This window comes from Tenacibaculum finnmarkense (genome assembly GCF_900239185.1).
In the GTDB taxonomy this organism is placed as follows: Bacteria; Bacteroidota; Bacteroidia; order Flavobacteriales; family Flavobacteriaceae; genus Polaribacter; species Polaribacter finnmarkensis.
The window spans coordinates 51,950-109,620 of record NZ_OENA01000085.1 but is presented as its reverse complement, the minus strand read 5'-3'; the positions used below and the strand labels follow the sequence as shown (position 1 = coordinate 109,620).

Below are 57,671 nucleotides of genomic sequence, written 5' to 3'. Positions count from 1 at the left end.
ATAATCGAAATTTTATTGCTTTTTGATGCTTTAAAAGCATGTTTAATACAGTTTTCAACAAAGGGTTGAACTAGCATTGGAGGAATTAAAATTTCTTCTGCATCAAGGTTTACGTCAGTATTAATTTCGTATTCAAAAGAAGTAGCATTTATCTGTTGTTCTAGCGAAATATAATTTTTAAGGATGCTTATTTCATCTGCTAAACTAATTTCTTCTTGCCTCGAATTATTTAAAACAGCTCTTAAAAGAATAGCGAATTTACTTATTGTATTGTTTAATTCAGTTGTTTTACCAGCATTTCCAAGGGCCTTAATTCCGTTTAAAACATTAAAAATAAAATGCGGATTCATTTGTAATTGCAAGGCTTTTTGTTCAAGCGATAATAAATGATTTTCCGCTTGTAGTTTTTCAATTTTAGTTTTGTTTTTCACTTTTATTTTTTTGATATAAAATAAGATTCTTCCTAGTAATAATAAGCTTAGTAAAGTAGTAATAAGCCACTGAAACCATTTTTTTTGATGTATCGGAGTGTCAATAAAAAACTGAAAATGAATGGGTTTGCTTTTGATTTTTCCGATTTTAGATTGCGCTGTAAAAGTGTAATTTCCTGGGGTTAAATAAGGGAAATCAACCGTATTTTTACCACTCCATTTACTAAAGCCTCTGTTTAATTTATAGCGGTATAAAATATTCCCAGGCGTATTTATATTAACCGATTTATAAGTAAATGAAACATGGTTTTTAGACGGTTTTAGTGATAGAATTTTTGGGTATTCATTAATATTTATGCTGTCTAATGTTTGATAAACAATTTCGATGTTTTGAAAGGTAATTACAGGTTTTTTTCGAACGATATTCTTACTCTTTAGCCTGTAAATACCATGATTATTTGTGGCAATCCAAATATTTTTTTCTTGGTCTTGAAAAACGGTTTGTATTTGATTTGTTTTTAATGTATTGTATTTATTAATGCTTTTTATGAAGTTAAAATTGGAATCAAGTATTTCAATTCCTTGATCTTCGCTAACAATCCAAAACTGTTTGTTGATGTATTTTATACCCGTAATATTTTTTAAAGCTGTGCTTATCGTTTTAACTTTAGTATTAATAATTAACTTAATTCCATCGTTATAAGTTGTAGCAATAATTCTTTTTTTATTAATAAGTATAGCGGTATAATTACCAAGCTCAATTCTTTTTAAAACCGTTGGATTAATTATTTTATCGAGTTTCCATAAAGCTTTGTTGGTTGCTATCCAATAAAATTTCCCATCAAACTTTAAATCGTTAATTTTATTTAAATCAATTTGAAAATTGGTTCTAATATTCGGTAAAAAATCTTTACGAAGCCTAAGAATCCCTTTGTTTGTTCCTAGAAAAGTTTGTGAAGGGCTTGTTACTATACAGTTTATTCTGTCACTCTCAAACTGTTTGAATTTACCATTAATTACGGAACAAAACCCCTTGTTTGTACCAATAAAAATAGCCTTTTTTTGAGCAGAAATAACCGTTGTGTTATTTGAAATTAAACCATTTTTATGAGTATAGGTTTTAAATTTATTGCCATCAAAACGAATAATTCCCTTACTAGAGCTAAACCATAAATAACCATTATTATCTTGAGTAATATCAGTTATTTTTAAACTAGGTAAACCACTTTTTAAAGTGTAGTTCTTTAAGTTATTTTGTTGAGATATAACACTTGTGGTAATAAATAAAAAAACAAATAAAAGTAGTGATTGTAGCAATTTCATAGTAACAAACTTAATTAAATTAAATGTTATTTCTGAATTTTATATGCTTCTATACGGCTTTTTCCCTGCTTGAAAATTTCAAGAATTATTACTGCTCTAATATAATGGTCATATTTTTTTCTAAATGAAAACTATTTGATATTTTATTTAAAATTTTAGGTAAATTTCGGTCGTTAATCCACTGTCCATTTTCTTGCTTTTCAATAGAAGCGATAAACCCGTTGTTGTTAATTTGTAATTTTAAACGATTGTATTTGTTTAAATGCATTTTTAAGATAGAAGAATAATTGCTGTTTGACCACATAGTACTTGTTTTTATACCATCAAAATTAGCAAGAAAATTTGGTGTAACTTACTGTTAATTAGAATCCGTAAGAAACCAATTAGAATTCGTTAAAAAACATATTTTTATAAGATTTTTAATAGCAATCTGTTTTAATTTGCCGTTTATAAGTAGCATTAAATTTATCAATTGGAGTATTTAATTTTTGTAAAGCAATTTGAGCTAAAACTTTTAAAACGCCATTCATCATGGCAACAGAACCACAAATTAGAATACTTCCATTATTTTTTAAGGTATCGGCAATTAAATCGGGTTCATTAAAAATGCTGTCTTGTACATATTGTTTTGCGATCTTATTTTTTTCTTGCGAATAAGAAATGTGAATATTTTTAGGGTTTAAATCCGATAAAAAAGGCAGGTATATTTTTAAGGATTCTTGCGTTCTTCCGCCCCAAAACAAGTGCATTTCACCACTGTTATTTAACATTCCTAAAAAGGGAGCAATTCCTGTTCCGTTGGCAATTAAAATAACTTTTTTTGATTTCTTCGGATATTGAAACGCTTTATTTTTTTCTATTTTGGCTTTTAAAATTGTGTTTTTTTCAAGATTGAAAAGTAAATTAGAACACACGCCAAATTCATGTTTTTTGACGCTTAATAAAACATCATTTTCAATTTTTCCAACAGAATATAAGCGTTTAACACCATCTTTTTTAGGAATGATAGCCATTAAATCGCCCGAGGTAAATTTTATCTTTTTAATAGGTTTTAATCGAATTAAAAAACAAGCATCATTGTTTAATAAGGTTTTACTAACTACCGAAAATTGTTGTTGTTTTTTATGTTTTTGGATGTTTAATTTTAGCTGTAAATCAATACCTGTTTTTTGACACCATTCTAGTTCCCATTTTTTAAAGGCTAAAAAATCTTGATTATTAATTTTATAAAGAGCTGTTATTTTTTCAAATTTCGGATGCTTTTCAAGGGCGTTATCAATATCAATGGCAAATTTACAATAGTCTTTATATGCCAAAGAACCAAAACCAATTACGGCATATTTTATATTGTTTTCAGGTGTTATTTTTTGTAATAAATTTAAAAAATTTGTAGCATTAACAGGTGCTTTTCCTTCGGCATAGGTAGAGGTTAATAATAGTAAATGTTGTGCTTTTTTATAGGAAGTGTAATCGTTTAAATGCGCTATGAAAACTGATTTTTTGCTGATAATAAGCGCATTATATAAAGAAGTTGCATTTCTAAAAGATTCGCCAGTTTCCGATCCTACAAGGATGATAATTTCGGCAATATCTTTTTTAAGAGTATTTTTAGGAAGCAGGCTTTTTTGCTTTCTTTTTAAGGCGATAGCAAAACCTGAATAGCTAAAAAATAAAATAGAAATAGCTGTTAAAAGTAAAATAATCGCCCAAAAAATAGTGCCACGCCCTGTGTGTAAAAATAAACTCCAATCAACTAAGATAGCTGTTAAAGAGATATTTTTAGCACTAATAATTTCACCAGAATATTGATGTATAATTAGTTCTTTTGAGTGTAATTTTAATAAAAAATAATCTTCATTATCATCAGAAAAAGGAAATTCAATGCTTTTTAATTCACTTAATTTGATTTTTTTAAAAGTAGCGAAATCCTCAATAGGAATTTTTTTAACAGATTTTTTATCCGAAGGAAAACCCGTAAAACTACTCGAATTAAAGGTGTGTTTAATTTTAGTATTAGGTAAAATATTAAATTTTTCAAAAGATAAATAAACACCTGTAACAGTAATGATAATAATAGGAATTAAGGCAAAACGCCCAATAACTACGTGGTAATATTGCGCAAAATTCTCCTTAACAACTTTGCTAAAAAAGCGTTTAATTCCGCCTTGTCTTTTAATAATTAAAATACTTCCTGTTATGGTAATTAAAAGTAGCAAGAAAGAGAATAGCCCAACTAAAAACCGCCCTGTAGATTTTAAAAACAACGATCTGTGTAGGTTTGTAGCCCATTTATAAATCTTTGATTTTGGAATAATATTGCTTATTTTTTTACCAGAAATAGGGTTGATGTAAAAGCGTTTGTTTTTCCCTTTTTTGGTAATTACCGAAGCGCTAACAAAGTTATTTTGAGTAACCTTTAGTGTGATAATTTCTTGATATTCTTTTTTTAAAGATGATATTGTTTGAGAAAGGCTAATTTGATCGGTAGGTATTGCGTAGGGTTTTAACTGATTTGAAATAGGTTCAAAAGCTAAAATAATACCTGTAATCGAGGCGGTAAGGATAAAAATAAAAGAAGATATAGCCAAAGTTAAGTGGCTATACCTCCAAATTGAAATGGTCATTTTTTATTGAAATTTATTGTGCAATCATGCGAATATATCGGATAAACCCTTTGCCTTCCTTTTTATTTTTTAAGTTTTCTGAAGTCAGTTCAAATTCAATATCATCTTTATAATATTCCTGGTCTTCCACAGCCGATTCAAACCTGATTTTATAGCCTTTATCTAGTTTTTTGCTATCAATTTGAAGCATGGTAATCGCTCTGTTTCCTGGGCTAATAGTTGCGCCTGTAATGGCATCAATATCTGTACGAACTTTTCCTTGAAAACCCCACCATTCGGTAATGTCTGAATACCATTCCTGGTCATCGCCTTGAACAGCTAAAGTTTTTTCATATTCGCCGTTTGGGTTGAGTAATGAAACAATAATATAGGCACCTTCGCCCGTATAATTTTTCATTTGGATCATACATTTATAGCTTAGCGCATCCGAAGTATTAAACGCCATAATTCCGAAGGCTACACTTAAAATTATAAGTACTTTTTTCATTTTTAATAATTTACTAAATCAAAAAAAATAAGTTTTTTGATTATTTTAAAAAATTGATATCAGTATTTTTTAAAGCTTCATTTTCTTTTGCTAAATCGTATAGTGTTTCTTGAAAAGCTGTTTTTACATTTTTGCGAGCACCTTGAGCAATTAAATACTTAATAATAATGTTGTTTTTAGCAATTAATACGGCTTCTTGCAATGCTGTTAAACCTTTTTCATTTTTAGTATTGATATCAATTTTATACTTTTTGATAAATTTTAACATCGCTAAATGTTGTTTTTGAACTGCCAAATGATACAAGGTATTTCCATTTTTTTGAGTTTGATTAACCTGTAAACCTTTTGCTTCTAATAAGGTTAATTTTTGTTCAAATTCAACTTCTTTTTTATCATTAAACGTTTTGAATAAATGATAGTTTAAACCATTTCCTTTGGTATCTATCACAGAAATATCTGCATCTTTTTTTAATAAAAATGCCACAATATCAGGGCTGTTTTTTAATGATTTTGTAAGCGCCGATTCCCCTTTTTTATTGGTTTGATTAGTGTTTTTAGTTTTTGATGCTAACAATTTAATCACCGCTAACGAATTTCTACTAGCAGCATTTATTAGGGCAGTATTTCCTTGGGAATCTGTTTTGTTTACAGCAATTCCTTTACTTAAAAAGTACTTAAAAACAGCAATATCTTTATTACCGTAAGCCAAATTATGAAGTGGAGTTTCTCCTTTATTATTACTGATATTTGGATTGATTCCTATATTTTCTAAGTACTTAAAAAAGGCAAGTGAATTATAGCCATTTCTTGAACCTTTTGAGGCTAGTAAAAACGCATTTCCACCATTTTTATTTAATCCTTTAGAAGAAATTCCTTTTTTTATCAGCAATTCAAGCATTGTTTTATTTCCTTTTTTAGCAGCATAATTAAATACGCCGTTTCCGTGATTATCTTCACTTTTTAATGACAATCCTTTAGAGATAAAAAAATCGATTAGTTTAAAATCTTTAAAATGAGGCATGGCTAATAAAAGTGCATTTGCACCATTTTCATCAAAATCCTTTTTAATATCAATCCCATTTTTGATAAACAAATTATAAATTTCGATATTCGTTTGCCCTGTTGCAGCGGCAAAAGTTAAGGGCGAAAAATGATGCGAATCTTTAATGTTTACTTTGGCGTTATTCTCTATAAAATGCTTTACTAACCCAACATTACCTTTATAAGCCGCCCAAAAAACATAGGTTCTTTTGTCGTGTGTAAGTTTTTCAATGCCATTGCCTTTTAAGCTTAGTAAATAGTTGATTGTAGCATTCGAAACGTTCTCTAAAATAGCGTAAGTAACTGCATCAAATCCGTGAGAATTTAATGCAGTAGCGTTATTTTTTTCTTGTATTTTTTGATTTATCAGTTCAATACTAGGGTTTGTTTTCCAAAAATCTCTTTGTAAAAAAATGTTTGTGTTTTGAGAAAAAACCAATGTACTAATGCAGCAAAGACTAGCTAATAAAAGTTGTTTAAATAATTTCATTTGAATTATTTTTTAACAAAAGAATCAATTACATTATTTATTTCTTTTTCATCTTTTATTTCATCAGAAAATAAGTACTTATACAATGCCTTGTTTTTAACCTTTTTATGTAAGCCAAGATCGGTGTTTTTAGCATATATGTCACTCCATTTATTTCTAACTAACTGCCATTTTTCTTGGTTTTCTTTCCACCATTTTTGTGCAGGTTTACATTTAGAATCGGCAACTTTAACATAGGTATTATACCCTTTTTCGTATGCTACAATAACATCTTTTTCACCTGTTTTTCTGATAATTTTTTTATTGTCTTGATCGTGCAACCATCCGTAGTTTGTAATTTCATGACGGTTTCCTCTTTCGGTTACATTATAATCACTTCTTTTGGTGTATTCTCTACGAGGTAAAGGTGCGTCAGTGGTGCTTTCCCAGTAAGTTTTCCCATCAACATGTACCCATGACCCTGAACCTTCATAACGAGGGCTGTCATCTACTTGATACACTTTTTGTGTCCATTGTTTTTTTACACTTGCTTTAGTTTTATTTTCATACAACCAATTGTTGTCACCATTAAACATATAAAAATCTTTATTTTCATATATCCAATCTTGTCGCCAGTGTTTTACGATGTGCGGTTTTGCAGGATTACCAACTTGCAATAAATGCTGTATGGCAATTTTGTTATTTTCATCTTCAATTAATTCCGCCCATTCTAAAGCAGTATCAATTTTTATTTTCGAAGGTTTGTATAGGGAGTCTTTACTATTATTAAAGGTTTCTGCAAAATTAAAAGTTACTTCAAAACAACCACACATTTTTTTGATAGCCTCTTTATCTTTTGTTTTTTTACTTTGAGAATTTGCCGAAACAGCGAAAAGAAGTACTAAACTTCCCAGTAATAAATTTTTCATTTTAAGGATTATTTTTGATGTAATAAATTTTTTGTAAAAATATACATTTTATTTAGATTGATTAATAATAAGAGTATATATTTGCCGAAAATTATTAAGAATGTTTCTATATAGGAAGTTTGTAAGTGTATTTGCCTTTATCAGTTTAACTGTTTTTTCTCAAGAAAAAATGGCGACTGACAATGGTTGTACCGCTTCTTATGGTTTAGAAGAAGTGGTGGTAACAGCAACAAGAACAAAGCGTCAGTTATCATCAATACCAATGCCTGTTACTTTAATTTCGAAAGAACAATTACAAAAATCAGGTGCGGTACGGCTAAAAGATATTTTATTAGAACAAACAGGTATTACTTTAGTGTCTGACTTTGGAGGCTCTCAAGGCGTACAAATTCAGGGAGTTGCTGCTGATTACACCTTAATTTTAATCGATGGAGTTCCTGTTGTAGGAAGAGCATCCGGAAATATTGATTTAAGTAGGCTGAGTGTAAACAACATCAAACAAATAGAAATTGTTAAAGGACCGTCGTCATCTTTGTACGGTTCTGAGGCGATTGGTGGTGTTATTAATATTATAACCGAACAGCCAAAAAATGGTAAAATAGAAGGTTTTGTAAGCTATTTAGCAAAAGGTGGCGCAGCAAATGAATTAGATATTAACAGTAATATTAAGTTAAAAAAGAAGCGATTTGGGTTGGTTTCTGGTATTAATTTAAATTCGAGCAATGGCTTTGATTTATCTCCAGAAACCGCTTCAAAAACAACAGAAGCACATCAGAATTTTACAGGAAATTTAAAACTAAGTTATGATTTTTCGGATCAGTTAAAAACCGTAGTTTCTTCTCGATTTTATACACAATCGCAACAAGCTATTAAATCATCTAAAAACAAGCGAACAGATTGGAATATTAACACCAATATACATCATAAAATAAAGGATAATTGGAGTTTAAACTACCTGTTTTATACTACAAAATATACTACAGAAAGTGTTTTTAATGAACAAGATAAGCTATACAATGAAAAATTAATGCGTCCTGAAATTAAATCGACTACTGTTTTTGGTAAAAACACCTTAGTTGTAGGTTTAGGATCAAATTTTAATTCATTAGAAAGAACGGAATTTAATAGCGTTAAAAAATACGATACGCCTTATGTTTTTGGGCAGTTTGATTTTAATCCGAATGCCAAGTTAAATGTAATTATTGGTGCTAGATTTGAAAAAAGCAATCAATATAAATCGGCATTTACGCCTAAATTATCTTCTAGTTATAAAATTAATAATTGGCTTACTGCAAAAGGGTCGGTTGGTTTTGGTTTTAAAGCGCCTGATTTTAGACAGCTTCATTTCAATTTTAAAAATTCAGCAAACGGATATGTTGTTTTTGGAACGCAAACAATACATCAGTTATTTCCGGATATTTCTGAAATAAAAACCATTGAAAAAGAGTTAAAACCCGAAAGTTCGATTGGTTATAACTTCGGATTTCAACTAAAACCTACTCGAAAATTAAAATTAGATGTCAATATTTTTAGAAACGATTTAAAAGATATGATTGATTCTTTTGACACCCGATTAAAACCACTTTCTTTAGGATTGCCAATAGGAACGAGAGTTTTTTCTTATCGAAATAGAAACCAGGTTTATATGCAAGGAGTAGAATTAAATATCAACTATAAAATCAATTCAAATTTTAGCATTTTAACAGGGTATCAATTTTTAGATACAGGAGATAAAATACAAGAAGATCAGCTGAAATCGGGGGAGATATTTTTTAGAAAAACAAGTACTTCGCCTTCTCAAAAAATGAAACTGTCAAATTATTATGGCTTGCCAAATAAATCGAAGCATATGCTAAACTTTAAAGTTTTTTATGAAAATTATGCCCATGATTTTTCGGCAAATATTAGAGCTGTTTATCGAAGTAAATACGCCTTGTTTGACACGAATAATAGTCAAGGAGTTATTGATGAATTTGATGATTTTGTAGCAGGAAACACACAAATAAATATTGCCGCTACCAAAACATTTTTTAACAGAATGAATCTTCGAGTAGGGGTTAATAATTTGTTTAATGAAAAGGGAGAAGAAAATAAAAAAACATTTAAAAATAACGACACCGTTTTACAGTTAGGAACAACTTTTTACGGAAGTCTTCAGTTTAATTTTTAGATAAAAAAATAATCAAGTAAATATATAAAAAATGAAAATTTTAAAATCAATTTTGCTAATCTTTTTAGTTGCTTTTATAGCTGTTTCTTGTAGTGGAGAAGATACGCCAGAGATGAATAACGACATGGATATCGAAGGTGTTTTTAGTCGAGATTTTGATGTGCAAGGAAATATTCATAGAGCAACCTATAGTATTTCTTCGGATAAAATCACTTATAATTTAGCGGGTTTACATACTGCAAGTTATACCATAGGAAAAGAGTTTTATTCAAGTAAAGATAATCGTTGGATTGGAATTTCTGAAAATGATAATTCATTTTATGTGTTGTTTTTTAAGGAGGTAAAAGACAGTGAATTTACCATGTATAAAAAAGAGGTGAAATCATTAGAAGAAGGAAAAACTACAGCTGTGCCAAGTGCAGATGACGCTAAAAATCATGGTTGGAATACATATCAAAAAAACTTACCAATTTCAGGAACAGTCAAAAACTTACACGCAAAACAACTTACCGATTATGCGGTAAATCCTGCAACGGCTTCAGGTGAATTTGTAAAGTTTAGCTTTAAAAAAGGAGGAATTGTAACCGATAATAATTGGGATATCGCCTTTAGAGCCACCACAATTATCGTTAATGGAGGAGTGGCAACAGGAGTTAAAGAAGAGCCAAAAAGAACAGGAGAAGCAAGTATCGCTTTAGCCTTAGGAACTTTTTCAGAGATTACAAAAGCCCCCGAATCTGCTCGTTTTAAGCAAGATGAAAAAGGAATGTTAGCCTTGCCAAAAAGTTTGTGGTACACTTATAATTTTTCTGACCACAGTATAAATCCTGTAGCAGGAAAAGTACTTGTTGTAAAAACGATTGATGGGAATTATGCTAAAATAGAAATTTTAAGTTATTATAAAGATATGGACAGTTCAAATTCTGCCGATCCTAAAAATTCAGGTGCACAATATTATACTTTTAACTATGTGTACAATCCGACTGTTGGTGATAAAAACCTTCAGTAAGTAAGAACTATTGAGTTTTGTTAATTTTTGTTATGTTAAAGCTGCTTATCCCGAAAAGGTTAGGCAGCTTTTCTATTTTTTATATCAATTTATCGGCTAAATAATGCGCTGTAAAAGAGTCTTTATTTTTGATTAAATCTTCTGGAGTTCCTGTGAAAATTAAATTTCCACCATTTTTTCCGCCTTGCAAACCAAGGTCAATAATATAGTCGGCACATTTAATTAATTCAATATTATGTTCAATTACGATAATCGAATGTCCTTTGTTAATTAAAGCATTAAAAGAGCGTAGTAATTTTTTAATATCATGAAAATGAAGCCCTGTGGTAGGTTCATCAAAAATAAATAAAGTTTTATCCTTGGTGTTTCCTTTCATTAAAAAAGAAGCTAACTTTATACGTTGCGCTTCTCCACCCGATAAAGTTGATGACGATTGCCCTAATTGTACATATCCTAAGCCAACATCTTGCAAGGGTTTTAGTTTACGAGAAATTTTAAATTGTTCTCGTTCTTCGAAAAAAGTAACAGCATCGTCAATGGTTAAATTTAAAATATCATCAATAGATTTTTTACCAAAATGAACTTCTAAAACCTCTTTTTTAAAGCGTTTTCCGTGGCAAGTATCGCATTGCAAATGCACATCTGCCATAAACTGCATTTCAATAGTAACTATTCCCTCGCCCTTACAAACCTCGCAACGTCCTGCATCAACATTAAAAGAAAAATGTTTTGGTTGATAATTTCTGATACTCGCTAATTTTTGAATTGAAAATAATTTTCGAATATCATCGTAGGCTTTTATGTAAGTTACCGGGTTTGACCTTGAAGAACGTCCGATAGGATTTTGATCGATAAATTCGACGTGTTTTATGCTTTCAAAGCTTCCTGTAATCTCGGTAAATTGTCCCATTTTTTCGCCATATCCAAGCAGTTTTTTCTGCATCGCAGGATATAAAATATTTTTAACAAGCGTACTTTTTCCACTTCCAGAAACTCCTGTAATAACAGTTAGGGTATTTAGCGGAAAAGAAACATCAATATTTTTTAAATTATGCTCACGAGCACCAATAATATTGATGGTGTTTTTTGATGTTTTACGTGTTTTTGGAATATCAATTTTAAGTTCTTCGGATAAATACTTAGCCGTTAAAGAGTCCGATTTCATAATAGCATCAAAAGTTCCTTGGGCAACCACATTACCGCCATAAGTTCCTGCTTCTGGGCCGATATCAATAATATAATCGGCGTGTTTCATAATATCTTCATCGTGTTCTACCACAATAACGGTATTTCCTAAATTGCGTAAATTTTTTAAAACTTCAATGAGTTTTTCGGTATCTTTCGGATGTAACCCAATGCTCGGTTCATCTAAAATATACATAGAACCAACTAGTGAACTACCTAAGGATGTTGCTAAATTTATTCGCTGACTTTCGCCTCCAGAAAGGGTGTTGGAGGTTCTGTTTAAAGTTAGGTAATTTAAGCCAACATCTGTTAAAAATCGCAAACGATTTTTAATTTCAGTAAGCAATCGTTTTCCTATTGTTAATTCGTGTTTATTGAGTTTTAAAGTATTAAAAAACACTGATAATTCATCTAAAGGAAGTGTTACTAACTCGGAAATTATTTTTCCATGAACCTGTATATAATTGGCTTCTTTTCGAAGTCGTTTTCCATTGCAATCGGTACAGCTTGTTTTCCCTCGATAGCGAGAAAGCAATACTCTATTTTGAATTTTATAGCTTTTTTCTTCCAATTTATTGAATAAATCGTGTATTCCTTCAAATTTATTGGTTCCGTTCCAAACCAATTCTTTTTGAATTTCAGAAAGTTCAAACCAAGGTTTATGAATTGGAATATCAAAATCCATGGCATTTAAAACCAGCTCATTTTTATAGTGTTTATAGCTGTCAGTTTTAAAAGGAAAAATAGCATCTTCAAAAATAGATAAACCTGTATTTGGAATCACCAATTCTTTGTCAATACCTACAACACTTCCGTAACCCTCGCAGGTTGGGCAAGCCCCGTAGGGATTATTAAAACTAAATAAATGGGTATTTGGTTCTAAAAAAGTAATGCCGTCTAATTCGAATTTATTGCTAAATTCTGTAATTGTTTTATCGCCTAAATTTTCAATAAAACAGGTTCCTTTTCCTTCAAAAAAAGCGGTTTGAATAGCATCGGCTAAACGATTGTAAAAATCATCTTCATTTTTAGTAACAATTCTATCAACAACTAAAAAAAGTCCTTTTTCTTCGGATGTAGCATAGTGATCAATAGGGAAATCTTCAATTCGAACAACGTTATTATTGTATTTTATACGGGCATATCCTTGTTGAGTTAACACCTGTAAAACGGTTTTTAAATCCCTTTTTTCGTTGATTGTTATAGGAGCTAAAAGCAATAATTTACTACGTTCTTCGAATGTTTTTATAAAATTGACAACATCAGAAACCGTGTGTTTTTTTACTTGGCTACCCGATATTGGCGAAATGGTTTTACCAATTCGAGCGTATAAAAGTTTTATATAATCGTAAATTTCGGTTGAGGTTCCTACCGTAGAACGAGGATTGGTAGAATTTACTTTTTGCTCAATAGCAATAGCGGGTGAAATACCTTTAATATAATCGACCTTTGGTTTGTGTAATTTTCCTAAAAACTGACGCGCATACGACGACAAACTCTCTACATAACGTCGTTGTCCTTCGGCATATAAAGTATCAAAAGCTAGGGTTGATTTTCCAGAACCTGAAAGCCCTGTTATTACTACTAATTTATTACGAGGAATAACAACATCAATGTTTTTTAAATTGTGCAAGCTAGCACCTTTTATAATGATATTTTCTTTGGGATTGATGGCAGAAAGGTCTCTTTTCATGTACTTAAAAAATAAGCGATAAAAGTACGATTTCTCAATTAAATAAGCGGAAAAGGCTTTATAGTTTTTTTAATAAAAATGGAATAATTCTTGTTTTTATGAAAAAAAAATCACATATTTGAAGTCTAATAATCAATTAATTACAGCCTATACCTAAAAAATTACTTTTAAGAATCCTCCCCCTTAACAAAAGAGTGCTTAAGGTGCTCTGTAAAAAAGTAATTATGGTATATAAAGATATTGTAAGCGATAGCGTTTTAGTAAAAGACTACATTAACGGAAAAGAACTGGCGATAGAATTATTAATTAAGCGTCATCAGCAACGTTTGTACAGTTTTATTTATAGTAAAGTACAAAATAGAGACACTACAGAAGATTTATTTCAAGACACTTTTATAAAAGTAATCAAAACATTAAAAAAAGGAAATTATAACGAAGAAGGGAAGTTTTTACCTTGGGTTATGCGTATTTCTCATAATTTAATTATTGATTTTTTTAGAAAAAATAATAGGATGCCTAAATTTAAAAACACGGAAGATTTTGATATTTTTTCGGTGTTAGCAGATAGTAGTCTAAATGTAGAAAACAAGATAATAAAAGAGCAAATACTAGCAGATGTAAAAGAGCTGTTAGAAGAATTACCTGAAGAGCAAAAAGAAGTATTAAAAATGCGTATTTATAACGATATGAGTTTTAATGAAATTGCTGAAAATACGGGGGTAAGTATCAATACTGCTTTAGGAAGAATGCGTTATGCTTTAATTAATATGCGAAAAATAATTGAAAAAAATAATATACTTCTAGTTAATTAGGCAATAATGGTGAATTTTTATCGTTAAATACTTGAAAACAATAGGTATATATGATGAAAGTTTACTTAGATAAATCTTCCGATTTCAAAATGAACCCCAAAAAAGAAACGATTCAGTTTTTAATTAACTTTTCTAAATCATTAAGTGTAATTAAAACTAAATCTAATTATCTGATTGAATTGAATTTGAATTAGTTTGAAAAAGCTTCAACAAAATAAATTGTTGAAGCTTTTTTATGCCTATAATTTACTTTTTTTTAGATTATTTTTCTTGTAATAATCATCTAAAACCGATTTTCTTCCGATGGTTTTGGTAATAATATCTTTTTCTAAATTCCAACCACGAGCAGGAGAATATTCCCGTCCGTACCAAATTATTTGCAAATGAAGATCGTTCCATATTTCTTCAGGAAATAAGCGTTTTGCATCTTTTTCAGATTGCACAACATTTTTTCCATTGGTTAAATTCCAACGATATAATAAGCGATGAATATGTGTATCAATAGGAAATGCAGGAACTCCAAATGCTTGGCTGATGACCACGCCCGCAGTTTTATGCCCAACGGCAGGTAATTCTTCTAAATACTCAAAACTTTGAGGAACTTTACCGTTATGTTTTTCAATCAATATTTTTGATAAACCGTGAATTCCTTTTGATTTCATTGGCGATAAACCACAAGGACGGATAATTTCCTTAATTTCTTCGACACTCATTTTTACCATATCGTAAGGATTATCTGCCTTGGCAAACAATAAAGGCGTAATTTTATTTACTCGAACATCGGTACATTGTGCCGATAATAACACCGCAATTAACAACGTATAAGGATCTTTATGATCTAAAGGAACAGGTATTTCTGGATATAATTCAGCTAGTGTATCAATAACAAATTGCACTTTTTCAGCCTTGGTCATTCTTTGTGTTTTTTAAGATTATTTGACAAGAAATAAGTCTCAAAGATACAAACTAACAAAGAACAAGTGTCAATTTATTGATAATTCAAAGCAACGTTGTAACTTTGATAGTAGAACTAACTATTCAAACTCAAAAATTATGACAACATTACAAGTAGGAGATGCCGCGCCAAATTTTGAATCGGTAGATGAAAAAGGAAATGTGGTAAAACTTTCAGATTATAAGGGTAAAAAATTAGTCTTATTTTTTTATCCGAAGGCAAGTACGCCAGGTTGTACTAATGAAGCCTGCGATTTAAGAGATAATTATCAATCTTTCTTGGCAAAAGGCTACGCTATTTTAGGAGCAAGTGCCGATTCGGCAAAGCGTCAACAAAAATGGATTGACAAACATGATTTACCTTTTCCTTTATTAGCAGATGAACAAAAAGAAGTAATTAATGCTTTTGGTATTTGGGGACCTAAAAAATTTATGGGACGTGAATATGATGGTATTCACAGAACCACTTTTGTTATTGATGAAAATGGAATCATCGAAGATATTATCAGTAAAGTAAAAACCAAGGAACACGCAAGTCAAATATTAGGCTAATTTTTTGCTTATTTATGATAAAAAAACATCAAATAAAAAACCGAGTTTTAAGCTCGGTTTTTATAAATTTACTATAATGATATTTTTACAAACGTTTTTCTATCCAAGTTTTAAAACTGTAAAAATTTTGAGGCGCAACACCATGCCCAACATTATATTCTGAATAGTCATTTTTTAAGTTGTTTTCCTCTAAAAATACAGGTGCTTTTCTAGCCCAATCCACAGGAATTACTTGGTCAACCGTTCCGTGAGAAATATAATAATCAGTTGTGATTTTAGTGTTTTCTTGCTGATTTTTGATTAAATTTTCATCAATATAACCACTCAACGCAATAACATGTTGCACTTTATTGGGGTAATTTAAACTCAAGGCATAACTTAAAATAGCACCTTGACTAAAGCCTAAAACAAAAGTTTTCTCAGGATTCGTGTTGTATTTTTCTTTAATTTTATCAATAAAACCAGCAATTTTAGTTACAGATGTTGCTGCTTGTTCTAAATCTGAAAACTTACCTTTAACGGCATCAAAATTAATGGCATACCAAGCAAAAGCACCGCCACCCATTTGGTAAGGAGCTTGTGCGCTAACAATTAGTAAATCTTCAGGTAATTCTTGTGCAAACGAAAATAAATCGTCTTCATTACTACCATATCCGTGCAATAAAATTAATAACGGTGGATTAGTAGTTGCCTGTTTAGGCTCTCTTACAATATAATTTAGCATTTTAATACATGTGTTTTAATAAAAAAATATGCAAATAAATAATAAAATCTATTCGCATATTTATGATGTAATTTATTTTAAATTCCTTTAAACCAATCTTGAAATTGATCTCCTAAAAATGGAATTAATTTTCGTTCCCCTTTAATGGCAGCCATAAAGCTGATAATCCAACTAACAAATAATAATATACTTACAGCATAGCCAGCAAAACCTCCTAAATATTTAAAAATAATTAATCCATTTAAAAAAGAAAGCAGGTGTATACCAAGCATTTGTTTAGTGTAAAAACTAGCAAAACTATTTTTTGTATTTAGGTTTAATATAAAGGCAATAATAGTTCCGATAATCCAAAAATGACTAATTATTGCGGTCATTTTTCCATCGCTTATAGTAACACTATTCATAATTAGTTGTTCAAAATTAGTTGCTTATTATTATAAATTCCATAAACTTTTCCTTTTAGCTCTTTCTCTAAAAAAACACTGTTTTTTGAAGTAGATAAAATATCTTCTTCAGTAAAAATAGACGTTCCTTCAGGAGTAAAAAATGATAAATTAGCAATTTCATTTTCTTTGATACTTGTTTTTTGAAGCCCAAAACGTTCTTTCGGATTATCAGATAAACAAGTTACAATCGTTTCTAAATCTAAGACTGAATTTAAAACCCCAAAAGCAGTTTCTAAACCAATACTTCCATCTTTTGCGTTCGAAAATTCTACTTTTTTATGCTCAATATCAATCGGGTTATGATCGGAAGTAATCATGTCAATCGTTCCATCTTTAAGCCCTTTTAATAAAGCATTAATATCATCCGAAGTTCTTAAAGGCGGATTTACTTTTTTATTTCCATCAAATTGATGCAATTCATCATCGGTTAAAAACAAGTTATGAACCGCTACACTACAAGTAACATCCAAGCCTTTCTTTTTAGCTTCTTTAATTAATTGCACTGATTTTTTAGTGGAAATAGTAGGAATGTGTAATTTTCCACCTGTATATTCTAATAAAAATAAATCACGAGAAACTTGTAATTCTTCGGCTAAAGCAGGGATTCCTTTTAATCCTAAAAGTGTACTGTTTTTACCTTCGTGAACGACACCTTCGCCAGCAATCGAATTATTTTTAGGAAAACTAAGTGCTAATCCGTTGAAGTTTTGCGTATAAAGTAAGGCTACTTTTAGTAAGTTATCGTTAACAATTGGCTTTTTATAATCGCCAAAAGCAATTGCGCCAGATTGTTGCATATCGTACAATTCCGCCATTTCAATACCTTTCGATCCTTGAGTTAAGCTACCGATTGGATGCAAATTTGTGGCAAATCCGTTGGCTCTATAAATTAGAAATTCAACCGCTGCTTTGTTGTCAATAACAGGGTTTGTGTTTGGGTTTACAGCAATATTTGTAAAACCACTTTTAGCCGCTACTTGTAAACCATTTTTAATGGTTTCACGCTCTTCGTAACCTGGTTCTCCCAAGGAAACACTAGTGTCAAACCAACCCGTAGAAACGTGTAAGTTATCAAGTTTTATAATTTGATATTCTTGTTTGTCGGCAATATTACTATCAATTTTAGTAATAATTCCGTCGGTAATTAAAATATCTTTAGTTTGTTGGTGGTAAGGGCTATGAGCATCAATAATAGTTGCCGATTTTAATAGCGTTGTCATGGTTTAAAGAATTTTAAGATCAAAATTTCAACAAGCAAAGATACAATGGCAATTAGTAAAAACCATTTCCAAAGCCATTGAATTTTATGTTCGTTGTTACTATTTATTAAGGTTTGTTTTACCGAATTAGAAATTGTTTTATTTTCAAGGGTTTTTATATTTAAAAAATGTAACAAACTCTCTTGCTTCGGATAATTAAACGCCATGTTTTTTAAAACGTTTTCTTGTTGTTTTATCTGATAAAAACCAGCGCTTAAAGGCTGGCTATTTGTAGTGATTTTCACACTATTTTGAAGCGCTTGTTGTAGCGGAATAAACGAGTTTTTAGTATTTGAAATGCTAAGAATATTATTTTTTGAAGTTACGCCATTAATAGCAATACTATTTTGTGTATCAATGGTATAATAACTTTTAGAAAGTTGTAAACTATGTTTGGCAATACTATAAAAAACAGGCACAATTAAAGGCGAATTTATAAAATTACTAGCCTCTTTATTTAGCGGAGAAGCCAGAAAATAGACTGTTGAGTTTTCCGTATTTACTTGCTGTATAAACGGACGTTTGTTTTCAAAAGACAACATGGTATTACTGCTTTTAAAAGCCGTATTATAAGCTGTTTTAACAAAAGGATATTGAAAATTTTTAATTTCTTTTTCAAATACATTTTTAAACAACGGATGCTTGTAATTAATTGTTGTAATTTTTAAACTGTCGTTTTTTTGATGGTTGTTTGTGGTATTTATACTTCCTATTTTAAGCTGTTTTAATAAATTATTGTAAGAAGAAATATATGTGTTTTTAGCAGGGATAATAACTAAATTTCCACCTTTTTTAGAATAATCAATTAAACTTTTTATGAGTGTTTCAGGTAGTTTATCAATTTCATTTAAAACAATAAGATGTTGTTTTTCAATTAAATTATAATTTAAGTTTTGTGTATTTAAAGCTTTAAAATCAAATTCATCATCACTATAAATTCGTTTTAAAAAGTTAGTGTTTTTACCAATAGATAAAATTTTAATTTTAGAATTGGCATTAATTGCGAAATAAAACGAATTATCAAAAGAGTAGGTATCTTTAAAGTTTAATTCAATTTTACCTAAAAAATCAGCCGTGTTAACAATCGAAAACACTACTTTTTTACTGTCATTTTCTGCAATAGAAAAAACCTGTTTATTAATTAGTTTTTCGTTGTTATAAAGTGAAATCGGCAGTTCTTTTTTTGCACTTCCTTGATTTTTAATGCTAATTTCAATATCAAAATTATTGGTTGTACTGGTGTTTATAAAAATACTATCAATAGATATATTATTTTTTTCTTGCGGATTTAATTGCACCAAATTAGTGTTTTCAGGCAACTGATTAAGCGCTGTATTTTCAATATTTTGAAAATCAGAAATTATAATATTTTTGGTGTTTTTATTTTTTAATAGCTCGCTCGACATTTTTAAGAAAACCGTTTTTAACGCCATTTTTTTAGCCGTATTTTTAACGTTTAATAAAATATCGTTCAATTCATCAGCTGTTTTATGCTGAAAATAATTGGTATTTGTCAGCAAAGAATAGCGTGCTTTTTCTGATGTGTTTTCAATGATTTCTTGTATCGAAACTTGTAATAAATCGCCTTTTTCACCTGCTGTATTTGTACTTAAAGAAGTATCTAAATAGATAAATAAATGTTGCTGTTCATCACTTTTATGATTGCCAAAATAAGGCTGAGCAAAGGCTAAAATTAAAGCGGTAAGCAACAATAAACGCATAGCTAAGATCAACCATTTTTTTATGCGAGAACTTTTACGTGTTTGTGTTATTAATTTTTTTAAAACCGCTACATTGGTAAAGGTAACTTTTTCAAAACGTTGTAATTGAAATAAGTGAACCAATATCGGGATCAGTAAAAAGACTAAAAAATATAAAATTTCAGGATGTTTAAATTGCATAGTTTTTTGCTGTTATAAGCGTACTTTTTTAATGATTAATTAGCGTTTTTAAAGGTAGTAATTTTTAGTCAAACAGGTGTTTTACGATCTAACTTGATATTTTATTTAAAACCCTAAGATTAATTTGAAGCAATTTCCCGCTTTGCGCACTCGCTTTTTTTATTTTTTTTAAAACGAAAAAATAAAACAGCCCTCAAACAAAGCTTCAATCGGGGCTAGGCATTTTTACAAACAAGTAAATTACAGCACAAAAACCCACTTTTTATTCCTTAGAATATTACAAGCCATCGGTTCGATAATTTTTTTAGCATCAAATAAAACAATTCAAATTCTCAATACAATTTTAATTATTTTTAGTCATTAAAATCATTATAATTGACAACTATTAATCAAAATTATCAATAAAAAAGCTAAAAACAACAGTAAATCAGCAAGCGAAACTCAACTAAATTTAGTTTGAAACTAGTGTCGCTATTAAAACCGTTTGAATTTATAAATTCATAAAAAAATGTTAGATTATTGTATTGTTTTCGGCATCCTATCAAATTTTAGTATTTTTGAACTATGACGACAAACAAAAGTGATTGTAAAATTTCACAAAATAAAGCACATTGGAATGCTGCTTATACTAACAAATCAACGCAAGAATTAGGTTGGTTTGAAGAAAAATCAACAAAAACCATTGATTTAATTACAAAAACAGGTTTAAAATCAACAGCAAGTATTTTAAATATAGGTGTTGGTTCGTCCTTATTAATTGATGAATTATTAGCCGAAGGTTACACTAATTTAATGGCAAATGATGTGTCAGAAAAAGCCTTGAATATTTTAAAGGAACGACTTGGCGAAAAAGCATCAAAAGTAACTTTTATTACCGATAATTTACTAGCGCCTGAAAAGTTGCAAAACCTCGCTCCTGTTGATTTATGGAATGATAGAGCAGTGTTGCATTTCTTTTTAGAGGAAGCAGAACAAACAGCTTATTTCAATTTATTAAAACAAATAGTGGCGGATAATGGTTTTGTAATTATTGCTGTTTTTGCTTTAGATGGCGCTGAAAAATGTTCAGGTTTGCCCTTAAAACGCTACAACACCGAAATGTTACAAGAAAAGTTAGGTGCAGGATTTTCATTAATAACGGCATTTAACTACACTTTTATAAATCCGAATGGCGGAGAAAGACCGTATATTTACACCTTGTTTCAAAGAAAAAAATAAGTCTATGAAAGTAACAAATATCCCTTTTAAAAAAACTGGTTTTTTCTCTAAAACAATGCTCGATTATTTAGAGGAATCAGCAGAAATAACACCTTTTTATGATAATTTTTCATCTTTAGAAGGTTTTGAAAAGCAAATAGCAACGAAAAAAGCTCATTTTTCAAAAGACACAAGAAAAACACTTGTTACTGCCTTAGAAAAACAATATTTAAAAGTAACAACAACAGCTAGTACAGCGCAAAATATTGCGAGTTTATCTTCAGAAAACACCTTTACAGTAACCACAGGGCATCAGTTAAATCTGTTTACAGGACCGTTGTATTTTTTATATAAAATTATTACAGCCATTAATTTAGCGGAAGAATTAACGGCAAAATATCCGAAGCAAAACTTTGTGCCTATTTATTGGATGGCTACCGAAGATCATGATTTTGAAGAAATCAATTACTTTAATTTTAAAGGAAAAAAAGTACAGTGGAATTCTGATCAAACAGGTGCTGTCGGGCGTTTTTCAACCCAAGGATTGGCAGAAGTTTTAGCGGTGTTTTCAGAACATTTAGGCGCTTCAAAAAATGCGGTATTTTTAAAGGAATTATTCGAAAAAGCCTATGTAAAACACGCAAATTTAGCCGATGCAACCCGTTATATTGCCAATGAATTATTTGGTGAATATGGTTTGGTAATTATTGATGCCGATGAAAAATCGTTGAAAAAAGTATTTATTCCGTTTATCGAGAATGAATTAAAAAGTCAAACATCGTATAAAAAAGTAAGCGAAACTATTAAAGATTTCGGTAAAAATTATAAAATTCAAGTAAATCCACGGGAAATTAATTTGTTTTATTTAACCGATAAAATTCGAGAACGTATTGTTTTTGAAAATGATATTTATAAGGTAAATAACACTGATATTTCTTGGGATTTAAACGATTTACTAGAAGAAGTTGCTCAATTTCCCGACCGATTTTCACCAAATGTAATTATGCGTCCGTTGTATCAGGAGGTAATTTTACCAAATCTTTGCTATCTTGGTGGGGGTGGTGAATTGGCGTATTGGCTAGAATTAAAAAGTTATTTTGAAGCGGTAAAAGTGCCGTTTCCTATTTTATTATTACGAAATTCGGCACAGATAATTTCTGAAAAACAAGCAACTAAATTAACCAAATTAACCATTAGTTTAGAAGATATTTTCTTGAAACAGCGTGAGTTGCTTAAAAAGAAAGTATTAGAGATATCGGAAGAAAAAATAGATTTCACCGAGCAGAAAGAGTTTTTAAAGCAGCAATTTGTTACTTTACGAGCATTGGCTGAAAAAACAGATGTTTCCTTTGTAGGCGCTGTAAATGCACAAGAAAAGAAACAGTTAAATGGTTTAGAATCTTTAGAAAAACGCTGGTTGCGAGCAGAAAAACGCCGACATAAAAACTTTGTAGATAGAATTGTATTTTTGCAAAACGAAATATTGCCAAATGGAAGTTTAGAAGAGCGTCAACGAAACTTTTCTGAATATTATTTAGCGCACGGAAATATTTTGATAAAAGAATTAAAAAAAGGGTTAAAACCTTTAAAATTAGAATTTACAGTACTGATATTTTAGCATGGAAGATAAAAAAGGATTACACGAGAATAACAAGCACAAAGATGGATACGATTTTAACTTTTTAAAAGAAAAATATCCTGCAATTTCGGAGTTTATTATTGAAAAATTTGATAAAGAAACCATTGATTTTTCAAATCCAGTAGCGGTTAAAGAATTTAACAAAGCCTTATTGGCGGCATATTATAATATTAAAGATTGGAATTTCCCTGATGCAAATTTATGCCCTCCAATTCCTGGAAGAGCTGATTATATTCATCATATCGCCGATTTAATTAGCGATAAAGAAGAAAAAGTTACCGTTTTAGATATTGGTACAGGAGCAAGTTGTGTATATCCATTATTGGGTGCATCGGCTTATGATTGGAATTTCGTAGCGGTTGATATTGATTTAGATTCGTTAGATTTTGCACAAGATATTATCGATGATAATAATTTAAGCGATAAAATTACATTACGTCATCAAATTGATGAAATGAATATTTTAAAAGGAATTATAAATGAAAACGAGTCGTTTACTATAACGATGTGTAATCCGCCATTTTATAAATCGGCAAACGAGGCAAGAGGAGCGAATTTAAGAAAATCGAGAAATTTAGGAAATAGCGCCGTACGTAATTTTGCAGGAAATCATAATGAATTATGGTATTTAGGAGGTGAAAAAGCTTTTTTACATACTTATTTATACGAAAGTTCTTTACAGCCAGAATCGAGTAAATGGTTTACAAGTTTAGTTTCAAGAAAAGAAAACGTAAAAAACTTACAGGTTTCTGCTAAGAAATTAAAAGTAAAAGAATTTAAAGTAATTCCGATGAGCCAAGGAAATAAAGTAACACGTATTGTGTGCTGGAGGTTTTAGATTTTGTAAATAAAATCAACTTTTAATAAAATAGTTAGTTAAAATTAGACCTCACAGGTTTTTAAAACCTGTGAGGTCTGTTTTATTTATAGAGGTTGAATAAACCTATTTAAATTTTAATATTTTCTAAAAAAGTACTTGCATTTGGGCCTTCCATAAAAAGTAAATCTAAAATAGATAAATTAGGCATAAATCCATGTTTGTCATCAAAAATTTGAATGTAGCGTTCCATTTCAATTTCAATACCTTTTTTAGCAATTGCCAAATTTCTGTAATCAGGAATATTTGGTGTTACTTGATAATCTACGGTTTTTGTAAACGAATCATCAATTTGCAAAGCATCTGCAATAAATAAATGCGTGTCAATATTAATATCTTGCAAATACCTGTATTTTTTATGAAATATTGCAGCAATATCATCTTCAAAAAACTCAAAAAATGGCGATGATTTATACGCCGATTGTAAGGATTTAAAATGCTGTTGTTGCCATGGAATATCACTTTCAACCAAGGTATCTTTACTCTTTTTTCTACTCTCTGTAAGTAAATGTTTTACAGGAATATTTAAGGACAATTTTCCGTTAGCAGCATAAATAGCACATCGGTTTCGGTAGGTTTGTTTTTGATAATTATCTTCAAGCTCAAACACTACAGAATCGGCATTATAAATAGCGGCGTATTGCGAAATAGGCGCAAAATAGGTAGGTATAAAAAGTGCCATTTATTTCTTTTTATCTTTTTTAAAACTATAAAGTGTGTAGCCCGCAATTAGTAAAAGCGCTAACCATAAATATGAGGTAGGTTTTCCGCTTCCGCCAACTGTGGTAAACATTCTTTGCCAACGAATAGAGTTTATTTTCGACATAAAATCAGGCGCGTTAGGATTCCAACTTAGCCAAATTAACACGGGTTTACCAACCACATGGTCAAAAGGAACATATCCCCAATTTCTTGCATCTAATGAGTTTTGACGGTTATCTCCCATCATCCAATAATAATCTTGTTTAAAGGTGTAGCTTGTTGCTTTTTTTCCGTTGATATAAATTTCATCACCAAAAATGGTTAAATTATTATTTTCATATCTACGAATAATTTGCTCGTAAAAAGGAATAGTATCTTCATTTAAAGGAACTGTACTTCCTGCTTTTGGAATATAAAGAGGACCGAAATTATCAGAAGACCAAGCGTATTTTGGGCTGTGAGGAAAAACAGAAGCGTCATAAGTTCCTTTTGGTCTTATACGTTTTGTAACACTTTTTACCAAGCTGTTTTTTGCTAAAGAAGCAGCTTCGTCATCTGTTAAATTAAAATAATAAATGCCATCGTTAGACATTTTGCCTTCACCATTTATATTAAATTCGTTGATGGTTTCCATTGGTAATTTTACACCTTGGGTATCAACTTTAAAATACCATTGTGGCTTTGCTCTGTCCGGTAAAATTGTTTTTTTTCCGTTGATAAAGACATAGCCATCACGCACTTCTAAAGTATCGCCAGCAATACCTGTGGCTCTTTTTACGTAATTTGTTTTCTTATCAATAGGCTTATAAGTTGCTACGCCCGATTTATCGCCCCACATGGTTTTTAAACTATCCGCAGGCCAACTAAATACAACAATATCGTTGCGTTTAATTTTTTGAAAACCAGGAATTCTCATATAAGGTAACGAGGTTTTATTTAAAAATCCATCTTTATTTTTATCATCAGAAATAAAAGATTTTGTTCCTAAAACAGGAAGGGTATCATGTGCCATTGGTGCGGCAATTGTAGTACTAGGAATACGCGCTCCGTAGTGAAATTTACTAACAAATAAATAATCACCAACCAATAATGTTTTTTCTAAAGATGATGTTGGAATGGTATAAGGTTGCATAAAATAAGTATGCACCAGTGTTGCTGCAATAATAGCAAAAGCGATAGAACTTACCCATTCTCCTAATGCCGAATTTGGTTGTAAACTTCTATCTTCAATATAAGGTGTATCGGTTAAATAGTTGATATAATAAATATAAAAACCAAGTGTAAAAACCGCTAAAAGGGTGTCGGTTTTTTTATTAAAACCGAAACTTCTACAAGTTTCTATCCAAAGGATAGGAAACATTAAAAGGTTTACAACAGGGATAAATAATAAAATTACCCACCATTTCGGGCGGTTAATTATTTGCATTAAAATAATTGCGTTGTAAATAGGTAGGGCAGCTTCCCAAGCTTTTCTACCAGCTTTAACGTAGAGTTTCCAAGTTCCTAAAAAGTGGATTACTTGAAGTATTAAAAAGAATAAAAACCATTCTGAAAATGTCATAATGTAGCTATTTTTTTGTTCCTATAAAGTAGGAATTATATTCAATATTATTAGTGTTTTTATGTAGGCGATTGTTACGTTCTTATACGATTATTAACCTAAATTTAACACATCTCTCATGGTAAAAACACCTGTTTTGTCAGCCAGCCATTCGGCAGCAATAACAGCACCTAAAGCAAAGCCTTGCCTGTTGTGAGCGGTGTGTTTTATAGCGATAGAATCAACAATAGAATCATACATTGTGGTGTGTGTGCCTGGCACATCGGGTGTTCTAATAGCGGTAATAGGAATGTTTTCTTCGGATGTTTTAGCGTCTAATTCCCATGCTTTTTTAGCGCTGTTTTCAATAATTCCTTCGGCTAAAGTAATTGCTGTTCCACTTGGTGCGTCTAATTTTTTTGTGTGATGAATTTCTTCAATAGAAATAGTGTATTGATCTAAAGTTTGCATCATTTTAGCGAGTTGCTTATTTAGTTCAAAAAATACATTTACGCCCAAACTAAAATTAGAAGCGTAGATAAATGCCCCTTGTTTTTGGTTGCATAATTCAACAATAGAATCGTATTTTTCTAACCATCCTGTAGTTCCTGAAATAACAGGAATTTGGTTGTTAATGCAATGACTGATATTATTAAAAGCGGCATCTGGAATGCTAAAATCAATAGCAACATCGGCTTTTGTAATATCGTATGTTGCTGTTCCTGATGCTTTAATTATTATTTCATGACCTCTTTGTAAAGCAATTTTTTCAATTTCTTTACCCATTCTGCCATAGCCAAGTAATGCTATTTTCATATTAAAAGGAATATTTTAAAGTTAAACCAACTTTTGGGGCTTCTATAAATAATGGGTCAGGGTAGACCATTGGTTGTAACGACAAACTATCGTCGGTATCAAATTGTAATAAATGGGCGTTTACACTTGCTTCTACAATTTGTAAAACATAGAATAAAACACCTGTTAACAAAGATAAATCTCTATTTTTTCGAAGTACTTTTTGTGCATTTTCTAAACCTGGAGTAGAAATTAATTCTTTACCTTCTGCATTGGTAAATTCATCTCTAACTCCTTGTGATCTTAGTTTAAAAGCAGTTCTGTAGCGATTATATTCATTACTATTATCAATATAAAAATAAGTTGGTATGGCTAAAGAAGCCCAAACAAAGGGTACTTTCCAGTATTTTTTATTATAAATTTGCCCAGCTCCAGGTAAAATAGCAGCATAAAAAGCGGCTTTACTTGGCGATAATGGGTTGTATTTATTGCTACTTATTTGTAGTTGATTAGCTTTTACAGCTGTAGAATCTTTTTGAGCAACTAATATTTGACTCAAAAAAAGACTCCAAAAAACGAATATGAGAGTACGAGTATGCAATTACTTTAATAAGTTTTTATAGGGTTAAAGTGTTCTTATAAATAGCTTTGAAAAGCGTAAATTTACAATTATTTATCATTTTTTGAAGCGAAAAAGGATAAGAAAAAAAAGCTACACTATTTTTTTGATGAAAAAAAAGCCACATAGTTGAATATGTGGCTTTTGTAGTTATAAGTGTTTTTTATCCGTTTAACATTACTGGCATTACTAACATGGTAACTTGCTCACCCTGATCTGTTCCGTCAATAGGTGTTAAAATTCCGGCTCTGTTTGGTAAAGACATTTCAATTAAAACATCGTTTGAATTTAAGTTATTAAGCATTTCACTTAAAAAACGAGAATTGAAGCCTATTTGCATATCATCACCTTGATAATCACATTGTAAACGTTCATCCGCTTTGTTTGAATAATCTAAATCTTCGGCAGAAATATTTAATTCTGTTCCTGCCATTTTTAAACGAATTTGATGCGTAGTTTTACTAGAAAAAATAGAAACACGACGTACAGAGTTTAAAAAAGAAGCTCTATCAACAGTTAATTTATTTGGATTCTCTTTAGGAATTACTGCTTCATAATTAGGATATTTCCCATCAATTAAACGACAAACTAATACGGCATTTTCAAAAGTGAATTTTGCATTGGTGTCGTTATATTCTACAATAACATTGCTTTCTGATCCGCTTAAAATCCCTTTTAATAAGTTTAAAGGTTTTTTAGGCATGATGAATTCCGCTGGTTGTTCAGTAGTAACATCGGTACGGGTATATTTTACTAATTTATGTGCATCGGTAGCTACAAAAGTTAATTCTTTCGAATTAAATTGAAAAAACACACCACTCATTACGGGTCTTAAATCATCATTTCCCGCAGCAAAAATTGTTTTTGAAATTGCCGTAGCTAAAATATGTGACGGAATTTCAGTACTACTAGGTGCTGGTAATTCAACAGCTTTTGGAAATTCGTCACCGCTAAAATACGCCATGTCGTACTTACCTTGTTCTGAAATAATTTCAATGATGCTGCTTCCTTCTACGTTAAATGTAAGTGGTTGCTCAGGAAATGTTTTTAGGGTATCTAGTAATAAACGAGCATTTATAGCTATTGCTCCTGTATCGGTACTTTCTACGGCTATAATTGAACTCATCGTTGTTTCAAGATCTGACGATGATACTTGAAGTTCACTATTAGCTAGTTCGAACAGGAAATTGTCTAAAATAGGTAATGTGTTATTGCTGTTTATAACACCTCCTAAAACTTGTAATTGTTTTAATAACTGAGAGCTAGATACGATAAATTTCATTGAGTATGTTTTCTGTTTATTAGATGTGCAAAGGTATCGTAATTTGATGATTTTAAAAATTATTTTTTCATTCAGATAAACAATTTAATTAAATAGGTAATTAAATTGTAGTGTTCCGTAAAAATTGTAGTCAGGCACACGGACACTTTTTAGTTTTTTACTGTGATAATTTATAGCGTAACCAAAATTATACTGATTCGCCGTAAAACGAATTCCTATTTCTGTGGTAACTTTAAACGGAGTAATTTGGTAGGTAATCGGGCTTTTATTATCGCTTAAAAAACCGCCTTTAATGGTCGCATCGTAGGCAATATAATGAAGCATTGGTTTTATATAAACGAAAGATTCTATTTTGTTGGTATAAGCGGTTTTTTCGTTATTTAAATTTGCGTTAAAAGCAATCGAATTTGTAATTTTTTCAAGTGGTTTTAAGCTTAATCTTCCGTAAAAACCTGTGGCTAAATTGGTGTGAATTGTTCCAATATTAAAGCTGTTGATCCAGTTAATATCTGTAAATGTTTCTTTTGATAAACTTTTTATGTAAGCTATTTTTAAATTGATGCCAACGGTGTTTTTAATTTGATATTTCCAACCTGTTATTTTAGTATAACCATACAAGTTGTGTACAAAACTTTGAAGCTCTTTACTTTTACTTGCTGCGCCAAGTATGCCTATTTGTAGGGTTGTTTTTAATAGGCTGTTGTCTTTATAAAATTTAGAAACAGCAAAACTTCCAAAGGAATACCCTGCAAAAGGACGGTCATGGTTTTTAGGATGTTCAACGGATGCTTTAAAAGGCGTGTACATTTGGTTTCCAACTTGGATTTCAATTACTTTTTTATCAATATTTTTAGGCCATTTTTTAGCCAAATACCGATACTTTAAAAAAAGTCCATTGGTGTAATACCTGTCTTGTTCTAGCGAAATATATAAATCGTTATCGGTTAAAATACTAAATTCTTTTGCCTGTTTTTGTTGTGCAAAAAGAGTTGTTTTACAGAGGATTAAAAAAAAAAAGATTTTTTGTTTCATAGCAATTATTATCGTCTTATTTTAGCAATGTAGGGTTAAATATAGCGTATTTCAACTTAAATTTTTTAAATGAAAAATAAAAAAATGCTTACCATTGAAGATTTTGAAAGTATTTCATCAACAGATGAATTAGTAGCTTTAATTGAACAAAAAGAAATACCAATACAGAAGGTTCTTGAAAAAATAACCTATGAAGAAGAGTTGAAAAAACTCCAGATAGAATTGGTGAAATTACAGCAGTGGATTGCCAAGAATAACAAGCGAGTAGCAGTTATTTTTGAAGGAAGAGATGCCGCAGGAAAAGGAGGGAATATCCGTCGTTTTATGGAGCATTTAAACCCTCGATCTATGCGTTTAGTAGCGTTAAATAAACCAACCGATGTTGAAAAAGGACAGTGGTATTTTCAACGTTATATTAAAGAATTGCCAAATCCAGGCGAAATTGTTTTTTTTGATAGAAGCTGGTATAACCGTGCTGTAGTAGAGCCTGTAATGGACTTTTGCAGTAAAAATCAATATAAAAAATTTCTTGCTCAGGTACCAGAATTTGAACACATGTTACATGAAGACGGTGTTACGATTATTAAATTTTGGCTATCTATTTCAAAAGATGAGCAAATGCGTCGCTTTGATGCTCGAAATGACAATCCTTTAAAAAGGTGGAAATTTAGTCCTGTAGATAAAAAAGGACAAGAGCTATGGAGTAGATATACGTATTATAAAGAAGAAATGTTTAGTAAAACACACACCACCTACAGCCCGTGGATTGTGGTGAAAACAAATGATAAAAAGAAAGCAAGAATAGAGTGCATCCGTCATGTATTATCGCAATTTGATTACCAAGAAGCATCGGAAAATAAAATAGTAAATAATCCAGATCCTAATATCGTAATGCGTTATTATCGTTCAGCAAAACAATTAGATTAATATGGAAAAATTAACACAAGCAGCCGTAAATAAACTGAATACAAATAAGGGGTTAAAGTCGTTATTAACGAATCCGTTAAACCTAGAAAAAGCTGTTCGATATGTAGATTACGAACGCAAGCTTAAAAAATTACAGGTAGAATTAATTCGCATGCAAACTTGGGGTATTCATAAAAATGAACGAATTATTGTTATTTTAGAAGGAAGAGATGCTGCCGGAAAAGGAGGTGCTATCCGTAGAATGACCGAAAGAATTAACCCACGTCATATGCGAATTGTAGCGCTACCAAAACCCAATGAAGATGAAAAAGGACAATGGTATTTTCAGCGATATGTAGAGCAGTTTCCTAAGGCAGGCGAAATTGTTTTTTTTGATAGAAGCTGGTACAACCGTGCTGTGGTAGAGCCTGTGAACGGTTTTTGTACCGATGAAGAACATCAAATTTTTATGAATCAGGTAAACGATTTTGAAAGAATGATTTTAGAATCGGGCATTCGATTGGTTAAAATTTATATGTCAATCAATAAAAAAGAACAATCTAAGCGCTTTAAAGAAATTGTAAATAATCCATTAAAACAATGGAAAATTACTCCTGTAGATTTAAAAGCCCAAGAACTTTGGGATGATTATACTGACTACAAAAGAGCTATGTTTTCTAAAACAAATACCCAGATATCTCCTTGGAAAGTAATTCGAGCAAATAGAAAAACAATTGCTAGAGTTAACGTAATTAATCATGTATTAAAGAGTATTCCGTACGATAAAAATACCGTAGTATAAGCTACTGTTCTTTTTTTATCATCTCAAAAATATAAAATAACTCACCAGCAATTTGTTTGCTGGTGTTTAAATAGCTTTCAATAGTGGTATCGGTATTGTCTGAACTTTTTGGATCGGTGTATGCTAGGTGAAATCTATCAATAGCATCGGCAATAAAAGGACAGTTTTCATCGGCATTATCGCAGGTTGTAATGGCAATATATGGATAGCTATTATTAGGGTCGTCATAGGTTTTTGAAAATCCTAAAATGTTGTTTTTACATCCTTTAAAAGAAATTAAATACCGCGGGTTTTGATGCGAAAAATCTTGAATATTAAATTCAAAACCTGTTTTTTGTAAGCTTTTTACCGTGTTTCTATGAAAAGCAGTTGTTTCTGTTCCGCCTGAGTATGCAAAAATATTTTTTAAGTTAAAATATTCAATAGCAAAAAAACTCCAAACTTGTGCAAATTGACTTCTTCTTGAATTGTGGGTACAAATAAAATTTAAATTGATTTTTTCTCTTTCTTGATATTCCTTGGTAATTAAGTGTGCAATATCAGTAAGTACTTCTTTGCGTTCAGGGCTAATTGTTATATTTTTTTTAGCTTGTTCAAAGAATATTTTTGTACTGATATTTTTAGTGTTTATCATTTTTTTAGAGTTCTTTTGTAAGATGCAATTTTTGCAAAAATACGCTGTAAAGCTCTTTTTTTAAATTAAATAAAGGTTAAGTATGTGTTTCGAAATAGGAAATAAAGTATCGGTGTTAGATGCTGATATTAGGGGGATTATAACAAGGAAAGAAAAGGAGCTGTTTTTTGTTAAAGATCAAGATGGCATGGAGTTTCCTTTTTTAGCATCAGAATTAATTAAAATTCAGGTAGAACAACATGAATTAAGTAGGCAAACACGTGTTTCAAGAGCGCTGTTGCAACAAAAAACGCAAGAACCTGTTAAAAAGAAAAAATCTTTTTTTGTAAAAGATAAGAATGAAGTGGTTATGGAAGTAGATTTACACGCTAATAAATTGGTGAAATCTACCCGTGGCATGGATAATTACGAAGTATTGTCATTGCAGTTAGAAACCGCAAAACATAAATTGGAATATTGTATTTCGAAAAGTATTTCGAAATTGGTGTTAATTCACGGAATAGGAGAGGGCGTTTTAAAAACCGAACTAGATTATTTGTTGAATAATTATCCTGTAAAATATTATGATGCTTCTTATCAAAAATATGGTAAAGGAGCTACCGAAGTTTACATTTATCAAAATCCGAATTAATTATATATTTATTTTATGAAAGCTGTTTATTTAGATAATGCCGCTACCACGCCCATGTTACCCGAAGTTGTTGCGGTAATCAATGCATCAATGTTAGCAAATTTTGGAAACCCATCTTCTGTGCATCAATTTGGTCGAAAAGCCAAAGCAGCTGTAGAAACGGCTCGAAAAAATATTGCCAAACGCTTTAATGTATCGGCAAGTGAAATTATTTTTACAGCAGGTGGTACAGAAGCTGATAATTTAATTTTATACAATGCTGTTTTAAATTTAGGAGTCACAAGAATTATTACCTCTAAAATAGAGCATCATGCGGTGTTGCGTACTGTTGAATATCTTCAGAAAAAACACCAAATAACCGTAGAATTTATTTCTGTAGATAAAAAAGGTAGTATTAATTTAACAGAATTAGAAGCTATTTTAAAACAAAATACAGCAAACACGGCTGAAAAATCTGCCGAAAAAACCTTGGTTAGTTTAATGTATGTAAATAATGAAATTGGAAATTTATTAGCAATTGATAAAGTAGCAGAATTATGCACACAAAATAAGGCGTATTTTCATTCCGATACTGTACAAGCAATTGGTCATTATGAGTTAGATTTACAAAAAACACCAATTGATTTTATTGCCGCAAGTGCGCATAAATTTCATGGACCAAAAGGTGTTGGTTTTGCCTATGTAAAAAAGGGGATTTCGATAAAGCCTTTATTATATGGAGGCGAACAAGAAAGAGGTGCTAGGGCGAGTACCGAAAATGTACATGGAATTTTAGGGATGGAAAAAGCCTTGGCAATTTCATATGAGTCTTTACTTGAAGATAAAAAACATATTCAAAGCATAAAAGCGTATTTTATAGCACAGTTAAATACTAATTTTGAAAATATTGAGTTTAATGGTGCATCAGCAAATTTAGAAAAAAGTAGTTACACTATATTAAATGTCCGTTTTCCGGTACAAGATAAAATGATGCTTTTTACGTTAGATTTACACGGAGTAGCGGCATCAGGAGGAAGTGCTTGCCAAAGCGGAGCGAGTAAGGGGTCACACGTGTTGCGAGCTTTTTTAAATGAAGAAGCAACTCAAAAAACTTCGGTACGATTTTCGTTTAGTAAATTAACAAGTCTTGATGATATTGATATTGTTATTGAAAAATTAAAAAAATTCAAGATTAGTTAGTTTTATCTTTTATCAAAATATATGATATATTTGTAACTAATTAATTTAAGGCTTCTTATCTTTTTGTAGAAGATTTTTAAATTTAAAAGCGCATTTTGGGAGCGCCTAAAAAAGTAAGAAATGAGCTTTAATACTAAATGCGGTTACAATTCGTATTCATAAAATAAAAAAATTACATAAAATGAAGTTATTTTTAAGTATAATCTGTGTATTTGTATTTAGTATATGCACCATAACAACTACACAGGCACAGCAAGATCCTCAATATTCACAGTATATGTATAACACCATGAATATAAATCCGGCATATGCAGGTTCTAATTATTACGGCGTTATTACGGTAATCGGTAGAACGCAGTGGGTTGGTTTTGAAGGTGCTCCAGAAACTCAAAATATAAGTTATCACACGCCTATAGGCTCTTCAGGTTTAGGTTTAGGGGTTAATATAATGAATGATGAAATAGGTCCATCAAAAGAATTTTACCTAGATAGCAACCTGTCATATACTATTCAAACTGATGTAGATGCTAGTTTAGCATTTGGTTTACGTTTAGGAGGACGTTTCTTAAATATTGATTGGAGTAAAGGAGAAGCAACTGATACAGAAGCTGCTTTTGGGCAAAATGTAAGTAAATTTTTACCAACTATTGGTGCAGGAATTTATTATTACAAGCCAGATTGGTATGTAGGATTATCGGTGCCGAATATTTTAAGAACAGAACATTACGATCAAGAAATACCACTAGGAAAAACAGCGGTTGAAAGAATGCACTTTTTTTTAATAGCAGGATATGTGTATGATATTAATTATGATTTTAAATTTAAACCCGCCGCACTTTTAAAAGCCGTTTCAGGAGCGCCATTATCGTTAGATTTATCAGCAAATTTATTATTTAAAGATAAATTTAGAGCAGGTTTAGGTTGGAGATGGGACGATGCGGTAAGTGTTCTTTTAGGTTTTCAAGCCTCAAACACCTTACTTATCGGATATTCGTATGATTTAACAACCTCTAATTATAATGTAACAAATTCAGGAACTCACGAAATTATGTTGCAATACGAACTATCGAGAGGTCAAAAGTATAGATCACCGAGATTCTTTTAATTTTAAGGCGAATTTTTATAGCTTTTTTACAATATTTTTTACTAAAACTACAACAATAAAAAAGCGCTCGAAAGAGCGCTTTTTATATATATTTAAAAATAAGAATTGCTTATATAAATAAGCTATCAATCTTTTCTTTTTCTTCTTGAGCTAAAGCAGCATCAACTAAAATACGCCCACTATGCTCATCAATTGTAATTTTCTTTCTGTTTGCAATTTCTAATTGAATTTGCGGAGGAATTGTAAAGAAAGAACCACCAGCAGCACCACGTTCAATGGCAACAACAGCCAATCCGTTTCTTACTTTAGTACGGATTCTGTTATAAGCAGTTAATAAATGCTTGTCAATAGATAACGCATATTCTTCAGATTTCTCTTTTAATAATTGCTCTTCTTTTTCAGTTTCCTTTAAAATACTATCAAGTTCATCTTTCTTGTGGGTCAAATGACTTTGTTGTTGTTTTACTTTTTCTTTGGTTTTTTCAACAACACTATTTTTTTGAGTTGTTTTAACCTTGTACTCTTTAATTCTTTTTTCAGATAATTCAATTTCTAATTCTTGAAATTCAATTTCTTTAGTTAAAGCCTCAAACTCACGATTGTTACGAACGTTTTTTTGCTGCTCTTCATACTTTACAATTAACGCTTTAGATTCGATAATTGCTGATTTTTTATTACTAATATCAGTATCTAAACTAGCAGCTTCTTCTTTTAATTTAGAAAGTCTAGTATTTAATCCGGCAACTTCATCTTCTAAATCTTCAACTTCTAAAGGTAATTCACCACGAACGTTTCTGATTTCGTCAATTCTAGAATCGATTAACTGTAAATCGTATAACGCTCTTAATTTTTCTTCTACCGTTACTTCTTTTTTTGCCATCTCTGTTTATATATAGTGTATTGGATTTGTACTTTCTTCGCTTAAAGTAATTGCAAAAGTACTAAATTTTTTACGAAGATAATCAATCAAAAGGTTTTTTGTAAACTGTTCACTCTCATAATGCCCAACATCGGCAAGGACTATTTTTCCTTCTGCCTGAAAAAACTCATGATATTTAAAATCGGCACTTATATAAGCATCGGCATTTAATTTGAGGGCATTTTTGATAGCAAAACTCCCTGAACCGCCTAAAACGGCTACTTTTTTAATCGGTTTTTCTAATAATTCGGAATGTCGAACACAATCGGTTTTAAATGTTTTTTTTACAAAAGATAAAAATTCATGTTCATTCATTGGAGTTTTAAACTCGCCAATCATTCCCATTCCGATGTTTTGATGGCTGTTGTCTAAAGTAATTATTTCGTAAGCAACCTCTTCATACGGATGATTATTAAAGAGCGTTTTAAGTATTTTTCCTTCTAAATTATTGATAAAACTCACTGAAATAGCGATTTCTTCTTCGGATATAAATTCGCCTTTTTCTCCTACCGTCGGATTTGAACTTTCAGCTCCTTTATAGGTTGTTGTTCCTTGAAAATTAAAAGAGCAATTGTCATAATTTCCGATATTTCCTGCACCTGCTTCAAAGAGTTTTGTGCGTAGTTTTTCGGCATTTTTAATTGGAACGTAGGTGGTTAATTTTTTAATAATTCCTTTTTTAGGAATCAATGTTTTGCACTTTTGAAGCCCTAAAACTTCACACATTTTAGCTGAAACACCATTGTTTACATTGTCTAAAGCGGTGTGAGTTGCATAAATGGCAATATTATTTTGAATGGCTTTTAAAACAACTCGTTCAACGTAATTGTTGCCGTTTATTTTTTTTAATCCGCTAAAAATAATCGGGTGAAAGCTTACAATTAAATTGCAATTCTCAGCAATTGCTTGGTCAATTGTTTTCTCTAAAGTATCTAAAGTTACTAAAACACCTGTAACTTTTGTAGAATAATCACCTATTAATAAGCCAACATTGTCAAAACTTTCGGCATAAGCAAGCGGGGCTAGTTCTTCAATATAATTGGTAACGTCTTTTATTTGCATTTTTTTGAGTTTAAAAAAGATGTTTCAAAGTTACTAAAATTGGATATAATCTTATTTTTATTTTAAAAAGATGAAAGATTTTTAAATTGAGCACAAATTCCTAGCCCCGATTGCAGCAATTGTTTGAGCTCTTTTTTATTTTTTTCCTTCAAAAAATAAAAAAAGCGAGTGCGGAAAGCGGGAAATAGCTTCAAATAATTTTTCTTAAATCGATGTTTTAGTAGGTTTATTTTATCGATAATAATTTTTACTTTTGAGGCTATGAAATTACTACGATTTTTATTGTTTCCGTTTGCCATTTTATACGATGTTATTACAAAAATTCGCAATTGGTTTTTTGATATAAATGTTCTAAAATCGACTAAATTTAAAGTTCCTGTTATTTGCGTAGGAAATTTAAGTGTTGGCGGTACAGGAAAAACGCCACAAATTGAATTTTTAATTCGATTATTAAAAGAGGACTATAAAATTGCCGTTTTAAGTCGTGGTTATAAACGAAAAACGGAAGGTTTTCAATTGATAAATGATACACATTCTGCTGCTGATGTTGGCGATGAACCGCTACAATTTTATACGAAATTTAAAAATGATGCCAGCATTGCAGTTGATGCCGATAGAACTAACGGGATTCAAAATTTATTAAAAAATGATGCTAGTTTGCAAGTTGTTTTATTAGATGATGCGTATCAGCACCGAAAAGTAACGGCAAGTACAAATATTTTATTGACAAAATATAATGATTTATATGTCGATGATTTTATATTGCCAACAGGAAATTTAAGAGAGGCGAGAAGTGGTGCCGATCGTGCAAAAATTATTATTGTTACCAAATGTCCTGAAAATTTATCTGAAGAAAAACAGCAAGAAATTAAGGGAAGATTGAAGCTTAAAAAGCATCAGAAATTATTTTTTACTAGGATTTCTTATGATGAAAAGTTAAAGGGAAGTGATGCAAATTTGACTATTTCAGATTTAAAAAATAAAGAAGTTTTATTGGTTACAGGAATTGCAAATCCTACTTCGTTATTACAGTTTTTATCGGAAGAAAAAATAAAATATACGCATTTAAAATATCCTGACCATTATAATTTTACAAGCAATGATATTGAAAAAATAAAAACAGATTTCAATAAATTATCAGCAAATAATAAAATAATTGTAACCACCGAAAAAGATTATATGCGTTTGCAAGATCAGCTAAAAAAGGTGTGTTATATTTCGATAAAAAATACGTTTATAAAAGATGAAAAATTATTTACTGATTTTATAATCAACGAAATAAATGGCTAATTTTTTAGTTTTTGGTATTATTTTTGATATTTTTGAGTTATAAAATGAGAATCATAATGAAAAAAATATTTTTAACTTTAGTGTTAATTTTAGGAGCACAAATATCTTTTGCGCAAGAACATACTGTAGCTCACCAAGCTGAATCGCAAAAAATACAATGGGAAAGTTCTTTTAATACAGCTATTGAAAAGTCAAAAGCAGAGAATAAGCCTATTTTGGTGTTTTTTACAGGCTCAGATTGGTGTCATCCATGTAAAAGAGTTGATAAAGAACTGTTTGAAACAATGAAATTTAAAAACTTTTCTGATGGAAATTTAATTTTTTATAAAGCCGATTTTCCTAGAAATAGAGACTTGGTTTCGGTAGCAGCTAAAAAAGAAAATGAGGAATTGCAATATAGGTACGGAATTAATGCGTTTCCTACAGTGGTTGTGGTTAATTCAAAAGGAAATGTTTTAGGAAAGAAAAAAGGGGCGTATATGGCGGAGTATTATTACCCGTTTTTAACGAAAATTATAAAGAATAATTAAAAATTTTGATAAAAAATAGAAAAGCGAAACACTTAAAGTTTCGCTTTTTTTATTTTAAGGTTTTTAAGATTTCGATAGTAAATCAACAATAACACCGTCTTTCATGGTCAGGGTTCTGTCTGCCATTTGAGCTAATTCTTTGTTGTGGGTTACTAGTACAAAGGTTTGCCCAAATTTGTCTCGTAATTCAAAAAATAATTTATGTAAATTTTCTGCTGAGGTAGAATCTAAATTTCCTGATGGTTCATCGGCAAAAATAACAGCTGGTTCGTTAATTAAGGCTCTCGCCACGGCTACTCGTTGTTGCTCTCCTCCTGAAAGTTCGTTTGGCTTATGGTTTTCTCTGTGCGATAATCCTAAGAATGATAATAATTCTTTTGCCCTTTTTTGAGTTGCTGATTTCGCTTTTCCGCTAATAAAAGCAGGAATACACACGTTTTCGAGTGCTGTAAATTCAGGTAGTAGTTGATGAAATTGAAAAATAAATCCGATGTGTTTATTCCTGAAAGAAGAAATAGCTTTGTCGCTTAATCCTTTGATTGAAATAGTATTTAATAATAACTCGTAGTTTTGTGTTTTTTGAGGGCTATCTAAAGTTCCTAAAATTTGAAGAAGTGTTGTTTTTCCGGCTCCAGAAGGACCAACAATCGCAACAATTTCTCCTTTTTTAATATGAAGATTCACGCCTTTTAAAATTTCAACATCACCATAGTATTTATGGATATTTTTAGCAATAATCATAGATAATCCTCGTTTTATTTTCAAGGTAACGAATGTATAAAAAAGAAATCAGATAGCCTTTTAAAGCTATGCCCGATTTTAAAACATAGCCTTGATTGATTTTAAATTAATTTTTTGAGCTGATTATAATCAATAAAATAAACTAATCGAACAGAAAATGTATGTTGATTGTCTTCTTTTAAAAGTGATTCTAAATTTTCTGAGAAATTTTGAGTAGCAATATCTGTATCATTAGAAATGGTATTTCTGTAAAAAGCCGTTAATTGACTACCTGGCGCAAATTGCCATAAATAATTGACATCAACATTCCAACTATTAAAATTTTTATGATGATTATTAGTATAATTACTTTCAATTAATTCGCCATTATTTTTATTTAAAGTATAAAATTGCTCTTTATACGGAACTTTACTCCAATTGTGTCTGAAAGATAAAGATAGTGTTGATTTTGTATTAAAACTATATTTACCTGTTAACGAATTATTGAAGCTAGTCCAGTCTCTCTGTCCAAATATGATGTCGTCTAAAAAAGGAGAAAGGGTAGGGTTGTTGTTTACATCTTCTTGATTTATATCATTTACAAAACCCTGCCCATTGTTTGTTTGTCCGTATTTAAAGCTATAAACTAAGGAAAATTGGTTGTTAAAACGATATCTTGGAGAAATTTTAAAACCATAATTTTCTTTTGGATTGTTTTTGAAAAAAGAATATCGCCAGTCATAATCAATAGCAATTTTATTTCTGTAATCGGTAGATCCCCAGTGGCTAATACGTATTCTTTGTGGTCTTTTAAAGTAAATTCCGCTTGTTGTTCCTTGCCTTGGTTCGTTAAAATCTTTACGTTTACTGCTGTAAATTATGTTTGCCCCAAAAGCAAAACGTTTTTTAGTTTCTGCCTGAAAAGCGGTGTTTATATTGCTGCCTGTATAGGTGCCAGGATTGTGTAAAAAGTTACTATTGTAAGCAGTATTTATTCTGTAGTAATTAAAAATACCTGTAGGTTTTAGTGTGCGGTATTGTGTAAAACCATAGATTGATTGTTGATTATTACGAAATAAAATTCCCATATCATTTGGGTTAAAATCTTTATTTTTTAAATTATAACCAATTTCACCTCTCCAGTTTCCCGATTTTTTACCAATACTAGTGTCAAATGTATAACCAGTATTTGGGTTGTTTTTATCATCAGAAATGTTACTCATTTTAACAGAACCATCTATATTGTAATTACTGTTTTTATCTTCTAAATGCCAAAGTAAACCTGTAACATTAGCGTCTTTAAAATGTCCATTTCTAGTAACATTGGTGTTAATTAAAGTAATCGCAGAGTTTTGATTGAATTGCTGATCTAAAACTAAAATATTATAGTTTGATAGTGGATTAATTATTTCTTCTCGAATTTCTTTTGTTGTATTATTCTTAATTACGGCTTCTGTTTTAGCGGTAACGGCATTAAAAAAACCAATACCTAAGCCTTTTTTTGTTCTACCAGAAACTTTTATAGCGTTTAGCATTTGTACTTTTTTAGGCGATTCAATAAGGGTTTCTATTTGCTCATTTACAGAAGCATTTTTTATTGGTTTACCTCCAATTCTACGAGAATAAAATAAATTTCCTTTGGTGAAAAGTGCGGTTCCTTCGGTAAAAAATTGTCGTTGCTCTGAAAATTGCTGTTCAAAAGGACCTAAGTTTAAGGTAACATTATCAAAAGCGGTTTGCCCAAAATCAGGAATTAAAGTGGCATCTAAAGTAAAATTTTCGGTAAGCCCATATTTTACATCCATACCAACGCTCCAGTCAAAATTTGTTTTTCCTTTAAAAGAAGTTGTTGTTGCCGATGTGTATGGGTAAAAATTTAAACGAGTAGGTGGTGTAATATTTTTTAAGTTTTCTAGTAAACCGTCGTATTGTGTCCAATTTCCTTGTGTATTATCAATAGGATTCCATGTAAAACGAGCATTTAAATTTTTAACTTCTCGATGAAAATTAATTCCCCAAGATTGTACATCGCTGTTTGCAAAACGTAAGGCTCTGTAGGGTATTTTCATTTCTACGGTCCAACTATTTTTGTTTATTTTAACGGCACTTTGCCAAACAGCATTCCAATTAAAATCTTCATTACCGCTAGCTACTTTTGAATCTGCCTGAACTCCTGCGGCACTAACAATAAACATGGTCGGGTTTTGCCCGTCATCATTTGGGTTTATCATCAGCATAAAAAAATCAGCATTTCCTATGTTGTCTCTGTTGTTAAATTCGGCAGGTATTTTAGCAGGATTTGGAGTGTACATGAAGGCACTTACATAAATAGCGTCATTATCGTAGACTAATTTTACTTGGGTTTTATGAGTGCTAGGTTCGTTTTGTCCGTTAGTGGGGCGCATCATTACAAAATTATTAGCAACAGGGGCTTTTTCCCATATTGATTCGTCTATAAGTCCATCAATAACAGGGGGTGTTTGTATGCGTGTAGCGGGTAATTTTTTTCTTTTTTTATGAATTTCTTGTGCAATACTATTTTTACAGATAAACAGCATTAAAATTAGTAATAAGGTTGTTTTATACATAGTTAGTCAAGGGCTTAAGGTGGTTTGTAAAAATATTTAGGATTTAAGCTTTCAAATCACAATTTAATGTTAATTACATTAAATAGGTGTTAAAAAATGCGTGTTACAATGAAACGAAATGAAAACTCAAAATAAAAGTTATAAGAAAATAGTAATAATTATACTAAATAGTAATGTATTGTAAATTGAATTTGTATTTTTGTTGGACTTTAAAAATTCATATCTAATGAACTTACACGAATATCAAGGTAAAGAAATATTAAACAGTTTTGGGGTTCGTATTCAACGAGGAATTGTTGCAAATACACCAGAAGAAGCTGTTGCGGCAGCAAAGCAATTAACGGAAGAAACCGGTACAGGTTGGCACGTAATTAAGGCACAAGTACACGCAGGTGGTCGTGGAAAAGGTGGTGGAGTTAAGTTGGCTAAAAACTTAGAGGACGTAAAAAATATTTCTAATGATATTTTAGGAATGATGTTAATTACACCTCAAACTTCAGCGGAAGGTAAATTAGTAAACCAAGTGTTAATATGTGAAGACGTATATTATCCTGGAGCTAGTGAGCCAGACGAATATTACATGTCAGTTTTATTAAACCGTGCTACTGGTAAAAACATGATTATGTATTCTACCGAAGGTGGAATGGATATTGAAACTGTTGCCGAAGAAACGCCTCATTTAATTTTTACAGAAGAAATTGATCCAGCTTTAGGATTAATGCCTTTTCAAGCACGTAAAATTGCTTTTAACTTAGGTTTAAGCGGTGTTGCTTTAAAAGAAATGGTAAAGTTTGCTAGTGCTTTATATACGGCATATATCAAATCTGATTCAGCAATGTTTGAAATTAACCCTGTGTTAAAAACATCTGATGATAAAATAATGGCTGTTGATGCTAAAGTTACTTTAGATGAAAACGCTTTATATCGTCATAAAGATTATGCTGCAATGCGTGATATTCGTGAAGAAAATCCTATTGAAGTAGAAGCAAAAGCTGCAGGTTTAAACTATGTAGATTTAGATGGTAATGTTGGATGTATGGTAAACGGAGCAGGACTTGCAATGGGAACTATGGATTTAATTAAGCAAGCAGGTGGTGAGCCAGCTAACTTTTTAGACGTTGGAGGTACTGCTGATGCAGAGCGTGTTGAAAAAGCTTTTGGTATTATCTTAAAAGATACCAACGTAAAAGCTATTTTAGTAAATATCTTTGGAGGAATCGTTCGTTGTGATCGTGTTGCTCAAGGTGTTGTAGATGCTTACAAAAGTATGGGAGACAGAATTAATGTGCCTATTATTTGTCGTTTACAAGGAACAAACGCTAAAGAAGCTAAAGAATTAATTGATAACAGTGGAATGGAAATTATTTCAGCTACTGAATTTCAAGAAGCTGCCGATAAAGTTGCAGAAGTTTTAGAAGCTTAGAAATTAATTTTTTGTTTATATATTGAAATCGCCTCATAATTTATTTATGAGGCGATTTTTTTTGTTTTTTGAATAGTGAATTATCAGTTGATAATTCTAAAAGTAGAAACTATAGGCTATCTTAAAAAACTCTCATCGCTTAATTATAGCTGTTCACATCTATTTAATAGTCGTTCACCGTATTTTAATGTAATTACACCTTTTTTCATATTACTTTTGGAGATTAATCCCCTAAATATTTATAAATGAAACAAATAATAGTGAAATTACTTTTTTTAATCGCTTTTACTTTTCAAGTAAGCGCTCAAATTACAAATTACAAACAAGCCTCTTTAAAAGAAGGAGCAAACTTCTTTGAAATTGTACATAAAACAAGAAAAGAATTATCGGAAAGAAAACAACGTTCAAGAGGTGTTATTTCTAAAAAACAAAACAAAGCAACAAAACAGTTTGAACGTTGGGTTTGGATTTGGAAAGATAGAATTAACGCTGATGGTTCTTTTGTTAAGAAAGAAAATAAAAAAGAATACATCGATCTTTTATTAGCGAATTCAAACACACAAGCTCAAAGGTCAAATACCGTTACGTCGTGGGAGCAAATAGGTCCTAAAAAAAATGTGTTAGAAAACGGATATACCGCATATCCAGGTTTAGGAAGGGTTAATGTAGTAGCAACAGATGCTAATAATACTCAAATAATGTATGCCGGATCTGCCGCAGGAGGTTTGTGGAAAACAACTGATGGCGGAACAACTTGGTTGCCTAAAACAGATGATTTAGCAGGTTTAGGAGTTACCGATATTATTATTGATCCTCAAAATTCCAACATATTATATATGGCTACTGGTGATGAAGATGGAGGGCATGTTAATTCAATAGGTTTATTTAAATCAATAGATGCAGGTGAAAATTGGGCTGTAACAGGTTTAACGTTTTCATTAACGGATAATGAATATATTAGAGATTTAAGTTTTGCGCCTAATTCGTCTACTACAATTTATGCACTTACCAATGATGAAATTCAAAAATCTACCGATAGCGGTGCTACTTGGGTTAATATGAATACGACCCCAGATTATAGTGGTGATAATTTTCAAACCATAATTTTTGATCCTAATAATGCCAATAAAGTAGTGGTGTCTGACGCTTATGGAGGTTTATGGTATTCTTCTGATGGTGGAGCTAATTTTTCAGAACATTCAGTTTTACAAGGAAGTACACAAAACAAGTTAAAGCTAACAGCCTCTGCAAATGATACTGAAAATTTTTATGGAATTACCCAAGATGGTGTTTTTACAATTTTTCGTTTTGATAATACCGATACCGCTGCCGATAAAATTAGTGAAACAACTATAGCTAATTTTAATTCACAGTGGGGGTATAACCAATGTATCGCTGTATCGCCTACAAACAAAGATGATATTCTTGTAGGAGGTGTAAATGTGTATAAATCGACAGATAATGGTACTTCTTTTTCAATGTATTTAAACGCCTATGACGATCCTCGAGGGGTTGGTTTTTATGTACACCCTGATCATCATTATTTATCTTTTTTATCCGATGGTGTTACTGTTATAAATGCACATGATGGTGGAGTTCATAAAGGTGCTTTTACCGCTACAAAAGCCACAGGTGGTTGGACAGATATATCAGATGGTTTGGTAATTTCTCAACCCTACAATATTGCCATTACAGAAGGGCTTAATGGTGATGATTATATGATGGCAAACCAAGATAATGATGGTTTTTCAAAGGTTTCAAAAGGTGGTCGTCAAAAATGGGTAGCTTGTTCAGCAGGTGATGGAACAGCTACAGGAATTGATATTTCAGATTCAAATATTCGCTATTTAGGTGGAACTTATGGTGCTTTATACAGAACAAATGATGGCTACTCAAGTAGTGCATATTCAGCGGTAACAATTCTTTCAGATTCAAATGATGCTGATTTTATTTCTCCTTTAGCTTTACACCCAACAATTGCAGCAACTATTTACGCAGGGCATGGCGATGTAAAAAAATCTACAGACAGAGGTGTTACTTGGGCGGCTCTAAATACAGGTTTAGTAGAAACTTCTTTTTTAGATGTGTCTTTATATAATGGCGCTACAAGAATTTTTGCAATAGGTTATTCAAGAACAGATAAAACACTTAGAAGAAGTAATGACGATGGTGCAACTTGGGTTACAATTTCTAATCCTGCTTCAAATTTATCTATTAATAGTGTGTATGCCGTACCAAATACAGCTATTGTTTATGCAACAGTGGCATCATATAAAGCGGGTGAAAAAATTTATAAAAGTATCGATAATGGTGCTTCATGGGTAAATATCAGTGCTAATACGCCTAATATTATCATGAAAAAAATAATAGTAGATACTAATAAAAGCAATGAAACTATTTATGTAGGAACTGAATTAGGGCTTTATTATACCAATAATACAACTACTAATTGGACAAAATTAGGTACAGGTTTACCAAATGTTATTATTAGTGACATTAAAATAAGTAAAAGTAACGGAAATGTTTATGTAGGTACTTTTGGTAGAGGAATGTGGGTTTATAACGATCAAAAACATTTTAAAAGTGTTACCAATAATAACTGGTCTGAAACTACAAATTGGGAAGGTAAAACGTTACCAACTTCAGCTGATGATGTTGCAATAAAACAAGAACAAGATGTGGTATCGGTAAATGTAGCTGGAGTTACAGTAAAATCATTAGAAATTAACAATGCTAAATTAGAGATAAAAAACACCAATAGTTTAACAGTTGTTAACGATTATGTATCAATAATAAACGACAATACTTTTGTGTCAATTTTATCAGATGAAATAGGTAGTGGTGTTTTTATGGTAAATGGAAATGCAACAGGTAATCTTATGTATAGTAGAGGCGGTTTATTAGCGAATAAATGGTCTTTAATTTCATCGCCTGTAATTGGTCAAGGAGTTAAAGAATTTGCATTGGAAATATCAAATGATATTCGAAAAAATGCTGCTTCTAAATATGCAATATCTAAATATAATGATGCCAATTTAGTAGGGAGTAAATGGGAATATTTTGACCAAAATGTTAGTGAAAATACATTGTTTGAAAACGGAACAGGTTATGCAGTTTCTAGAGCAACAGCTGGTGCAGTTTCTTTTTCAGGAACAATGTATAACAGTAGCTTAAATGTAAGTGTATCTTCGGATAAATGGAATGCGATTGGAAATCCTTTTTCGGCGTATTACCCTGCTAATAAAAGAAATTTAGAAAACTTTATTGCAAATAATACGAGCAAATTAGCGAGTAATGCACAGGCAATATACTTATGGGAAAGTACTCAAAATAAATATGTTGCTTACACTAATTTAGCATCATCAACTCAAAAAGTATTAGCGCCAGGACAGGGGTTTTTTATCAAAACAAAAGCTTCAGAAACCGATCAAAAGGTAGTTTTTAAGAAAGCTAATATTGGTACAAAAACAACTTTAGCGGGAAATAATACGTTTAGTAGAGGTTCAGAAAATGGAACTCCTTATGTAAAATTATTTGTTGAAAAAAGTGACAAAGAAAAAATTAAGGTAAATACCGATATTATCTTTTCAAAAAATGCAACACAAGGATTTGATGCAACAATGGATGTTATAAACTTTGGAGACGCTACATTTGACTTAACTTCTAAAATTATAAATGAAGCAAAAAGCAATGTAAATAATGAATATGCAATTCAATCGGTTTCTTCGAATGCTATTGAAGGTCAAATTATTCCTTTAAAACTTACCGCAACATCAAAAGAAAAGGTAGTATTTTCATCAGTAATTCATAATTTACCTGAAAATATAAAGGTTTTTATAGAAGATAAAGAAACTGCAAAATTCCATGAAATAAGCAACACCAAAAATTATGAAGTAACTTTACAGAAAAACTCAAATGAATTTGGACGATTTTATATACATTTTTCTAAAAGAGCTTTAAATGAGTTAGAACCGAAATTAGTTGTATCAAATTTAAAAGTTTATACCGATCATAATTTATTACAGGTAATTGGTTATGATAGAGAATCGTTAATAATTGATATATTTGATATTATAGGTAAAAAAGTGCTAAGTAAAACGCTAAAATCAGCTGGGTTTAAAGGTTTAGACTTGAGTGATTTATCAGCAGGTGTTTATATTGTTAAAGTTGTTTCAGGAAATAAAAGAGTAACAAAAAAGGTTGTTGTAAAATAATTGACATAAAAATGAAGCCCAAATAACTAAGGCATCGTAAAATTAAGACAAGATGAATTCAGATAAAATAAATAGAAAAGAAGCGCTACAAAAAATAGGGAAATACGGTAAATATGCTAGTTTAACCGCATTAGGAACCTATTTAATTTTGAATCCTCAAAAAGCACAAGCGCAAAGCCCAAATACACCTGATATTCCAGGTACAAATTTTTAATAATTATTAATATAAAACACGGTATTACAATTGTAGTATCGTGTTTTTTTACAAAAAAAATACAAATGATATTGAATCATAGTTCTAAAATTATAATGATGCTAATTATGCCTTTATTATTTAGTTGTAAATCGGTTTTTATAAGTGACATTAAAAAACAATATATTTCGGCAGGTTCTAGGTTTGATACTTCAAAAATGAAGTATTCTGTTATTATAGAATCGTCAAAAGAGGCGTTTAAAGTTGTATCAATAGAAATTGCCGATAAAAAATATCAAAATTTAACGATTATTGAAATTCCAAACGGAAAGCTTAAAAATCAGCAAGAAATACTATCTGCGGGCACTTATCATGTTAGTATTAATGTAGGGGAGGCTATTTTTCCTAGAGAAAGTATTGAAAATTTAAAGTTAAATGTTTTAGTAAAAAACAACCCTTTAATTTTAGAGGGAAAAGTAACTGTTGAAAAAAAACGATTAAGAAGATAAAATTAAGAAGATAAAAAATGATCTTTTTTAATGTTTAATTGGTTGTAAATCATGTTTTTACTCTTAATGTAAACTAATTGTTACGCCTTTTTTTTGCCAATCTGTAATTTTAAAATTATAGATATTCTAAGACTTTTGGTTTTTAGTTGCAAAATAGATACTGATAATTCTGTTTTATTATCAAAATCTTTCATTAACTAATATCTTATTAATTAGAATTTTTAAGCTGTTTTTAAAAAAGCGATACATTTAGCTTTTTAACCCATTTTTAAGTAACTTTTTTATGAGTTTATGTTAAAGGTTTTCTAACATTGTAACCATTATTCTGCCGTAAGTTTGTACCGGTTTGCAAACCCAGTAACATTTTGACACTTAATTAACTATAAAGGTTAATAGGACAGAAAAAAATATAAAGAAAACAAAAATTCGGTTAAAATACCTTATTAAAAAACATTATGAAAACAATTAAATTTTTATTAGTAGCACTTTTTTTATCAGTAAACGTATTAGTTGCGAACGCTACAAATCCTTCGGATAAAAAAGAAGAATTAGTATTAATAAACAAAGAGGTTCATAAATTATTAAAGAACCCTAAATTTGAATTGAACTCTGACGTATCTGTAATCGTTAAATTAACAGTAAACAGTAAAAATGAATTGATAGTATTATCTGTAAATTCAAAAAATGATAATCAAAGAATAGAAAACTATATCAAAAACAGCTTAAATTACAAGAAAATAGCAGGAAAAGTTACAACTGATGTGTATAATTTACCTGTTACTTTAGTAGCAGCTAAATAATTAAAAACAATTAAATTTATTTTATTAAAAGGCTTTTATGATATTCATAGAAGCCTTTTTTTGTTTTAAAAAAACTAAATTTATGATTCTAAGCTTTTTCTTAAAACAGCAATTTCGTCACGCAATTTTGCGGCTACCATAAAATCTAAATTTTTAGCAGCAGCTTCCATCTCTTTTCGTTTATTTCTGATGCGTTTTTCTATTTCTTCTTTAGATAAAAATTGTAAATCTTGTTTAGCAACCTTATCAATCGCATTATCATAATGAAAAGAAGTAATAGTATCTTGAGAAAGCGTAGTATCTAGTTTTTTGTTGATTTGTGTTGGCGTAATACCATTTTTAGTATTGTAATCTTGCTGTTTTTTACGCCTATAATCGGTTTCATCCATAGTACGTTTCATGCTATTGGTAATTTTATCAGCATATAAAATAGCACGCCCGTTCACATTTCTTGCGGCTCTACCAACGGTTTGGGTTATCGAGCGATGACTGCGTAAAAAACCTTCTTTATCGGCATCTAAAATAGCAACTAACGATACTTCGGGTAAATCCAAACCTTCTCGCAATAAATTGACACCAATTAAAACATCAAACAAACCTCTTCGTAAATCTTGCATAATTTGAACCCGCTCTAAAGTATCTACATCCGAATGAATATAACGGCAACGAACTTGAATTCTGGTTAAATATTTTGCCAATTCTTCCGCCATTCTTTTGGTTAAAGTGGTTACCAAGGTTCGCTCGTCTTTTTCTACACGAATTTGAATTTCTTCAATTAAATTATCAATTTGATTTTCGCTGGGGCGGACTTCAATTATTGGGTCTAATAAACCCGTTGGGCGGATTACTTGCTCTACAAATACGCCTTCGGTTTTTTGCAATTCATAATCGGCAGGCGTTGCCGATACATAAATTACTTGGTTTTGTAATGCTTCAAATTCCTCAAATTTTAAAGGACGATTATCCATCGCCGCAGGCAAGCGAAAACCGTATTCTACTAAGTTTACTTTTCTGCTTTTATCGCCACCGTACATGGCGTGAGTTTGTGGTATCGTAACATGGCTTTCATCAATAACCATTAAAAAATCGTCAGGAAAATAGTCTAATAAACAGAATGGACGTGTACCAGGATCTCTACCATCTAAATATCTCGAATAATTTTCAATACCAGAACAATAACCTAATTCACGAATCATTTCTAAATCGAATTCGGTGCGTTCTAGTAAGCGTTTTGCTTCTAAATGTTTGCCGATTTCTTTAAAATAATCGACTTGTTTTACCATATCATCTTGTATGCTGTGAATGGCATTTTGCAAAACATCAGGAGAGGTTACAAACAAATTTGCAGGGTAAATAGTGAGTTCGTTTAACTTTTCAATACGCTGGTTATTTTCGATGTTAAAAGTTTCAATTTCTTCAATTTCATCGCCAAAAAAATGAATTTTATACCCGCTATCGCCATAAGATGGGTAAATAGTTACCACATCGCCTTTTACTTTAAAAGTCCCACTTTTTATTTCGGTTTCGGTGCGAGAATATAAACTGGTAACTAGTTTGTGTAAAAATTTGGTGCGTGAAATTTGTTGATCGACTTTTATTGGAATTACATTTTTTTTAAATTCCTTCGGATTTCCAATTCCGTATAAACAAGAAACTGATGCGATAACAATAATATCTCTACGCCCAGAAAGTAGGGATGAAGAGGTACTAATTCGTAGGCGTTCTATTTCATCATTAATAGACAAATCTTTTTCGATAAAAGTTCCTGTAACAGGAATATAGGCTTCGGGCTGATAATAATCGTAATAAGAAACAAAATATTCAACGGCATTGTTAGGAAAAAACTGCTTGAATTCGGCATATAATTGCGCCGCCAATGTTTTATTATGCGCTAAAACCAAGGTAGGACGGTTTACCTGAGCAACAACATTTGCCACGGTAAAGGTTTTACCAGAACCGGTAACGCCTAAAAGTGTTTGGTGTTTTTCGTTGGTGTTTAATCCGTTTACTAATTGTTTTATAGCGGTTGGCTGATCGCCAGTTGGCTTAAAGTTGGAGTGTAATTCAAAATTCATAAAACAAAAATACGGATTGTTTCTGTTAAAAACTATCGGTGTTCAATGCTGTTTTTTGTAACGAAATTTTTAATTTTTTTAATTTTTAAAGGGAAATAGGCAAATAAAAACCCTCGAATTTTCGAGGGTTTTAGGAATATAAAAGAAGTTAATTTAATTAAAATCTACTACCAGGAACTTCAGGACCACTTTGCGCTTGTGCTTTTTGTGGGTTTAAAATTAGATAGGTTCCTAATGCTGTTAAACTTGCATATTTTCCGTATTTCCCTATTTTTTTCAAGGCTTCTTTTCTTGAAATATCGTTACTATTATTACTGTTATTTTCGGTTTGTTTTTTCATAATATTTATGTTTTTTATTAAAAATTATTCTAAAATAATTTTCTTAGTAATTTTTCCTGTATTTGAAATTAATTCGACAATATAAACGCCTTTCGATGTTTTCGGTAATTCAATTAGGCTAACTCCTGTTGATTTGAATGAGTTATTAAAAATTGTTTTCCCTAGTATAGAATATACTTTTAAAGAAGCATTTTGTGTTTGTAAACCTGTAATGGTAATCGTGTTTTTATCAGATTTATAAATACTTACATTTTGTACCTCTTTATTAACAATAACATCAGGTTTTTTTGAAGTTGTATGAATATAAAACTGTCCTGCTCCTTTTGTGTTATTTTTAACTACGATTTTTTTATCAGAAATATTGGTAAATGTATTGGCAATTCTATCTTCTAAATAGATTTTTACATCCTCAGGAAGATTTTTAGCATCTACAGAAATACTTACTTCTTTACCCATTTTTGTTGTTAATCCAACAGGAATTACTAGTTCTTCAATTTTAGAAGTTGGCAGGGTTTGTATGGCTAATTTATTTCCTTTATTATCAGAAATTAATTCGGTAAATACTTCGAAATTACTAGAAACTCCCCCGAATAATTTAGAATCTGAACCGTTATCAAAACCAGTGGTTTTATTGTTTGCATAAAATACTTTGGTTGATTTCTGACGAGTTCCATCTTCTACAAATAATTCAAAAGAAGTTTTTGGTGCTTCTCTTTTAAAAGTATCGGTATTTTGATGGCTTTGATTTGCTTTGGTAAAAGTAACCGAACTATTTGCTGGCAATGCGTCAGTAGTTTCTATAAAGAAACCTTGTGCAGGCGCAATTTCTAAACTGTTTTGCTCATTATATACTTCATAAGTTGTACCATTCCATATCCAAATTGTTTTTTCGCTTATAGAAGTTTCGTTATTATTTAAAAAAGTAACAGCGTTGATGTAAGTTGTAAATGGGTTTCCAACTAAATTGTAATTATTTCTAGTTCCGTTATTAATTTCGATGTTTACATCGCTCGTGTTAATTTCTCCTGTGAAAGAAATATCGCTAGGTGTTGCTAATTTTAATGAATATCCTTTTGCTAGGTCAAAATTTCCTGTAGAATTTATTGTTTGATAATTCCAAGCTTTGGTAAGATGCTCATTATTAAAAGGTGCAAAACCGATATTTCCTCGTGTTCCTGAAGCGAAAGAAAGCGTTCCTCCAGTAATAAAGTTTTCAAGAGTTTCTTCTTTTAAAGGCGATGAAATTAAATACCAATCGGTGTTTTCAATATTTCTCTTATAAGTAACTGTTCCTGTAACGGCTGCTTTTGCCATAAAAGTAGCGCCCGATTCAATAGTTAAACTGTTAAATCTAACATCATTATTTGCTGTTGGATATGTTGATAATCCTGAAGGAATTACAATACGACTCGTTGAGGTTGGTAAGGTATTTGTACTCCAGTTTGATGCTGTGTTCCAATCATTATCCGTAGTTCCTTTCCAAGTAATATCGTCAGTTGTAATGGTTGAGGTTACACTTAAATTATCAATCCAAATACGAGTTCCGTACCCTGAAATATTTTTAAATTTGATTAAAATACTTGAATTTCCTGTAAAATCATTTAAATCGATGCTCTCTTTTCTCCAGTCAGATGCTTTTGAAGGAATAAAATCATTTGCTTCATTGTCATCAGGAGTTGCTTCTAAGTCACGAACTTGAACTGTTTCTAATTCAGTATGTGTTTTATTGTAAACTTCTGTCCAAGTTAATCCACAGTTCTTAGAAACTAACACCATTAATTTATCTGGAGAATCTGATTCTGCATCTGTACCGTATGCATTGGTGAATTTAGTATAAGATAAATCAAAAGACATTTTTTTATCTCCATCCGAAGAAAAATCTAAAGGATTGATAATTAATTCATCGATTTTATCCGTAGGATTATCGGCATTATTGATAATCATACAAGAAGAGTCTCCATTACCAGCATCGGTTCTTTTTTCCCATAAAATTTCATCATTATCATGATTTATAATTTCCCAATTAGCAATAGGGAATGTTCCTTCAAAGTCTTGATTATATGGTAAAGCAGTAACATCTTTTACGGTAACAAAACTTGTTTTGGTAGTGGTTATTCCTGTTCCAGTGGCATTTGTAGCGGTTAAAGTTACACTATAATTCCCTGCGGTATCGTAGGTTACTACTGGATTTTTTTCTGTAGAATTTGCAGGTGTTCCGCCTTCAAAAGTCCAATCCCAAGAAGTTGGTACTCCTGTTGAAGTATCATTAAATTGTACATTGTTTCCTAGACAGGTACTTTCTCCTTGTTTTTCAAAACTAGAAGTTGGTTTTTCTTTACTATCGAAATTAACGGTAACATTGTCAATCCAAATACGAGTTCCGTATCCTGATGTGTTTACAAATTTCACCAATACATTTGCTAATCCTTGATAATCACTAAGGTTTACACGCTCTTTTCTCCAGTCTGACGCTTTTGTAGGAATCCAATTGTTAGATTCATTTGCGTCTGTTGCAGGATCGTCAACAACATTTACAGTTTCTAAAACAGTATGTGTTTTTTCATATAAATTATCCCAAGTTGTACCACAATCGCTAGAAGCCATTACCATTAATTTATCTGGGCTATCAGCATCAAATTTGGTATAAGCAACATCGAAATAAAAATCGGTAGCGCCTACAGATAAATCTAAAGAAGGCATGATTATTTCATCCAATTCACCAATGGTTTCATTATCGGCATTGTTCATCATCATACAAAAACCATCGCCATTTCCAGCTAAATTACTTTGTTCAAATTGTAATTTTCCATCAAAATTACGAATATTCCAATCGGCAGGAGGGAAGGTTCCTGAAAAATCTTCGCTAAAAGATTGTGCCGTTGGTGTTTTTAAAACGATAAAACTATCTATGGTTTTTTCTGATGAACCATCAGTATTTTCAACTTTTAAGCTTACGTTGTAATTTCCGTAAGTATTATAGGTAACCGTAGGGTTTTGCTCGGTAGAGTTGGCAGGAGTTCCTCCAGGAAATTCCCAAGCCCACGTAGTTGCTGTTGTTCCTGTTGAGGTATCAAAAAATTGAACAACTTCACTTTCACATACTGAGTTTCTTTTTTTAGTGTAAAAATCGACTATAGGTCCTGTGCTGTTATCTAAAGAAACAGTAACGTTGTCTAACCAAACACGCGTTCCGTATCCTGATACATTTTTAAAACGAATGGCTAAATTTGCTTGTCCGTCATAACTACTTAAATCAACCAATTCTTTTCTCCAATGTGATTCTTGATTAGGAATCCAATCATTTGGTGATAATGCAGATAAAACAGTTTCTAATTCGGTATGTGTTTTTGAATATACTTCTGTCCAAGTAGCCCCACAATCGGTAGAAACTTCGGCTTTTAACATATCGGCACTCACTTCATCAAATTTAACATAAGCAACATCAAAATAAAGCTGTGCATTTTTAGCAGCTGTTAAATTATAAAAAGGTAATTGTAGGAAATCTTCTTTACCAATTTTATCATTATCGGCATTATTCATAACTACACACGATGAATCGCCATTTCCTGCTTCATCACTTTTTCCCCAAGCTAATTTTCCATCAGGATTGATAACTCTCCATCCTTGAGGCGGAAAAGTTCCTTCAAAATCTTCCGAAGTATTTGCTATTGAATGTTGGTCAACATCAATAAAATTTGCTGTTTCAGTCTTATTGTAACTTGTACCGTTAAAGCCATTCCAAACCTCTAATGTTACTTTATATTGCCCTTTAGTTGCGTAAGTAACTGTCGGGTTTTTTTCTGAAGATGTAGCAGGTGTTCCTCCTTCAAAAGTCCATTTCCAAGAAGTTGGATTTCCTGTTGAGTTATCTTTAAATTCGATACTTTGTGTACTACAAATTGCTGTTACATCGCTTTTAAAACTCGCAACAGGCGCATGAGGTAATATACCAGTAGCAATTAAATTGTCTGTTTGCCAAAGTAAGCTTCTTGAGTATTTAGCAATTGTAGTATCTTCTAGCCAACCATTCATTACGTCAACCTGATCTTTGGTAAACATAATTTGACAAGAAGTATTGTAATCCATATAATTTTCTACATTTGGATATACATTACACGCATTTAATTTATCTCTTGTACAACCTTCCGAACCCATTGTTGGCGGTGTATCATCAATTCCATCATTTTCAGCAGTCCAAGTTCCTTTGTCTTTATCACTTTCATGAAAGGTGTGTCTTAATCCAAAATAATGACCAAATTCATGCGACATTACTTTTTCAAAACCAACAGCACTAGACGAAGGATTGTCAGGGCAACCAGTTGCTCTTCCTAGATATCGCCAGTTAAAGACAACTCTTGGAACGGCGTCTTGTGTTGGTAAAAATGCGTGTCCTGAAGCGTAATTTCCTTCTGATATTCCGTTTGCAGCAGCTACAATAAATATCTGTAAATAGTATTTGTTGTTTTTTCCCCACCACCAATTGTTTGTGGTAATTTTAGGATCGTAACCATCTTCTACAAGCCCATCTTGAACACGCCAGTTCATTCCTGGGGTTTCTAAAAGATTTCCATCAGGGTCTTCGGTAGCTAATAGAAATTCGATGTTATCCATTTTTTGTTTTACGCCGTCAAATCTTGTATCAGAATCATTCCATTTTGGAAATTCTCCACGAAAATCTTTATTAACAACTTCCATTACGTCGTTAATTCTACACGCCATATTTTCTTTACTAACGGAACCAGCTTCACCCTGCCCGTTATGTAAAATATGAAAAACTACAGGGATTTGGTAATCTCTAACACCTGTTCTTTTGCTGGTTTTGTTGGTTCTTTGTTGTTTTTTAAATTTAGACATCGATTGTCTGAATTTAATATTATCTTTTTTAGATAATTTTGTACCACAACCGCTTGTAGTTGCTTTTTGACCGAAAGCAGTCAAAGCAAACAATAGCAAGGTTAGGGTTGAAAGGTAATTTTTAATATTCATAAAATTAAAAGTTCTATTTGTTAAATAAATTTTTTGTTAAAAAAATGCTGTAAAATGAATTGGTTTTTCAATTGTTTTTTGGGTATTTATTATCGTTTTTTTAGGTTAATTAGTTTTTAAAATGATATTTTCTGCTTTTTTAAATTTTTATCAAAGTAGTAATCTTAATTTTTTACATTATGATAACATTCGCTATTCTTTTTGTTTATATTATTTTATGTACGTTACTTATTTTTTATAGTATTATTTGAGTAATATATGAAAAGAAATAGGTAATATTAAATCAGTAAGTTTGGTTTTTTTACGGTAAAAGTGTATTTTTATTAGGGTTGTATTGAGTATTTACTAGTAAAAACACTTTTTTTTTGCTAATTTAGTATTTTTAATTTGATTTTCAATAAACTAACAAGTAGTTTATTTGTGTTAATTACTTGTAAAGTAATTTGGTATTTATACTCTTTAATTTTGATCAAAAAAAGTGGAACACAATAAATGATTTATTGCATTTTTTCAAAAAAAAACAATACATTTGCAACTAAACAAACGTTGTTTACACTAAAGTGAGCAACATATAATTAATTATTATGAATAGAGGTACCGTAAAATTCTTTAACGAGTCAAAAGGATTTGGATTTATTACAGAAGAAGGATCAAACAAAGAACATTTTGTACATGTTTCAGGATTAATCGATGAAATTCGTGAAAATGACGAAGTTGAATTCGAATTACAAGAAGGAAAAAAAGGATTAAACGCTGTTGACGTAAGAGTATTATAATATATTATTACCAGAGTAAACTTTTTAAAGAAAGCCTATCAATTTATTGATAGGCTTTTTTGCGGTTAAAATAGTGGCTTAATTCAAAATTGTAAAAAATAATGACAATAAAATTAATATTTACCATTATTTTAAATATTTGGCATTACATTTGCAGTACAATTAACGTTGCAATCAATTAAGTAAGCAACATATATTTTTTATATTATGAATAGAGGTACCGTAAAATTTTTTAACGAGTCAAAAGGATTTGGATTTATTACAGAAGAAGGATCAAACAAAGAGCATTTTGTACAC

47 protein-coding genes (2 of these 47 running past the window's edge) are annotated in these 57,671 nt (G+C 30.9%); 21 read left to right on the top strand and 26 right to left on the bottom strand.

The features are described 5' to 3' along the window. From AQ1689_RS10420 to AQ1689_RS10395, 6 genes are all read right to left on the bottom strand, one after another. Positions 1–1,754: the 5' portion of a sensor histidine kinase gene (locus AQ1689_RS10420; protein WP_101956040.1), read on the bottom strand. The gene continues 238 nt to the left of window position 1, outside the view; only the first 1,754 of its 1,992 coding nucleotides appear in the window; the start codon lies at positions 1,752–1,754; its stop codon lies off the left edge, out of view. Positions 1,755–1,842: 88 nt separating this feature from the next. Beyond that, complete coding sequence (locus tag AQ1689_RS10415; protein WP_101915884.1) at positions 1,843–2,058, bottom strand: hypothetical protein; 216 nt, start codon at positions 2,056–2,058, stop codon at positions 1,843–1,845. A 115-nt stretch (positions 2,059–2,173) separates the two neighbouring features. Beyond that, on the bottom strand, positions 2,174–4,378 hold the full coding sequence (locus AQ1689_RS10410; RefSeq protein ID WP_232122570.1) for a PepSY domain-containing protein: 2,205 nt from the start codon (positions 4,376–4,378) through the stop codon (positions 2,174–2,176). 13 nt (positions 4,379–4,391) lie between these two features. Further along, entirely contained in the window at positions 4,392–4,865 is a 474-nt protein-coding gene (locus tag AQ1689_RS10405; protein WP_101915883.1) for a DUF2271 domain-containing protein, read from the bottom strand. A 40-nt stretch (positions 4,866–4,905) separates the two neighbouring features. Next, positions 4,906–6,396, bottom strand: a complete 1,491-nt coding sequence (locus tag AQ1689_RS10400; RefSeq protein WP_101956039.1) for an ankyrin repeat domain-containing protein — start codon at positions 6,394–6,396, stop codon at positions 4,906–4,908. Positions 6,397–6,401: 5 nt separating this feature from the next. Then, positions 6,402–7,304: a DUF6607 family protein gene (locus AQ1689_RS10395; RefSeq protein ID WP_101956038.1), complete on the bottom strand. Its 903-nt coding sequence runs from the start codon at positions 7,302–7,304 to the stop codon at positions 6,402–6,404. 100 nt (positions 7,305–7,404) lie between these two features. Between AQ1689_RS10395 and AQ1689_RS10390 the strand changes: the two genes are divergently transcribed. Beyond that, complete coding sequence (locus tag AQ1689_RS10390) at positions 7,405–9,474, top strand: TonB-dependent receptor plug domain-containing protein (protein WP_101956037.1); 2,070 nt, start codon at positions 7,405–7,407, stop codon at positions 9,472–9,474. Positions 9,475–9,505: 31 nt separating this feature from the next. After that, the gene (locus tag AQ1689_RS10385) at positions 9,506–10,483 is read left to right on the top strand and encodes an HmuY family protein (protein ID WP_101956036.1); all 978 of its coding nucleotides are present in this window, start codon (positions 9,506–9,508) and stop codon (positions 10,481–10,483) included. A 79-nt stretch (positions 10,484–10,562) separates the two neighbouring features. Here the strand turns inward: AQ1689_RS10385 and uvrA are convergent, their stop codons facing one another. Further along, positions 10,563–13,361 carry an excinuclease ABC subunit UvrA gene (gene uvrA, locus AQ1689_RS10380; protein ID WP_101956035.1) on the bottom strand — a complete coding sequence of 933 codons (2,799 nt, stop codon included), beginning with the start codon at positions 13,359–13,361 and terminating at the stop codon, positions 10,563–10,565. 224 nt (positions 13,362–13,585) lie between these two features. Here uvrA and AQ1689_RS10375 point away from each other — a divergent pair, with 224 nt between their 5' ends. Continuing rightward, positions 13,586–14,173, top strand: coding sequence for an RNA polymerase sigma factor (locus AQ1689_RS10375; protein ID WP_101915877.1), 588 nt, complete (start codon positions 13,586–13,588; stop codon positions 14,171–14,173). Between the two features lie 239 nt (positions 14,174–14,412). Here AQ1689_RS10375 and AQ1689_RS10370 read toward each other — a convergent pair whose 3' ends face one another. After that, on the bottom strand, positions 14,413–15,087 hold the full coding sequence (locus AQ1689_RS10370) for an endonuclease III domain-containing protein (protein ID WP_101956034.1): 675 nt from the start codon (positions 15,085–15,087) through the stop codon (positions 14,413–14,415). A gap of 139 nt (positions 15,088–15,226) precedes the next feature. On the opposite strand from AQ1689_RS10370, the gene bcp reads away from it, so the two are divergent. Then, complete coding sequence (gene bcp / locus AQ1689_RS10365; RefSeq protein ID WP_058884547.1) at positions 15,227–15,679, top strand: thioredoxin-dependent thiol peroxidase; 453 nt, start codon at positions 15,227–15,229, stop codon at positions 15,677–15,679. 85 nt (positions 15,680–15,764) lie between these two features. On the opposite strand, the gene AQ1689_RS10360 is transcribed toward bcp, so the two are convergent. The 4 genes from AQ1689_RS10360 to AQ1689_RS10345 all read right to left on the bottom strand — a co-directional run bounded on the left by AQ1689_RS10360 (position 15,765) and on the right by AQ1689_RS10345 (position 20,009). Further along, entirely contained in the window at positions 15,765–16,403 is a 639-nt protein-coding gene (locus AQ1689_RS10360; RefSeq protein ID WP_180947578.1) for an alpha/beta hydrolase, read from the bottom strand. 77 nt (positions 16,404–16,480) lie between these two features. After that, positions 16,481–16,807 (bottom strand): hypothetical protein, encoded by a 327-nt coding sequence (locus AQ1689_RS10355; RefSeq protein ID WP_101956032.1) that lies wholly within the window; start codon positions 16,805–16,807, stop codon positions 16,481–16,483. 2 nt (positions 16,808–16,809) lie between these two features. Then, a complete protein-coding gene (locus tag AQ1689_RS10350; protein ID WP_101956031.1) occupies positions 16,810–18,069 on the bottom strand; it encodes a dihydroorotase in 1,260 nt (419 codons plus the stop codon). Further along, positions 18,066–20,009, bottom strand: a complete 1,944-nt coding sequence (locus tag AQ1689_RS10345) for a BatA domain-containing protein (protein WP_101956030.1) — start codon at positions 20,007–20,009, stop codon at positions 18,066–18,068. Before AQ1689_RS10345 ends, AQ1689_RS10350 begins: the two co-directional genes overlap by 4 nt. Before the next feature lie 564 nt (positions 20,010–20,573). Between AQ1689_RS10345 and AQ1689_RS10340 the strand changes: the two genes are divergently transcribed. The 3 genes from AQ1689_RS10340 to rlmF are packed head-to-tail and all read left to right on the top strand — an operon-like array spanning position 20,574 to position 23,683. After that, the gene (locus AQ1689_RS10340; protein WP_101915870.1) at positions 20,574–21,227 is read left to right on the top strand and encodes a class I SAM-dependent methyltransferase; all 654 of its coding nucleotides are present in this window, start codon (positions 20,574–20,576) and stop codon (positions 21,225–21,227) included. A gap of 4 nt (positions 21,228–21,231) precedes the next feature. Beyond that, positions 21,232–22,824 carry a bacillithiol biosynthesis cysteine-adding enzyme BshC gene (gene bshC / locus AQ1689_RS10335; RefSeq protein ID WP_101956029.1) on the top strand — a complete coding sequence of 531 codons (1,593 nt, stop codon included), beginning with the start codon at positions 21,232–21,234 and terminating at the stop codon, positions 22,822–22,824. 1 nt (position 22,825) lies between these two features. Beyond that, a complete protein-coding gene (gene rlmF / locus AQ1689_RS10330; RefSeq protein ID WP_058884554.1) occupies positions 22,826–23,683 on the top strand; it encodes a 23S rRNA (adenine(1618)-N(6))-methyltransferase RlmF in 858 nt (285 codons plus the stop codon). A gap of 109 nt (positions 23,684–23,792) precedes the next feature. Here rlmF and AQ1689_RS10325 read toward each other — a convergent pair whose 3' ends face one another. The 6 genes from AQ1689_RS10325 to AQ1689_RS10300 form a co-directional block, all read right to left on the bottom strand. Next, positions 23,793–24,404, bottom strand: a complete 612-nt coding sequence (locus tag AQ1689_RS10325) for a WbqC family protein (RefSeq protein WP_101956028.1) — start codon at positions 24,402–24,404, stop codon at positions 23,793–23,795. Continuing rightward, positions 24,405–25,985 (bottom strand): signal peptidase I, encoded by a 1,581-nt coding sequence (gene lepB, locus AQ1689_RS10320; RefSeq protein WP_101956027.1) that lies wholly within the window; start codon positions 25,983–25,985, stop codon positions 24,405–24,407. Between the two features lie 93 nt (positions 25,986–26,078). Further along, positions 26,079–26,780, bottom strand: coding sequence for a 4-hydroxy-tetrahydrodipicolinate reductase (gene dapB, locus AQ1689_RS10315; RefSeq protein WP_101956026.1), 702 nt, complete (start codon positions 26,778–26,780; stop codon positions 26,079–26,081). Position 26,781: 1 nt separating this feature from the next. Beyond that, a complete protein-coding gene (locus tag AQ1689_RS10310; protein ID WP_198912969.1) occupies positions 26,782–27,318 on the bottom strand; it encodes a DUF5683 domain-containing protein in 537 nt (178 codons plus the stop codon). 223 nt (positions 27,319–27,541) lie between these two features. Beyond that, positions 27,542–28,660, bottom strand: coding sequence for a DNA polymerase III subunit beta (dnaN, locus tag AQ1689_RS10305; RefSeq protein WP_058884559.1), 1,119 nt, complete (start codon positions 28,658–28,660; stop codon positions 27,542–27,544). An 84-nt stretch (positions 28,661–28,744) separates the two neighbouring features. Continuing rightward, positions 28,745–29,692 (bottom strand): lipid A deacylase LpxR family protein, encoded by a 948-nt coding sequence (locus AQ1689_RS10300; protein WP_101956025.1) that lies wholly within the window; start codon positions 29,690–29,692, stop codon positions 28,745–28,747. Positions 29,693–29,761: 69 nt separating this feature from the next. Between AQ1689_RS10300 and ppk2 (AQ1689_RS10295) the strand changes: the two genes are divergently transcribed. Continuing rightward, a complete protein-coding gene (gene ppk2, locus AQ1689_RS10295) occupies positions 29,762–30,619 on the top strand; it encodes a polyphosphate kinase 2 (RefSeq protein ID WP_101915865.1) in 858 nt (285 codons plus the stop codon). Position 30,620: 1 nt separating this feature from the next. After that, positions 30,621–31,400: a polyphosphate kinase 2 gene (gene ppk2 / locus AQ1689_RS10290; protein WP_101956024.1), complete on the top strand. Its 780-nt coding sequence runs from the start codon at positions 30,621–30,623 to the stop codon at positions 31,398–31,400. A 1-nt stretch (position 31,401) separates the two neighbouring features. On the opposite strand, the gene AQ1689_RS10285 is transcribed toward ppk2 (AQ1689_RS10290), so the two are convergent. Further along, the gene (locus AQ1689_RS10285) at positions 31,402–32,034 is read right to left on the bottom strand and encodes a low molecular weight phosphatase family protein (protein WP_101956023.1); all 633 of its coding nucleotides are present in this window, start codon (positions 32,032–32,034) and stop codon (positions 31,402–31,404) included. A gap of 82 nt (positions 32,035–32,116) precedes the next feature. Between AQ1689_RS10285 and AQ1689_RS10280 the strand changes: the two genes are divergently transcribed. The 3 genes from AQ1689_RS10280 to AQ1689_RS10270 all read left to right on the top strand — a co-directional run bounded on the left by AQ1689_RS10280 (position 32,117) and on the right by AQ1689_RS10270 (position 34,949). Next, positions 32,117–32,665 (top strand): Smr/MutS family protein, encoded by a 549-nt coding sequence (locus AQ1689_RS10280; RefSeq protein ID WP_101956022.1) that lies wholly within the window; start codon positions 32,117–32,119, stop codon positions 32,663–32,665. 15 nt (positions 32,666–32,680) lie between these two features. Further along, complete coding sequence (locus tag AQ1689_RS10275) at positions 32,681–33,844, top strand: cysteine desulfurase family protein (RefSeq protein ID WP_101956021.1); 1,164 nt, start codon at positions 32,681–32,683, stop codon at positions 33,842–33,844. Between the two features lie 181 nt (positions 33,845–34,025). Continuing rightward, positions 34,026–34,949 (top strand): PorP/SprF family type IX secretion system membrane protein, encoded by a 924-nt coding sequence (locus AQ1689_RS10270; RefSeq protein WP_058884565.1) that lies wholly within the window; start codon positions 34,026–34,028, stop codon positions 34,947–34,949. Between the two features lie 109 nt (positions 34,950–35,058). Here AQ1689_RS10270 and AQ1689_RS10265 read toward each other — a convergent pair whose 3' ends face one another. After that, positions 35,059–35,829 (bottom strand): zinc ribbon domain-containing protein, encoded by a 771-nt coding sequence (locus AQ1689_RS10265; RefSeq protein ID WP_101915859.1) that lies wholly within the window; start codon positions 35,827–35,829, stop codon positions 35,059–35,061. 6 nt (positions 35,830–35,835) lie between these two features. Further along, on the bottom strand, positions 35,836–36,930 hold the full coding sequence (locus tag AQ1689_RS10260; protein WP_058884567.1) for a Nif3-like dinuclear metal center hexameric protein: 1,095 nt from the start codon (positions 36,928–36,930) through the stop codon (positions 35,836–35,838). A 261-nt stretch (positions 36,931–37,191) separates the two neighbouring features. Between AQ1689_RS10260 and lpxK the strand changes: the two genes are divergently transcribed. After that, positions 37,192–38,220: a tetraacyldisaccharide 4'-kinase gene (lpxK, locus tag AQ1689_RS10255; protein ID WP_101915856.1), complete on the top strand. Its 1,029-nt coding sequence runs from the start codon at positions 37,192–37,194 to the stop codon at positions 38,218–38,220. A 56-nt stretch (positions 38,221–38,276) separates the two neighbouring features. Beyond that, positions 38,277–38,750 carry a thioredoxin family protein gene (locus AQ1689_RS10250; protein ID WP_180947577.1) on the top strand — a complete coding sequence of 158 codons (474 nt, stop codon included), beginning with the start codon at positions 38,277–38,279 and terminating at the stop codon, positions 38,748–38,750. 63 nt (positions 38,751–38,813) lie between these two features. Here the strand turns inward: AQ1689_RS10250 and AQ1689_RS10245 are convergent, their stop codons facing one another. Next, positions 38,814–39,491 carry an ABC transporter ATP-binding protein gene (locus tag AQ1689_RS10245; RefSeq protein WP_101956049.1) on the bottom strand — a complete coding sequence of 226 codons (678 nt, stop codon included), beginning with the start codon at positions 39,489–39,491 and terminating at the stop codon, positions 38,814–38,816. Between the two features lie 101 nt (positions 39,492–39,592). Further along, positions 39,593–42,058: a DUF5916 domain-containing protein gene (locus AQ1689_RS10240; protein WP_101956019.1), complete on the bottom strand. Its 2,466-nt coding sequence runs from the start codon at positions 42,056–42,058 to the stop codon at positions 39,593–39,595. Between the two features lie 226 nt (positions 42,059–42,284). Between AQ1689_RS10240 and sucC the strand changes: the two genes are divergently transcribed. From sucC to AQ1689_RS10215, 5 genes are all read left to right on the top strand, one after another. Then, positions 42,285–43,481 carry an ADP-forming succinate--CoA ligase subunit beta gene (gene sucC / locus AQ1689_RS10235; protein WP_101956018.1) on the top strand — a complete coding sequence of 399 codons (1,197 nt, stop codon included), beginning with the start codon at positions 42,285–42,287 and terminating at the stop codon, positions 43,479–43,481. Between the two features lie 245 nt (positions 43,482–43,726). Further along, positions 43,727–47,695: a VPS10 domain-containing protein gene (locus AQ1689_RS10230; RefSeq protein ID WP_101956017.1), complete on the top strand. Its 3,969-nt coding sequence runs from the start codon at positions 43,727–43,729 to the stop codon at positions 47,693–47,695. A gap of 52 nt (positions 47,696–47,747) precedes the next feature. Further along, positions 47,748–47,909, top strand: coding sequence for a hypothetical protein (locus AQ1689_RS10225; RefSeq protein WP_180947576.1), 162 nt, complete (start codon positions 47,748–47,750; stop codon positions 47,907–47,909). 65 nt (positions 47,910–47,974) lie between these two features. Beyond that, entirely contained in the window at positions 47,975–48,397 is a 423-nt protein-coding gene (locus tag AQ1689_RS10220; RefSeq protein WP_101915850.1) for a hypothetical protein, read from the top strand. Positions 48,398–48,852: 455 nt separating this feature from the next. Beyond that, positions 48,853–49,197 (top strand): hypothetical protein, encoded by a 345-nt coding sequence (locus tag AQ1689_RS10215; RefSeq protein WP_101915849.1) that lies wholly within the window; start codon positions 48,853–48,855, stop codon positions 49,195–49,197. Between the two features lie 80 nt (positions 49,198–49,277). On the opposite strand, the gene uvrB is transcribed toward AQ1689_RS10215, so the two are convergent. The 3 genes from uvrB to AQ1689_RS13235 form a co-directional block, all read right to left on the bottom strand. After that, a complete protein-coding gene (uvrB, locus tag AQ1689_RS10210; protein ID WP_101956016.1) occupies positions 49,278–51,272 on the bottom strand; it encodes an excinuclease ABC subunit UvrB in 1,995 nt (664 codons plus the stop codon). Between the two features lie 157 nt (positions 51,273–51,429). Further along, entirely contained in the window at positions 51,430–51,612 is a 183-nt protein-coding gene (locus tag AQ1689_RS10205) for a hypothetical protein (RefSeq protein ID WP_101956015.1), read from the bottom strand. 24 nt (positions 51,613–51,636) lie between these two features. Continuing rightward, the gene (locus AQ1689_RS13235; protein WP_198913870.1) at positions 51,637–56,598 is read right to left on the bottom strand and encodes a PKD domain-containing protein; all 4,962 of its coding nucleotides are present in this window, start codon (positions 56,596–56,598) and stop codon (positions 51,637–51,639) included. Positions 56,599–57,182: 584 nt separating this feature from the next. Between AQ1689_RS13235 and AQ1689_RS10180 the strand changes: the two genes are divergently transcribed. Further along, positions 57,183–57,374, top strand: coding sequence for a cold-shock protein (locus tag AQ1689_RS10180; RefSeq protein WP_058884578.1), 192 nt, complete (start codon positions 57,183–57,185; stop codon positions 57,372–57,374). Between the two features lie 207 nt (positions 57,375–57,581). Then, positions 57,582–57,671: the 5' end (the start) of a cold-shock protein gene (locus tag AQ1689_RS10175; protein WP_101956014.1), read on the top strand. 96 nt of this gene lie beyond the right edge of the window; 90 of the gene's 186 nt are visible here — the first part of the coding sequence; the start codon lies at positions 57,582–57,584; its stop codon lies off the right edge, out of view.

Coding starts and splice junctions, on each gene's coding strand:
- AQ1689_RS13235 (WP_198913870.1), bottom strand. CDS start 56,598: ATGAATATTAAAAATTACCTTTCAACCCTAACCTTGCTATTGTTTGCT.
- AQ1689_RS10355 (WP_101956032.1), bottom strand. CDS start 16,807: ATGAATAGTGTTACTATAAGCGATGGAAAAATGACCGCAATAATTAGT.
- AQ1689_RS10395 (WP_101956038.1), bottom strand. CDS start 7,304: ATGAAAAATTTATTACTGGGAAGTTTAGTACTTCTTTTCGCTGTTTCG.
- ppk2 (WP_101956024.1), top strand. CDS start 30,621: ATGGAAAAATTAACACAAGCAGCCGTAAATAAACTGAATACAAATAAG.
- bshC (WP_101956029.1), top strand. CDS start 21,232: ATGAAAGTAACAAATATCCCTTTTAAAAAAACTGGTTTTTTCTCTAAA.
- AQ1689_RS10250 (WP_180947577.1), top strand. CDS start 38,277: ATGAAAAAAATATTTTTAACTTTAGTGTTAATTTTAGGAGCACAAATA.
- AQ1689_RS10215 (WP_101915849.1), top strand. CDS start 48,853: ATGAAAACAATTAAATTTTTATTAGTAGCACTTTTTTTATCAGTAAAC.
- sucC (WP_101956018.1), top strand. CDS start 42,285: ATGAACTTACACGAATATCAAGGTAAAGAAATATTAAACAGTTTTGGG.
- AQ1689_RS10230 (WP_101956017.1), top strand. CDS start 43,727: ATGAAACAAATAATAGTGAAATTACTTTTTTTAATCGCTTTTACTTTT.
- ppk2 (WP_101915865.1), top strand. CDS start 29,762: ATGAAAAATAAAAAAATGCTTACCATTGAAGATTTTGAAAGTATTTCA.
- uvrA (WP_101956035.1), bottom strand. CDS start 13,361: ATGAAAAGAGACCTTTCTGCCATCAATCCCAAAGAAAATATCATTATA.
- uvrB (WP_101956016.1), bottom strand. CDS start 51,272: ATGAATTTTGAATTACACTCCAACTTTAAGCCAACTGGCGATCAGCCA.
- dapB (WP_101956026.1), bottom strand. CDS start 26,780: ATGAAAATAGCATTACTTGGCTATGGCAGAATGGGTAAAGAAATTGAA.
- AQ1689_RS10390 (WP_101956037.1), top strand. CDS start 7,405: ATGTTTCTATATAGGAAGTTTGTAAGTGTATTTGCCTTTATCAGTTTA.
- AQ1689_RS10280 (WP_101956022.1), top strand. CDS start 32,117: ATGTGTTTCGAAATAGGAAATAAAGTATCGGTGTTAGATGCTGATATT.
- lepB (WP_101956027.1), bottom strand. CDS start 25,985: ATGACATTTTCAGAATGGTTTTTATTCTTTTTAATACTTCAAGTAATC.
- AQ1689_RS10205 (WP_101956015.1), bottom strand. CDS start 51,612: ATGAAAAAACAAACCGAAAATAACAGTAATAATAGTAACGATATTTCA.
- AQ1689_RS10360 (WP_180947578.1), bottom strand. CDS start 16,403: ATGCTAAATTATATTGTAAGAGAGCCTAAACAGGCAACTACTAATCCA.
- AQ1689_RS10260 (WP_058884567.1), bottom strand. CDS start 36,930: ATGCAAATAAAAGACGTTACCAATTATATTGAAGAACTAGCCCCGCTT.
- AQ1689_RS10180 (WP_058884578.1), top strand. CDS start 57,183: ATGAATAGAGGTACCGTAAAATTCTTTAACGAGTCAAAAGGATTTGGA.
- dnaN (WP_058884559.1), bottom strand. CDS start 28,660: ATGAAATTTATCGTATCTAGCTCTCAGTTATTAAAACAATTACAAGTT.
- AQ1689_RS10410 (WP_232122570.1), bottom strand. CDS start 4,378: ATGACCATTTCAATTTGGAGGTATAGCCACTTAACTTTGGCTATATCT.
- lpxK (WP_101915856.1), top strand. CDS start 37,192: ATGAAATTACTACGATTTTTATTGTTTCCGTTTGCCATTTTATACGAT.
- AQ1689_RS10325 (WP_101956028.1), bottom strand. CDS start 24,404: ATGGCACTTTTTATACCTACCTATTTTGCGCCTATTTCGCAATACGCC.
- AQ1689_RS10245 (WP_101956049.1), bottom strand. CDS start 39,491: ATGATTATTGCTAAAAATATCCATAAATACTATGGTGATGTTGAAATT.
- AQ1689_RS10220 (WP_101915850.1), top strand. CDS start 47,975: ATGATATTGAATCATAGTTCTAAAATTATAATGATGCTAATTATGCCT.
- AQ1689_RS10375 (WP_101915877.1), top strand. CDS start 13,586: ATGGTATATAAAGATATTGTAAGCGATAGCGTTTTAGTAAAAGACTAC.
- AQ1689_RS10415 (WP_101915884.1), bottom strand. CDS start 2,058: ATGTGGTCAAACAGCAATTATTCTTCTATCTTAAAAATGCATTTAAAC.
- AQ1689_RS10275 (WP_101956021.1), top strand. CDS start 32,681: ATGAAAGCTGTTTATTTAGATAATGCCGCTACCACGCCCATGTTACCC.
- AQ1689_RS10270 (WP_058884565.1), top strand. CDS start 34,026: ATGAAGTTATTTTTAAGTATAATCTGTGTATTTGTATTTAGTATATGC.
- AQ1689_RS10400 (WP_101956039.1), bottom strand. CDS start 6,396: ATGAAATTATTTAAACAACTTTTATTAGCTAGTCTTTGCTGCATTAGT.
- AQ1689_RS10385 (WP_101956036.1), top strand. CDS start 9,506: ATGAAAATTTTAAAATCAATTTTGCTAATCTTTTTAGTTGCTTTTATA.
- bcp (WP_058884547.1), top strand. CDS start 15,227: ATGACAACATTACAAGTAGGAGATGCCGCGCCAAATTTTGAATCGGTA.
- AQ1689_RS10285 (WP_101956023.1), bottom strand. CDS start 32,034: ATGATAAACACTAAAAATATCAGTACAAAAATATTCTTTGAACAAGCT.
- AQ1689_RS10405 (WP_101915883.1), bottom strand. CDS start 4,865: ATGAAAAAAGTACTTATAATTTTAAGTGTAGCCTTCGGAATTATGGCG.
- AQ1689_RS10300 (WP_101956025.1), bottom strand. CDS start 29,692: ATGAAACAAAAAATCTTTTTTTTTTTAATCCTCTGTAAAACAACTCTT.
- AQ1689_RS10265 (WP_101915859.1), bottom strand. CDS start 35,829: ATGGCAAAAAAAGAAGTAACGGTAGAAGAAAAATTAAGAGCGTTATAC.
- AQ1689_RS10370 (WP_101956034.1), bottom strand. CDS start 15,087: ATGACCAAGGCTGAAAAAGTGCAATTTGTTATTGATACACTAGCTGAA.
- AQ1689_RS10340 (WP_101915870.1), top strand. CDS start 20,574: ATGACGACAAACAAAAGTGATTGTAAAATTTCACAAAATAAAGCACAT.
- AQ1689_RS10350 (WP_101956031.1), bottom strand. CDS start 18,069: ATGACAACGCTATTAAAATCGGCAACTATTATTGATGCTCATAGCCCT.
- rlmF (WP_058884554.1), top strand. CDS start 22,826: ATGGAAGATAAAAAAGGATTACACGAGAATAACAAGCACAAAGATGGA.
- AQ1689_RS10225 (WP_180947576.1), top strand. CDS start 47,748: ATGAATTCAGATAAAATAAATAGAAAAGAAGCGCTACAAAAAATAGGG.
- AQ1689_RS10345 (WP_101956030.1), bottom strand. CDS start 20,009: ATGCAATTTAAACATCCTGAAATTTTATATTTTTTAGTCTTTTTACTG.
- AQ1689_RS10240 (WP_101956019.1), bottom strand. CDS start 42,058: ATGTATAAAACAACCTTATTACTAATTTTAATGCTGTTTATCTGTAAA.